Below are 54878 nucleotides of genomic sequence, written 5' to 3'. Positions count from 1 at the left end.
GGCGCTGCAGCGGAGCGACCGGGCGCGCTGGGAAGAGGTGCTGCTGCGGCCCGAGTTGGACGCCTGGGCGGCCGACTGCCTGCGTGGCGCGGCGGCGGGGGAGGACGTCCCGCTCGGCGGGCTGGGCGAGTTCCTCCGCCCGGCCCCGGGCCCGGCCCTCACGCTGGAGTGCGACGGGCTGCGCTGGGCGCCGTCGCTCGACCACGCCGGTCCGCGCCGGGTGGACTACGGGCGCCCGCCGGCCGGTCCGCTGGGCAGTGCGGAACTCGCCCTCTGGGAGCGGCGGTTGGCCGAGGCCTGGGAGATCCTGGTGCGCCGCCACCGCCCCCACGCACGGGCCGTCGCGGCCTGCGTGGCCACCGTCGTGCCGCTGCGGCCCGCCCCCGGCGGGGAGGCGGTCAGCGCCGCCGCCCGGCGGGCGTACGGCGCGGTGGCGGCCTCGCTGCCGGACGATCCGGTGCTGCTGGCGCTGGCCCTGGTGCACGAGTTCCTGCACGTCCAACTCGGTGCCCTGCTGGACCTGGTGCCGCTGCACCGCCCCAACGGCCCGGCCGCCTACCACGCCCCCTGGCGGCCCGACCCGCGCCCGGCCGGGGCGCTGCTCCAGGGGGCGTACGCGCACCTGGGGGTGGCGGACTTCTGGCGGGCGGAGGCGGCTGCGGGGGCGGGCGACCTCGCACGTGCGCGGGGGGAGTCCGTCCGCTGGCGGACACACACCCTGAGCGCCGGGGAGACGCTCCTGAGCTGCGGCGAACTGACGGCGGCGGGGCTGGAGTTCACCGGGGAGCTGGTGCGGGCCGTCCGGGCGCTCGGCGGGCCGGGGGAATGAATCCGGCTTGCCGGATGCTTGGCCCGGCGGGGCGATTGTTCCGGTGCTTCCCGGGGCACTCCCGGGGTGTGACCAGGGGCTGGTCCGTGTGGTTGTTCGGGCACGGGCCACGGCGACGCGCTTCGGCGCGCGCCACGGCGAAGTGCGCGACCGCTGAACGGGTGAATTCTGGGGGCCCAAAGCGCTGTCGTACGACGTCGGCAGCCCGGGGAGCCCAACGTGAGTCCGCAAGGTGCCGCGCGGAGTCTTCGCGGGCACTACATTGGTCGCAACCGGGTGGGCTTACCCACCCTCGGCAGGTCCTAACCGCGCCTAAGGAAACGAATATGACTCCGGTAACCAGCACCAGGCCGGCCGGCAAGCTCACTGACCCTCAGGAGACGCCGGAACGCCCCTCGCTCGCCGACCTCGCCGCACTCGGCGCGGAAGAGCTCGCCTCCCGGCTCCAGCGCGCGCTCCCCGGCGCGGACTCCGGCCTCGTGCCGGTCGCAGCCTTCAACTCCTCGATCTGACCCGGCCCGGAACTCCCGGCGGAGCCCAGGCCGAGCAGACCGAGCCGATCGAAGCGAACCGGACAGTTCCATGACGACGTCGATTCCGCTGCCGTTGACACAGTTCGTGGTCAAGATGCACAGCAGGTGCGATCTGGCCTGCGACCACTGCTACGTCTACGAACACGCGGACAGCAGCTGGCGGTCCCGGCCGAAGGTCATCGCGGACGGGATCCTGGCCAAGGCCGCCGAGCGCATCGGCGAGCACGCGGCCGCCCACCGGCTGCCCGCCGTCCGGGTCGTCCTGCACGGGGGAGAACCCCTGCTCGCCGGCCCGGACCGCTTGCGCCGCGCCGCCGAGGCGCTCCGGGCGGCACTCCCGCCCGGCTGCGCCCTCGACCTGCGCATCCACACCAACGGCGTGCTGCTGAACCGGGACTTCTGCGCGCTGTTCGCGGAGCAGGAGATCAAGGTCGGCATCTCGCTGGACGGCGACAAGGCCGCCAACGACCGCCACCGGCGGTTCGCCGACGGACGCAGCAGCCACCCGCAGGTGCTGCGGGCCGTCGCGCTGCTGAACGAACCCGGGTACCGGCACCTGTTCGCCGGGCTGCTGTGCACGATGGACGTCCGGAACGACCCGGTGGCCGTGTACCGGGCGCTGGCCGAACTCCGGCCGCCCGCCGTGGACTTCCTGCTCCCGCACGCCACCTGGGACGAGCCGCCCGGGCGCCCCGCCGAGCTGGGTGCCACCCCGTACGCCGACTGGCTGCTGACCGTCCACGGGCTGTGGGACGCGGACGGGCAGCCGTTCGCCGTACGGACCTTCGAGTCCGTGCACCGGACCCTGCGGGGGTTCTCCAGCCTCACCGAGTCGCTCGGACTGGAGCCCTCCGACCTGGCCGTCCTGGAGACGGACGGGACCTTCGAGCAGGCCGACAGCCTGAAGACCGCGTACGACGGCGCGCCCGCCACCGGGATGAACGTTTTCGCGCACAGCCTCGACGACCTCGCCCGCCACCCCGGCATCGCCGCCCGGCAGTCCGGCCTGGCCGGACTGAGCGAGGCCTGCCGCGCCTGCTCCGTGGTCCGCTCCTGCGGTGGCGGGCTGTACGCCCACCGCTATCGGAGCGACGATGGGGGAGGCAGCTTCGACCATCCCTCCGTCTACTGCGGTGATCTCATGACGTTCATCAAGGGCATTGCGGGGAGCGGGAGTTCCGGCGACGGTGTGCCCGCGCAGCCGGCCGGGGTGCCCGGGGTGCCCGGTGCGCCGTCGCCGGAGGCCGAACCGCTGCTGCCCGGCGCGCTCGCCCCGTCGCAACTCGACGAACTCGCGCGCGGATACGGGAGCGCGGAGACCGTCGCCGCGCTCGGCCGCTCCCAACTCGCCCTCACCCGGGCGATGCTGGCCGCCGCCTGGGACGCCTCCGGACAGGGGCGGGCCGAAGCGTGGACCCTGCTGGCCGAGCTCGACACGGCGGCCCCCGCCGCCGTGGACGCCGTCCTCGGCCACCCGTACGCCCGCGCCTGGGCGGCCCGCCGCCTCGCCGGGGACCTCCAGGCCGGACTCGGCCCGCTGACCGCGCTCGCCGCGGCGGCCGCCGTGCGGGCCGGCCGGGGCGACGCCGTGGCCGTGCCCGTACGCGGCGGCTGGCTGCACCTGCCGACGCTCGGCCGGATCGCCGTACCCGACGGCGAGGCCGTGGTCACCGGGCGGGCGGGCGGCCTCGCGGTCCGGGCGTCCGACGGCACGGTACGCACCGAACTGGACGAACCGCTGCGGAGGGTCCGGCTGGCCGGCGGCTGGACGGTCGCCCTGGAGGACGCCGACCCGCTGCGCGACTGCCACGACCACCCCGTCGCGGACCACCTCTCCGAGAGCGAACTGCTCGACTGGACGGGCGCGTTGCGCGAAGCCTGGGAGCTGCTCGGGCGCGACCTGCCCGGGTACGCGGAAGGCATCCGGGCCGGCCTGACGACGGTCACCCCGTTGCGGCCGGGTCCGACCGGCCGGGACGTCAGCTCGGCGGCCCGGCAGGCGTACGGCGCCGTCGGCATCGCCCGGCCCGCCACCGCGCCGACCCTCGCCCTGCTGCTCGCGCACGAGTTCCAGCACGTCAAACTCGGCGCGGTGCTGGACCTGACCGACCTGTACGACCGCGCCGACCCCACCCTGTACTTCGCCCCCTGGCGGCCCGACCCCCGGCCGCTCGAAGGGCTGCTCCAGGGCACGTACGCCCACCTGGCCGTCACCGAGTACTGGGGCACCCGCACCCTGGCGTACGACGGACTGCCGGGCACGGCCGCCGACCGGGCGCGGGAGCAGTTCGCGCTCTGGCGGCGGTACACCGCCGAGGCCGTGGAGCGGCTGGCGACCTCCGGAGCCCTGACCGGGACCGGCTTGCGCTTCGCCGACGGCATGCGTGCCACCGTGGCACCCTGGCTCGACCTGTCGCTGCCCGCCGCCGCCGAGCAGGCGGCCGACCGGGTACGGCGGGAACGGGCCGGGGTCTGACCTCCCACCCGCGCCGCCCCGGGACCTCCCCCGCCCGGGGCCCTCACCCCCCGGGAGACGCCATCCTCACCGAACCCCGCGCCGGCGGCGGCGTCGCCGTCGCCTCCCCCGTCCACCCCCTCGTCCGCGACCTCGCCGACCTCGGGGTCCGTCCCGGCACGGTGCTGCACGTCCAGGCATCGCTGCGCTCCCTCGGACCGGTGCCCGGCGGGGCGGCCGGGGTGGTCGAGGCCCTGCTCGACGCCCTGGGCCCCGACGGCACCCTCGTCGCCTACACCGCCACGCCCGAGAACTCCGCCACCTCCCGCATCCACCAGTCCGCCACCGCCGGTCTCTCCCCGGCGGAGGTGGCCGACTACCAGGCCCGGATGCCCCGCTTCGACCCGGCCACCACCCCGGCCTCGCCCTCCATGGGGGCGCTGTCGGAAGCCGTCCGCTCCTGGCCGGGCGCCCTGCGCAGCCGGCACCCGCAGACCTCCTGGGCCGCCGTGGGCCGGCTCGCCCACGAGGTCACCGCCCACCACCCGCTCACCTCCCACCTCGGCCCGGAGTCGCCGCTCGGACGGCTCTACGACCTGGACGCCCGGGTGCTGATGCTCGGCGTCCCGATGGACCGCTTCACCGCCTTCCACCTCGCCGACCTGCGCATGCCCGACGTGACCGTGCGCGAGTACCGGTGCGTCGGCGTGGACGGCTGGACCACCTTCCGGGCCCCCGACCTGGACGACCTCCACTTCGGCCGCCTCGGCGCCGAGGTCCTGCGCACCGCCCGCAGCGTCACCACGGCCCGCATCGGCGCCGCCGACTGCCGGTTGGTGCCGGTGCGGGAGGCCGTCGACCTGGCCGAGGCCGTCCTGCGGCGCGGCCGCCCCTGAAACCCGCTCCTCGTTCCCACCGCTGACAAGAGATCCCGCCGTTTCCCACCCCCCGCCCCCACACCCACCCCTCCGCCCCACCCCGCCCCCGTCGCCGCTTCGGCTCCGCCGAAGCGGCGACGGGGCTCCAACCTCATTGCGTGCGTAGGAAGTCGGCCCCGCCGACTTCCTACGCACGCTGTCCTCCCGATCGGTTTGGCGGCTCCTGGGCCCCACGGCTGCGAGCAAGGTGCCCCTATTCGTCAGTGTGACGCAACCGGGTTGGAAGCCGCTTGCCCAGCCTGCGGCGTCTGACATGCTGATGGTCCGTCGAGAGGGGTCGCAGCGATGCAGTGGAAGATCCACGGGGAACGTCCGATCTACGAGAACCCTTGGGTGAACCTGTGGTTGGCCGACGTCGAGCAGCCTGACGGGCGCCGCTGGGAGTACCACGTGGTCAAGCTGCGGCACCTGGCCGTGGCCGCCATCGTGAACAGCGAGAAGCAGGTCCTCATGATGTGGCGGCACCGCTTCATCACCGACACCTGGGCCTGGGAACTCCCGATGGGCCTGGTCGAGCCGGATGAGACCCCGGCGGAGGCTGCGGCCCGTGAAGCACTGGAGGAGACCGGCTGGAAGGTCTCGGACGTGAAGCCGCTGATCTACGCGCAGCCGGCGAACGGGATCACCGACTCGGAGCACTTCGTCTTCCGGGCCGACGCCGCGGAGTACGTGGGACCGCCGACCGAGCGCAACGAGTCCGACCGGATCGAGTGGATTCCCCTGTCCGATCTGCGCGGCATGATCAACCGTCGCGAGATCGTCAGCAGTGGCACGCTCGTGGGCGTGCTCCACCTGCTGCTGGACGAGGCTGGCCTTTGATCAGCCGGCCGCACTGGTGATCCGGTCGGCCAACGTCGCTACTGAGGCATTGGCCCGGTAGGGCCTGAGCAGGTGGCGGAACTCCTGGAGGTGGGCGACCACTCGGGGGGACTCGATCACTGCCGCGAGATCGGCGGCTTCCGTGGCGGTCGCGCACGCCAACTCGACCTGCCGCTGCTGGAGCTGGGTGCGTGCGAGCCAAAAACTGTGGAACGCGCGGCCCCGGAGGTTCGTCGTCGGTTCGGCCCGTAAGGCTTCGGCGATGAGGGGTTCGGCGGCGGTCGCGTCTCCCAGCTGGCCGAGGGCGATGCCGGTGTCCACAGTGAGCTTGGTGCGGTCGAAGTACTCGACCCATGCGGGGTCGTCGTCCCCCTCGCGGATGCGCTCGAAGTGCTGTTGCGCCTCGGTGATCGCGCGGTGGGTCGACGCCTGGTCGTGTGCGCTCGCGTGGCCGAAGGCTTCGCGCATCGACAGCATGGCCAGTAGCCTCGGCGTACCGCCGACAAGGCGCGCGCTGTCCTGCGCGGCTAGGGCGAGCGTGATCGCGTCCTGTGCCCTGTCCTGGTAGGTCGACTGGAGGCTGAGACAGGCCAACACGTTGGCGATGAAGGGGCGGTCGTCGATCTCTCGTGCGAGCCGAAGCGACTCAGTGAAGTATCCCTGCGCGGTGTTGTACTGCCGTGCGTCGAAGTACGTCCACCCTGTGAGGCGTGCGAGCTCGGCAGCGATGCCGTGCAGGCTGCGCCGGTAGTTGGGATCGGCGGTGTCGCGCATTATGCCCGTGACGTATCTGAGCTGACCGATTACCGCTGGCCGGAGCGCTTCGCCGCCGTGCTGGTCATCGCGCCGCCAGTAGTCCTCGATGGACGCTTGGAGGGACCGCAGGACGTTGGGCGTGACCCGCGTGCCCGCCGCGATGGCGAGGATGTTGTCGAGATCGCTGCCTGAACGCGAATCCACGACCGGCAACGGGGTACGGGCAGGCTCGACCACCGGTGTTGGGTCCCGGCGTGGGATCGGTGACGGTTCCCAACTGCGGTCCGCCAGGCCGAGCATCCGTCCCGGAATCCGTAGGCCGTCTGCGATGCGTTCGATGACGGTCATGTTGGTGATCTTCGGTCGGCCCTTCATCACCTCGCCCACCCTGCTGGGTGTCAGCTCGCACGCTCGGGCGACGCGTGAAGGGTGGAAACCGCATTTGCGCTTGGCGAGCTGGAAGATCAACGCGAAGTCTCTCTCCGCGCATGCCGCCACCATCTCGGGGTCCGTGAGCAGCCGACGCGGAAGCCCTGGTGACGGAGTGGACTCGCTCATGGCCAGCTGCCCCTCAGCGCAAGGAAGATCATTGCTCAGTGTCACGTGAGATAACTGACCGCGAGTTTACCCATCGTGGGTACACGCGCTGGCCTTATTTCGACACCACCTGCCACGGGATTCTGGGATCGCTTCCGGGAGGACGCCGGGAGCCCGACTGATGGAGGGGAGCGGTTCTACCGATGAGTCTGATCAAAACCGCCGACCCATCAGGTACCGAGCACATCGAGATCCCGGTAGTACGGTCTGGTGACCTCGGGTGCCTGCTCCATCTGCGCTGCCATCCCGAATCTGCGGGGACCGCACGCAAGTTGGTGACTACCGCTCTGACGGCATGGTCCCTTGAGTACCTTGCGGACGTGGCTGAGCTGCTGGTGACCGAACTGGTTGCCAACGCGGCCAAGCACACGGGGTGTTCGCGGATCTCCGTCTCGGTGGACCGACAGGAGGCGTCGGTGTGGGTGGGGGTCCGGGACTCGTCCCGCGCACTGCCGTGCCGCACGGAGCCGGAGGGTCAGGCGGAGTCCGGGTATGGCCTCGGCCTGGTGGAATCCCTCTCGTCCCGTTGGGGAGTGGACTGGGCCCCGTTCGGCAAGTGGGTCTGGTTCGCGCTGAGGACGGCGACGCCATGACCTCGGACGGAACTGGGGCTCGCGGCCAACACCATGGCGAGCGTCGTGATCCCGTTGGCGCGGTGCTGACGGGGGTCTGGGCGCTCGGTCACGTGGTCACGGTGTTCCTCCTAGGAACCGCCGCGGTGAACCAACTGGACGCCGACCACCACGGCCTGGCGCACATCTCGCTGGCGGCACCGGACCACGAGCCGCCGGCCTGAGCATTGGCTCACCTCAAGACTCCCCCCGGCCCCGACGACGACACCGGGGTCGGGGGGTCGCACCACCGTGACGGGGAGTGGACCCGCCACGCCCTACGGCAACGAAGGGAGGTGAACACCATGGAGGACTTCGCCCAGCTCGACCCCGAGCCGGAGGAGGAGGCCGTCGTCCTGGGAGACGCGGCGGTCCTGACGAAGGGCAGCAACAACCAGAGTGTTGAGGGCAAGCGCTCGCCCTACAACGCCTGACAGTACTGCGGCGGCACCTCACGACCCCCGGGGGGTGCCGCCGCACCACTCTCGCGCTCACTGCACGGAGGTGATCACATGAGCTTGTTCGGCGGGTCGATTTCCCGTTCTGCTCCGTCCCGGGTGCCGGTCGGTGCACGGGTTGTCTGGCGTGGGCCGTTGGCCTGGTCGGCAGGTGCTCCTGTGCGCTCGGCGAAGGAAACGGGTGGGCGGCGCCTGGCTGTGTTCGGCCCGTGCGGGGCGACGGACGCTGAGCTGATCCGCCTTGTCTGGTCTGCGGACCTACCTGCTCTGGACATGGCGGCTACGGCCTGGGCTGGCGCGTACACCCTGGTTTTCGATGACGGGTACGGCGTGTGCACGGTGTGGGCCGACCCGGCGGGCGCCGCCCCTGTCTACACCGCCCGGAGGGACGGGGCCCCGGTGTGGGCGTCGAGTTCGCTCGCGCTGGCCTCCCTGCTCGACGCCGAGCCCGATACTGCCTGGCTGGCCGCGTACCTGGCCAACCCGACCGGTTGGGTTCCCGGCCGGTCGGCGTGGACGGGAGTGGAGCAGGTACCGCCGGGACACCGCTGGTCGGCCACCGCCTCCGGCGTCTCCGGCTTCACCCCGTTCTGGCGGGTGCCCGAACTCGCCTGGGCCGATGCCGTGCGACGACTGCGTGCCGACCTGGCGGGCGGCGTCCGCATCCGGGTTTCCGGCCGTGCGGCCTCCTCCGATCTGTCGGGTGGCCTGGACTCCAGCACTCTGGCGGCCCTCGCCGCCCAATGCGGTCCGGTCACCGGTCTGACCTACCACCCCAAGGGCAGGGAGAGCGGTGGAGACATCGACCACGCCCGTGCCGTCGCCCGCGTGTTTCCCGTGATCCGCCACCGCTTCATGGCCCTGGGCCCGGAGCACCTGCCGTTCACCGGCCTCGGCTCCCTCCCGCTGACGGACGAACCAGCGCCGTCCGCCATGGTTCATGCCCAACTGGGCGCACAGCTCGACATGTTGGATTCGGAGGGCATTGACGTCCATCTGACGGGGGACGGTGGCGACTCATTGTTCATGCCACCGCCCGTGCACATGGCCGATCTGGCACGATCGGGCCGCTTCCTGCGCCTGGCCGGCGACGCACAGGCATGGGCGCGCCTCTACCGGTCAAGCCCCTGGACGGCGATGGCCGCCGCTTGCAATGCCCCGGGCAAGCTCGGTGGGGCATCGGCGCCAAGGCCGTGGCTCACCCGCTACTCGCTCGATCTGGCCGACGCCGTTACCGCTCCGTACTCGGAGGTGAATGGCCTCGGGTACGCGGACCGCCACCTCCTGGAGGAGGCCCGCTACGTCGGCCGCAGCGCCGCGACGGAGAACCAGCTCGCTGCCGCGCACGGCATCGAGATGCACAGCCCCTTCACAGACACCCGCATTGTGGAATCCGTCCTCGCCACACCTGCGCCCGAGCGATGGTCCGCGCACCGGTACAAGCCCCTGCTGACCGATGTTGCGGCTCGTCTCCTGCCTCCCGCTGTCCTCCAGCGGGGGGCCAAGGGGGTGTTCGCGGCCGACCACCACCACGGGTTGCGCGCGAACAAGGCTGGCGTCCTGGATCTCACGGGCGGCTACCTCGCGGACCTTGGCCTCGTCCACCCGGCGGCCCTGCGCTCGCTGCTGGGCAACGCCGTGCTCGGCGTTGACATCCCGTGGGGGCTGATCGAACCCGTCCTCGGCACGGAGCTGTGGCTCCGGTCCTCGACGGCTGCCGGACAGGCGGTTCAGTGGGAGGAGACAGCGTGACCACGCCCGTGCCGACTTCGCACACGCGCACCGCCCTGACCGGCCGGGCGGGCGTCGTCGTCAACTACCGGACCGGCGAGACGATCGTCCTCACGGGTGGGGCACTCGCTCGCTGGCTCGCTGCGCTGGAGCAGAGCTCGGCTCCGGTTCCGGTGACGGTCAGGGACTCGGAGGTGTCCTGGGGCACGAGCGAGTCCCCCGCCCGCCTGGAGGCGCTCGTCCCACCGCCGTTGGCCTGGCGCCTGGCTGCTGCTGCCGTGCTGGCGACGACCCTTGCCGTTCGCACCGCCGGCCGCCGGGGATCGAGGTTTGGCCGCCTGCGCCACCTCGCCGAACTCGGCGGGAACCTCCCGTTGCCGACAACGGCCCACGCCCGCCTGGCGATACGCTCGGTCCGCTGGGCCGCTCGTCCGTGCCCGGCCCGCGTCGCATGCCTGGAGGAGTCCACCGCGGCCTCGCTCCTGCTCGCGCTCGGCGGCCGTGGGGGTGCCTGGCGGCACGGGGTGGCCACCGACCCGATACGGCTGCACGCCTGGATCTGTGACGTTCACGGCCTGCCGGTCGAAGAACCCGAGCACACTGGCGACTACACGCCGATCAACGCACCAACCGACCTGGAACGAGGCCCCGATGCCCACTCCGAACATCCTGCTGCCCGGTAAGCGCGTCAGCCTGGCGATGACCAACCGTGACCACCTGACCGACTACCACCGCTGGGAGAATGACCCCGGCACGATCCTCGGTTTCGGCACGCAGGTCGCCCAGTCCTGGGAGGTCCGCGCCGGTGGCTGGGAGGCCCAGGGCCGCAACCGCGACTACCCCCAGTTCGAGGTGGTCACCGCCGACGGCCACACCCCGGTGGGCATCACGACCCTCCAGATCGATCCGGTCGTGCGGACCGCCGAGTACGTCATCCTCCTTGCCCCTGAGGCACGCGGGAAGGGCTTCGCCGCTGAGGCCACTGAGCTGACGCTCCGCTGGGCCTTCGAGTACACGGCCCTGCGCATGGTGTGGCTCAAGGTCCTGGAGCCGAACGCGGTGGGTGTCGCTGCCTACCAGAAGGCCGGGTTCCAGTCCGCCGGCCGACTGCGGCAGTCGGGTTACTGGCTGGGCCGTCCCTGCGACGAACTGCTGATGGACGCCGTTGCGGACGACTTCTTGTCTGATGCCAAGTCCGTCTGAGGCCGAAGGTTCGGCATCAGTCCTCCGTCGCCGCTTCGGTTCAGCCGAAGCGGCGACGCGGACCCAGCCCCATCGCGTGCGTGAGAAGTCGGCCAGGCCGACTTCCTGCGCGATGGTAGCCGCAAGGCTTGAAGGCTTATTCGAGGTCCGTTCCTCTCACTCGCTTCCGTGCCGGGCCCACCACTCGGCGAAGGGCACCGCACGGCTCAGGGCGAGGTCGCGGTACCCCAGCCACTTCTCGGTGGTCGACTCCCTGTCGGCGTCGACGAACGTGCCGCCGTCGCCGTAGCGCATGGTGATGACGGTGGATTCGTCGAACACCCAGAAGTCGGGAACACCATCGAGCGGATTCGGCTGGTCGGTGGTGTCGAGGATGAAGAACTCCTCCCCGGCGGTGGCGTTCTTGGCGTATCCCCAGCCGAGTTCGAACCGGAGGTAGGGGGTCAGCGGCCGGGAGAGGATGTGGACCCGGTACATGCGCTTCCCGCCGGCGGTGTTCGCCCGGACCTCATCCACCCACTCCTGGTTGTAGTCGGCCGGCTGCGGTTCACCATCGAGGAACGCGCGGAGGCTCGCCGCGTTCGATGACCCGCTGTAATCGTCAAGCGTTTCCAGTCGGAACGCCTCCCGCTGGAACGTCGAGAAGAGGTTCTCGAAGTCTTCGCCTGAGATGCTCACTGGGAATCCTCCGGCTGGGCTAGGGCTCAACTGCTACTGGGAGTAGATCAGTTGGCGGAGATGGAAGCGGTGGTAGACGGCCGTCGGTCGGGCTGGTCCGGGTCGAGTGTCACCCGAGCGTGTTCAGGAATTCGAGAAACGGTACGGAGTGGGCCAGGGCGAGCTCTTTCCACTCCTGGTACTGGCGCATGTCGCCGGTGACCAGTTCACGGTTGATCTGGGTGCCGTCAGGCCGGAAGTTCAGGTGGACGGCCGAGGAACCGTCGAACAGCCACCAGTCCTGGTCGGGGATCCCGAGATCCCGCTCGGTGGCGTCCAGGATCCGGATGTCCTCTCCCGCGGTGATGTTGCCGGGAATGCCCCAGGCGAACTGGTACCGCTGGTAGTCCGTGAGGGGCCGGCGCACCACGCGGACGCGGCCGATCGTCCGCCCGGAGGAGACGAAGCCGTGCACCCGCCGGTGCCACGCCGCGTTCTGCCCGGTCGGCTTCGGCTCGCCGCGCAGGAAACGCGCGAGGTTCTCGGCCTCCTTGGGCATGGTGTAGGCGGGCGGGGCCTCGAAGCGGAAGGCATCGTGCTGGTAGCCGTCGAAGTGGGTGCGCCACTGGTCACCGTCCAAGAGCACGGACAGCCTCCTCCAGGACGTGCCGGGGGATCTCAACGTCGGGCTCCCCGGCGGGCACTTTCAGGGCCGTGAAGTGGTCGAACTCGCCGGCCTTGGCGCTGCGGAGCCAGGCGGCGAGCTTGGTGGGGGTGGTGGCGACGATGGTGGTGGGGTCGTCCGACTCGCGGATGTAGACGAGGTCGCCAGCGGACGCGATTTCGACGCAGTCCGCCTTGTCGCCGCTGAAGCTCGACTTCTGCCAGTTGAGCTGTTCCTTGTCTACCTTTCCGGCGCTGTGTGACGGCTGGAGCAAGTCCGGTACAGCCTCTGCCGTGCGCGTGCTGCTGCCACGACGGCCCGTGTCCCAGGATGCCTGGTGTACGGGCCGAGAGGTTGCTCTCTGCGCGGGAAGTCGGCCCAGTCGACTTCCCACGCGAGGCTTTAGGCGGTTGTTGATCTGGGGGTGGGTGGGGAGATGGCTGGCGTCTTCGAGCGGTTCCGGGACCTGGCCGGGCGCTCGATGCGGAAGGTGTGGAGACGAGCCTTGCGCCGGGGCGGCGGGAGCGGCCGGTTGGCGGGGAGAAAACCAGGGGGGCGGGCGCCGGCACGGTGCTACGGTCGGGCGCCATGAGCTGGCTACCCGATGACTTCGTCCACCCCGTCCACGTGCCACTGCCCGGCGGGCGCCACCACCTGCGGCCGGTCCGGGAGGCGGACGCGCCGCTCGACTATCCGGCCGTGATGGGTTCGCGCGAGCGGCTGTGGACCGTCTTCGGTCCGGCCTGGGGCTGGCCCGCGGCCACCATGACCTTCGAGGCCAACCAGGCCGATCTGTTGCGGCACGAGAAGGAGATCGCCGCACACCAGTCGTTCAACTACGCGCTGCTCGACGAGGCGGAGACGGCCCTGCTCGGCTGCGTCTACATCGACCCGCCCGCGAAGACCGGCGCCGACGGCGAGATCGCCTGGTGGGTGGTGGACGACCTGGTGGGCAGCGAGGTCGAGCGGGCCCTGGACGCGCTGGTGCCGCAGTGGATCGCCGCCGACTGGCCGTTCGAGCAGCCGCGCTTCCTCGGCCGGGGGATCTCGTGGACTGACTGGCTCGCCTTGTCCGCACACCCCGACGCGTGAGCTGACCCGGAGGCCCCGTGCCCCGGTGGTCGAACTCGCCGGCCTTGGCGCTGTGGAGCCAGATGGCGAGCTTGGGGCGGGTAGTGGTGACGATGCGGGTCGGATCGTCGGACTCGCGGAGGTAGACCAGCTCACCGTCGGAGGCGATCTCAAGGCAGTTGGTGTTGGTGCCGCTGAAGCTCGACTTCTGCCAGTTGAGCTGTTCCATGTCTACCTTTCCGGCGCTGTGTGACGGCTGGAGCAAGTCCGGTACAGCCTCTGCCGTGCGTGTGCTGCTACCACGACGGCTCGTGTCCCAGGATGCCTGGCGTACGGGCCGAGAGCTTGCTCTCTGCGCGGGAAGTCGGCCCAGTCGACTTCCCGCGCGAGACTTTAGGGGGTTGTCGTTTTGGGGGTGAGTGGGGAGATGGCTGGCGTCTTCGAGGTGATGGGGCTTCTGCGGTCCACATTGGCGGTGTACCGGGAGGAGTTGGGGCTCCTGGATTGTGAGGTGCCGCAGGGCGGGGACGGCAGCTCGGTTCCGGCGGGGACGCCCGAGGGGGTCAGGGAGCTGATGGCGGCCAGTGACGGGCTCTACCTGGACCACTCGTGCCGGCTCTACCGGGCCGACGAGTTGGCCGACCGGCAGTGGGCGGAGGGGCTGGAGGGAGCGGGGCTGCCCGGTGGTGGGGTGCTGGAGGACGCGTCGCGGTTCTTCTACTTCGGGGAAGCCGCGTCGAGCCCGCTGCTGGTGGATCGCGACGGCAGCGTGTGGAGGGTGCCGGACGAGGGCTGCATCTGGTTCACCGGGTGCAGGGTCGAGCCTGTCGCGGGCAGTGTCGAGGAGTTCTTCTTCGAGTGGATCGCGGGGGAGCGCTTCCGGGACCTGGCCGGGCTCGATGCGGAGGGCGTGGAGACGAGCCACTGGTACCGCGTGCTGGGACTGGCGGGGCGAGTGGGTTGAACGGGGTCCCCGTGCCCGGCCCACCGCCGGGGCACGGGGGAGGGGAGTCAGGCTTCGGCGAGGTGGTCGAACTCGCCGGTCTTGGCGCTGTGGAGCCAGGCGGCCAGCTTGGTGGGCGTGGTGGTGACAATGTGGATGGGGTCGTCGGACTCGCGGATGTAGACGAGGTCGCCAGCGGACGCGATTTCGACGCAGTCTGCCCTGTCGCCGCTGAAGCTCGACTTCTGCCAGTTGAGCTGGCTCATGACTACCTACCTTGAATCTTGTACCGAACGTGCTGGATCAAGCCCCACGAGTCGCGATGGGAAGGCGACGAGGGCGTGGCCGTGTTCAGGGGCGGCAGGGCCAGTCCCCTGAGTCGCTCGAACCTACGTCGGAATGCGGCCACGTCCTCAGGATCTCCCAAGAAGTCTGAATCATGTGGATGTTCCAGCAGAACCGAGTCAAGGCGTACGTGAGCCCCGTGCATCAGGACGAACGGGGTCTCACTCCGGGAGTAGGTGGTGCAGTCGAACGAGAGGATCTGGACCGTGACATGGGGCAGCCTGCTGACCTCGATGAGGTGGTTCAGCTGGTCGCGCATGATGGTCGGTCCCCCGTACATCATGTGCAGAGCCGCTTCATGGATAACAGCGTGGAAGGGTGGGGCGTTTTCGACGGCGAGCAGCTCCTGTCGGCGCTGACGGAACTCGACCCTCTTCTCCGCGTAGTCGTGGATGATCTCGCTGTAGGCCTTGGTCTGGAGCAGGCCGGGAATCAGGAGCGTCTGGTAGCTGTCCAAGGCCGTCGCGCTCGCCTCTGCTTCGGCGAGATCGATCGCGGTGGGATGCACGTGAGGTTTGTAGTCGTTCCACCAGGCCGTCTTGGAACCCTTGCTCATGGCTGCAAGACCGGCTCGGTAGTCGGTGTCTGTGATCTCGCACAGATCAAGCCAGACATTCAATCGGTCAAGGTTGAGGCCCATCCGACCGGATTCGATGTGGCTGACCGCTGGCCCCTTCACGCCGATCGCCTGGCCGATCTCCAGCGCCGAGCGTCCGGCGGCATCACGTACACGGCGAAGCTCCTCGCCGAACCGGCGCTGACGTTCGCTGATCCCAGTCCTGAATGCCATCGGCGTGCCTTCCTCGCGGACCGTCACCTACGGACAGTGTAGATCCATGCGCAGAGCGTGTTGCCAACTTTGCCGAGAAGACCCTAAAGTTTCACTGCACTGCTCGCCGGATGAGGCGTCAGGTCTCTCCGTGCGTAGCTCATTTGAGCTGATGGGAGATTCCCCATGTGTGACCCCAACCTCAACTCCCCCTCCCTCACCGTGTCCCGCGAGGTGTTGCGCGACGCGATGGAGCGCGCCGGGTACCCCGACCCGGTCATCGGGGACGCCGAACTCGCGCTCATGGAGCTGGTCGTGAACGCGTGGCGGCACGGGCTGACGGCCTCGCCGGTCGTCACGGTCGTCTACTCCGGCAGCACCCTCCGCGTCACCGTCGCCGACCGCAGTTCGGAGCTGCCGAAGCATCAGAAGTTCGGTCTGCTCGCCGAGTCGGGGCGGGGGTTGCAGCTGATCGAGGGGCTCATGCACCGCTGGGGTGTCGAGCCGCAGAAGCTCGGGAAGCGGGTCTGGTTCGAGCTGGACCTGGTCGCGTGAACGCCCTCTATCCCATCCGGCCGGCCGATCCCGCGATCCGGCACCTCACCAGTCGGCAGATCGCCGGCCTGATCGTGGAACTCCGCGCCGAGGGGCGCGAGTTCGGCCTGCTCTGGCCGTCCGCCCAGCCCGGGGAGACCGTCCTGAACGGGCAGGTCCTGGTCTCGCTCGGCAATGTTCCGGCCAGCACGCTGATCAACCTGCTCGCGCTCGTCCGCGAGTTCAGGCAGTACCGGTAGCGGGCGCACGCGGGCTCCGTCCGTCGGACGGGGCCCGCGCCCGTGCGGTCAGTATCCGGCCGTGAAGCCGGTGGCGAGGATGTCGAGCCTGGCCAGCAGGGCATCGGCGAGCGGGCGGTCCGCGCCGGCGGCGAGCCAGCGGCCGAGGGTCGTGATGTAGGTGTCGAACACCAGGTCGGCGACGGATGCCGGGTCGAACTCCGGCCGGATCTCGCCCTGTTCGGCTCCCCGGGTGGTGGCGGTGACGAACGCCTGCGGCGTCGTGGTGCCGAGGGCGAAGGCGGCGTGGAGGACTCCGCTGTCGTGCAGGTCCTTGGCCAGCGCGTACTCCCGCTCGTTGAGCTCCGCGAGGGTGCGCAGGGCGTCGGCGAGCGCATCGATGACGGAGTCGCCGGTGGATGCGCTCGCCTCGTCCTGCCGGTCCAGCACCTCGTGCCGCTGCTGGACCCAGGCGGTGACGAAGTCCTCCTTGCGGCGGAAGTGGTTGAAGGCCGTCTGGCGTCCCACGTCCGCGCGTTCGGCGATGTGGTCGTAGGTGGTGGCCGCGTACCCCTGGGTGGCGAACAGCTCCAGGGCTGCCGTCAGGAGCCGTTCCCGGGTCGCGGTGCGGCGCTGGTCGTGTCGGTTGGGAGGAGAGGTCACAAGGGGAGCGTACTTGAATCCATTGATGGACTGGAGTACATGTTGGTACTCCAGTCCAATCAGTGAGGAGGCCTACCCATGGCCGTCCCGTACACCCTCGGCCTGCACGAGATCGCCCCGGACACCTACGCCTACCTGCAGCCCAACGGCTCCTGGGGCCTGAGCAACGCCGGGCTGATCGCCTCCGGCGACGAGGCCCTGCTCGTCGACACCCTGTTCACCGTCCCGCAGACCCGCGAGCTGCTCGACGCCGTCGCGCGCGCCCTGCCGCACGTCACCATCGGCACGCTGGTCAACAGCCACAGCGACGGCGACCACTGGTGGGGCAACCAGCTCCTCCCGGACGTCGTGACCATCGCCTCCGAGGCCGCCGCGGCCGAGATGCGCGCCGACCATCTGCACGCGGTGGTCGCCGCGCCGGGTGACCTCCGGCTGCCGAAGGTCGTCCAGCGGATGCGGGAGACCTTCGACTTCGGCGGCATCACCCCGACCCCGCCGAACCGGACCTTCACCGGCGAGCTGGACGTGGCCGTCGGGCGGCGCACCGTCCGGCTGATCGAGGTCGGCCCCGCCCACACCCAGGGCGACATCCTGGTCCAACTGCCCGACACCGGTGTGCTGTTCGCCGGGGACCTGCTGTTCATCGGCGGCCACCCGGTGATCCACAGCGGCCCGATCGGCAACTGGATCGCCGTCTGCGACCGCATCCTCGACCTGGACGTCGATACGATCGTGCCCGGGCACGGGCCGGTCGTCGGCAAGCCCGAGGTCCGCTCCTTCCGCGACTACCTGGAGCGGGTCCGCGACCATGCCGAGCGCACCCACCGGGCGGGCGTGCCGGTGCTGCGCGCCGCACGGGAGATGGACCTGATCGGCCTCGCCGACCTGGCCGACCCCGAGCGGCTGGTCCTCAACATCGGCGCCGTCCACCGCGAACTCAACGGCGACGGAACCCCGGGCGAGATGGAACTCCTGGGCCTCCTGGACGCGTACGAGCCCGCCCCGCTGCTGGCCCCGCGGGCCGGGGCCGAGGTCGCCGCCGAGGTCACCGCGCTGGCCGCGGGCCTGCCGGGCATCGTCCGGCAGCTGTTCCCGGCTGAGGGAGCCGGGCCGCTGGAGGGCTTCCCGGTGCCCAACGTGCTGGCCACCATCGGGCACCACCCCGACCTGCTGACCAGCCTGGCGCCGCTGCTCGCCCTGCTCAACCAGGGCACGATCCCGCCCCGCGAACGGGAGTTGGCCGTTCTGCGCACCGCACACCGCACCGGTTCGACGTACGAGTGGCAGCACCACGTCCGGCTCGGCGGCCTCGCCGGGCTGAGCGGGCCCGAGATCGCCCGCGTCCCGGAGGGGCCGGACCACCCCGACTGGGCCGAGACCGACCGCGTCCTGCTGCGGGCCGTCGACGAGCTGCACGACGGGCACGCGCTCTCCCCGGCCACCTGGGAGGCACTGGCGGACAGCCACTCCGCGCTGCGGCTGCTGGAGCTGCTGGCGCTGGTCGGGACGTACCGGATGGTGGCCGGAATCCTCAACTCCTGCCGGGTCCCCGTCGACGGCTGGCTCTCCGGGGCCGGCGCGTAGGGGCGGCAGCAGGAGCGGGCGCGTAGGGCACATGCCCGGCGCGCGCAGGGAACGCTCACCCGCCGTTGTCCGTGCCCGCTCCTACGATCGCCGCGTGCCCGACGCCTTCACCGTCCTGTGGACCCAGCCGACCTGCCGCGCCCTGCGCAAGGCCGGCCACGTGGGTGCCCGGCCCCCGGTCGCCTTCAGCGGGGTGCACACCTCGCTGCCCGCCTGGTCGGGGGCCCGGGCCGGGGACGAGGTGTACGCGCTGCACGTCAACCGGTGTGAGGTGTTCGTGGTGAGCCGGATGCGGGTGGTCGACCGGGAGCGGGGCGACTGCTGCGGCGCCGCCGCCGCGAGCTGGGACGACCCGGCGTTCCCCGGGCACGAGGCCTGGTCGATGCTCGGCGCCGGCGGCTGCGGCGCCTCGGCGGTGCACGTGGACGCGACGCCGGTGCGCTTCGACCGGCCGGTGCCGGGCGAGCTGCTGGAGCGGCTCACCTGGCGCAACCGCCGCAACCGGACGCGGAACCTGAAGCACGTGGTGGACGGCCGCCTCGAACGGGCGGTCGGCCTCCAGGGGTTCTACCGCCTGGCACCGGAGTCGGCCGACGAGCTGGCGGGGCTCGTCGGCTCCTGACGGAGCGGGTGCGGCAGGGTGCGTCCGGCGGGCTACGGCGTGACGGGTTCCAGCCGAAGTCGCCGGGAGGGCCAGGGGGCCGGCTCGGCGGGGCCGAACCAGACGCGGACGTCCTCGCCGGTGCGGACGGGCAGCCGGGGGAAGTCGTTCTCGGCGTGCTCGGTGCGGTGCAACGCGTGGGCCGGGAGCAGGTGTTCGGTGGCGAAGGCGTCGAAGGCGGCGGCGTCGGCCGGGTGGCAGACGGTGGCGAGGACCTCGCGGGCGCCCGCGGGCGGGGTGAAGCAGGGGCCGCGCAGCAGCAGGACGTCGTCGCTGTCGACCATGGTGGCGTTGGCCGCGTCGCGGTGCTCCCGCCAGACCGGGCCGCCGTAGAAGGCCTCCAGGGCGCGCCGCCGGCCGGCCATGTCGGGGAAGGCGCGCAGCCAGACGAAGCGGTCCGGGTCGTCCAGGTCGCGGAAGCGGCCGCCGACGGTGATGCCGACCGCCTGCTGGCCGGTCACGAACTCGCGCTCGAACAGCTCGATCAGGGTCTCCCGGGCGCCGGGGTGCAGGGTGTACCGGCGGAGTTCGACGACGGGGCTCATGCGGCGGCCGCCCCGGTGCGGGTGAAGTCGTTCATGGGCCGCAGCGTAGGAGCGCTCCCCTGACATCCCCTGTCAGTGGATACTGGGCGGCATGCGCGCGAGTCGGCTGGTCGCCCTGCTCCTGCTGCTCCAGAACCGGGGCCGGCTGACCGCCGAGCAGCTGGCGGCGGAGCTGGAGGTCTCCGTCCGTACGGTCTACCGGGACGTCCAGGCGCTCGCCGCCGCCGGTGTCCCGCTGTACGGCGACGCCGGGCACGCCGGCGGGTACCGGCTGGTCGACGGCTACCGGACCCGCCTCACCGGGCTGACCGCCGACGAGGCCCAGGCCGCCTTCCTCGCCGCACTCCCGGGCGCCGCAGCCCAGTTGGGCCTCGGCGAGGCGCTCGCCGCCGCCCAGCTCAAGCTGCGGGCGGCCCTGCCGGCCGAGCTGCGCGAGCACGCCGGGCGGATCCAGGAGCGCTTCCTGCTCGACGCGCCCGGCTGGTACGGCGCGGCGGACGAGACCCCGCACCTGGCCGCCGTGGCCGCCGCGGTGTGGGAGCGGCGGGCGGTGGTGCTGCGGTACCGGCGCTGGCGGGCGCCGGAGGAGATCGAGCGGCGGGTGGAGCCGTACGGGCTGGTGCTGAAGGCGGGGCGCTGGTACCTGGTCGCCGCCGGGCCGACCGGGATGCGCACGTACCGGGTCGACCAGGTCGTCGAACTGCGCGAGCTGGACGAGGAGTTCGCGGTGCCGGACGGCTTCGGCCTGGGCGCGTACTGGGCGGACTACCTCGCCGACTTCCGGGCCCGGCTGCACACCGGGGAGGCGCTGCTCCGGCTCACCCCGGAGGGCGCCCGGCGCCTCGGGGTCGCCGCCGCGGCCGACGGCTGGACGGAGGCCCGGGTGCCGATCGAGTCGCTGGACCACGCGCACGGGGAGTTCCTGCGACTGGGCGCCGACGTCGAGGTCCTGGAACCGGCCGAACTCCGCGACCGCATCGCCGCAACGGTCCGGACCCTGGCCGCCCGCTACGGGGGGTGACCCCCGGGCCCGGACAGCGGAACGCCCGACCGGCGGGGGGCCGGTCGGGCGGTTCCGGGGGGGCCGGTTCGGCCCGGGGAGGGGGTGGTTTCAGGACTCCGTGGTCGCGGTCTGCCCGGCGGCACGGGTCAGTCGGTGCAGGCCCAGGGCGATGCAGGCGGCGAGGGCCGCGCAGATCACGACGGCGAGGAAGCCGTTGCCGACGCCGGTGGTCATGGCGTCCGGGGCGGTGGCGCCGGAGGCCAGCTCGCCGTCGGTGGAGGTGGCCAGGATGGTGCCGATCACCGCGATGCCGAGGGCGGCGCCGCTCTCGTTGAAGGTGTTCAGCAGGCCGGAGCCGACGCCGGACTCCTCGGGGAGCACGTGGGAGGTGCCGACCCCGTAGAGCGGGACGAAGCAGGTGGGCAGGCCGGCCCCGATGACGGTCAGCGCGACGATGGCGACGACGGTGCTGGACGGTCCGGTGACCAGGACGGCGGCGCCGGCGATCTGGGTGAGTGCGCCGATCAGGTAGGTCAGGCCAGGGCCGACGGCGCCGATGAGGTTGGGCACGACGGAGGCGAAGACCAGCGCGGCCAGGCCCATGGGGAGCATGGAGAGGCCGGTGGCGAAGGCGCTCATGTCGTGCGCGCCCTGGAAGTAGTTGCTGGCCAGGTAGGAGCTGCCCATCATCACGATCGCGGCGAGCAGCAGCCCGAGGCTGCTGAGCCAGTAGGTGGGGATGCGCAGGAGGTGCAGCGGGAGCAGCGGGTCGGACTTGCCCAGTTCGGCCCGGGCGACGCCGGCGAGCAGGAGCACGGACAGGCCCATGCTGGCCCACGCGGTGACGGAGGTCATGCCGTCGTGCAGCCGGATCAGGCCGAAGGACAGGCAGGCCAGGCCGGCGGTGGCGAAGAAGGCGGTGGGCAGGCGCAGCGGGCGGCGGCCGTCGGCGCGCATGGCCGGCAGGCTGCGCAGGCCGATGATCCCGGAGGCGAGGCTGATCGGGATGTTGATCAGGAAGGCCCAGCGCCAGCTGACGGCCGAGACGACGAGCCCGCCGAGGACGGCGCCGAGGATGGCCCCGATCACGCCGAGGCCGCTCCAGGTGGCGAGGGCGGCCTTGCGCTGGTCCTCGTTCTGGTACACCGTCACCACGATCGACAGGGCGGCGGCGGAGAGCACCGCGGCTCCCAGGCCCTGGAGCACGCGGCCGGCGATCAGCAGTTCCTGGTTGCCGGCGAGGCCGCACAGGACGGACGCGACGGCGAAGGTGGTCAGGCCGGCCAGGAAGGACCGGCGCCGTCCGACGACGTCGGCGACGCGGCCGCCGAACAGCAGCAGGCTGCCGTACATGAGGATGTAGGCGCTGATCGTCCACTGGAGGGCGGTCTGGTCGGCGGGGAGCTCGGAGCCGATCGAGGGCAGCGCCACGTTCACGACCGTCGAGTCCAGCATGACCATCAGCTGGGCGACGCCGACGGCGGCCATCGGCATCCAGGAGGTCTTGGCGGGTTGCCGCTCCTGCCCCTGCTCGGTTCCTCGGTCGTTCTCCTGCTTGGCGTCCACGAGTGAGATTGCCTCAGTCATCGGTTCTCCTTTCCGGGGCAACAAGATACATGCGCATGAATCGACATGGAAGGGGGGTCGGATCTAGACTGCGGAGCGTGGCGAACACTCCTCTTGCCGATCGGTGGCTGTCCCTGGTGCGCGTCTGCGCGCAGATGAACCAGAGGATCGAGCACACCCTGTCCGACGAGTTCGACCTCTGCGTGACCGCGTACGAGATCATGGAGGTGCTGTGGGCGGAGGGGGACTGGGTCCGCCCGGGAGAGGTCAGTACCCGCACCTCGCGCAGCCAGCCCCAGGTCTCCCGGATGCTGACGCAGATGGTCGACGCGGAGTACGTGGACCGCAGGCCCTCCCCGGGCGACGGCCGCAGCTACCAGATCCGACTCACCGAAGCGGGGCGGGAGGTCTTCCGGCGGGCGGCCGCGACCGTCGACGGGGAACTGAAGCGGATCACCGACGAGAACGCCGACGCCCGGGTGTGGATGGCCTGAGCCCGGGGCGTCAGACGCCGGCCGTGCCCACCAGCACGCGCTCGGCGCCGGCCGCCACCGGGGTCACCGGCCGGTGGCTGCGGCCCTGACCGCCCTGGCCGAGGTGGCCGTTGAGCGGCCGCAGGTCGGTGACCACGAAGGAGCGCCGCAGCCAGCGGTCGTTCCCGTCGTAGCGCGGGGTGAAGTCGGTGCGCCCGTGCACCGCACGGCGGTTGTCCAGGATGATCAGGTCGCCCGGCCGGAGCACCAGCCCCTTGAGCGTGCGGCGCACGGCCTCCTCCAGCCGCTCCAGCGCGGTCCGCGCCCGCGGCGTGGTCGCGACGGTGGCGTGGAAGTCCACCATGAGGTCCGGGCAGTCCTCCTCGCCGGAGAGGACCGGCATGGGCGCGGTCAGCACCCCCACCGAGGCGTCCGGGACGAAGGAGGAGCTGAACCTGGTCCGGAACTCCGGCCGCCGCAGGGCCGCCACCGTCTCGGCGTCCAGCAGCGGCAGGGCGTCGCCGATCCCGCCGCTGACGGTGGCGGCGACCTGGTCGTGGTCCGCGCGCAGGCAGACCAGGCTGAGGAAGTGCGGCGGGTTGGGGTGGAAGCCGTCCTCCGTGTGGAGCTCCAGCAGGACGGAGCCGCTGTTCTCCTGGCGCTGCTCGGCGCCGCGCTTCGGGCAGACGTCCTGGACCAGCCGGCCGTCCTTCTCATCGCTGTAGGAGATGGAGCGGCCGAGCATCGACATGACCATGAGCTGGCTGATCGTCGCCACCGGGACCTCCGACCAGGTCGGCTCCGACTCCGGCCGGTCCGGGGTGGCGGGCAGCGTTCCGACCGGCAGGCCGGTGAGCAGGAGGCAGCCGCCGGCGTTGCTGCGGTCGCGGAACGCGATGAGCGCCCGCCGGACCGGGGCCGGCAGCGCGGCGGCCGCCAGCTCGACCGCGTGCAGCAGACCGGCGTCGTGCAGCGAGTGCCCGCGGAAGTCGAGGGCGACGGCCAGCGCGGCCCGGGCGATCTGCTCCGACTCCTCTGCGGTCAGCCGGATGCCGGCGCTGCGGATGTCGGTGTAGGTGAAGTCACTGGTCATGGTGCTGTCCTCTCTCTCGACGGGCCGGCCGTGCGCAGGGCCCACTGGCGGCGGGCCCGGTAGACCGGTGCGGGGGCGAAGCCGTTCCAGGCCTGCTCCGGCGGCAGCCAGGCGAGGAAACGGGCCCGCTCCAGGTGGCGGTGGAGGCGGTCGACGAGGCGCCGGCCCCTGGTCATCGCGACGTGGTGGACGTCCACCGCGACGGTGCGGGGCAGGGGCCGCCCGGAGACCAGGACGTTGACCATGTGCACCGCGAGCGCGCCGAACTGGGTCGCCGCCTCCGTGAGTTGGGGAACGCTGTAGTCCGGCCGGGCCAGGCCGCGGCGCAGCTCCCGGTACATCTCGCCGGGGATGTGCGCCCGGGGCGCGATCCGGAAGACCACCTCCCAGGTGTCCAGACGCTCCTCGTCGCCCGGGGCGATCTGGCCGTCGAAGATCTCCCGGACCACCCGGTAGTCGAAGCACTGGGCGGCGAGCATCCCCGCCATGTCCCAGGCCGTCACCAGCGGCTTGCGCTGGCGGCAGGCCTCCTGGTGCAGGCGGATCTTGGCCGCGAGGCCCGAGGGGGTGGTGACGTCGACACCGTCGACGATCACGTCCGCCTGCTCCACCAGCGCCCGGACGTTGGCCGCGGTGATGCCGTCCGGGACGACCCGGGCGTCGACGTGCGGGTTGATCCCGCGCAGCAGATCGACGCCGACGGAGGCCTTGTTCCGGCCCAGGTCGTCCACCGTGGCGTTCTGCCGGTTCAGGTTGTTGAGCTCGTACGTGCCCACGTCGGCCAGGACGAAGTGCCGGTACCCCATCCGTCCGAGCGGCTGGACGGTGGCCCCGCCGATGGAGCCGCAGCCGGCGATCAGCAGGCGCGTCCGGCCGATCCGTTCCTGGAGTTCGTCCGGGATCAGGCCCTGGTTGCGCTGGGTCAGGCACGCGTAGAACTGCGCCTCGTCCAGCTCACGGGCCTGTTCGGGGGTCTCCACGTCGATCGCGGTCATGACCGGGCCTCCAGGAAGTCGACGAGTCGGGAGCGCACCGAGCCCTCCCGGCCGGAGCCGAGCACGGTCCGCAGGTGTTCCAGCGTCGGCCGCAGCGCCCCGTCGTCCGTGAGGACGAAGGGGTACGAGCGCTCCTGCTGGTCCCACATGGGGGCGAAGAGGTCGGTGGGGTCGGGCGGGACGGGTGCGACATCCAGCGTCCGCACCGCGAAGCCCAGCAGGCGCAGCTGGTTGACGGCCCCTTCGAGCTTGCCGTCGCCCACGATCGCGGCGGCCGGGTCGCTGTCCAGCACCTCCAGGCAGCCGGCCGCCCAGGCCAGGTAGACCCACCAGGGGACGCTGACCGCGGCCTGCGAGCGGGGCATCGCGTAGTCGCGGACCAGGCGCTTGCCCTCCCGCACCAGGTGCGAGGGGGTCCGCGGGCCGAGGTGCTCGGCCAGCGGGAGGGCGTAGTCCCGCTCGACGACGAACGGCCGGTGGCCGGGGTCGCCGAGCGGGGTGTCGGCGTGGTCGCGGGCCGCGGCCAGGGTTCCGTAGCCGCGCAGGCGCCCGGTGGACCGTTCCACGACGAGGGTGTGGAAGTCCCGCAGCGCGAACTCGTCGTACGGTTCGGCGCGCAGACCGCGGGCGGCCACCGCGGCCGCGTCGACCCACCCGCGCTGGAGGTACTGCACCAGGCGGAAGCGGTAGACCTGTTCCAGCGCGGCGGCCGGCAGCCGCGCGCCGGCGACGGTCAGGACCAGCAGCCCCTCGGGGCTCACCGCGTGGAAGAGCGGGTCCCCGGTGAGCGACTCCTCCAGGCCCGGCAGGGTGATGTCGGCGCCGTCGCGCAGGAGGTCGTCGCGGTGGCGGTCGGCGAGGGCGGTGGTCATCGGATCTCCGGGACGGAGAACAGCTCACCGGTGATCACGAGCGCGAGCGCCTCGGGGGAGCCCTCGTAGATCCGCGGCCCGTAGGCGTCCCGCAGGACCCGGTCCATGCCGTCCCCGCGCTGGAAGGCCTGGGCGCCGATCAGGGCCATGGCGGCGTCGGCGTTGTCGATGGCGGCGCGGTCGGCGACCAGCTTGGCGACGGCCGGCTCGTACGCGGGGGTCGGGATGACGTTGTCGGCCTTCACCGCGGCGTCCAGGTACAGGGCCCGGGAGGCGGAGACGCGCGCGGCCATGTCGGCGAGCTTGCGCGCGGACATCTGGTGCTCGTACAGCAGCCGGCCGCCCTGCCGGCGGCTGCCGCTCCAGGCAACGGCCCGCTCCAGGGCGTGCCGGGCGATGCCGGTGGCCAGTGCCGCGCAGGTCACCCGGGTCACGTTGCCGATCGCCACGTTGAGGTCCCACCCGCCGGCCAGGCCGTTGAGGACGTTCTCCTCGGGGACCCGGGCGTCGGTGAAGACCAGCTCGCCCGCCGGCGCGGTCCGGTAGCCGACCTTGTCGTGGATCTCGCCGCGGGTGACGCCGTCCTGCTCCAGGTCCGTGACGAAGCAGGTCAGGCCGGTCGATCCGGGCTCGCCCTCCAGGTTGGCCATGACCGTCGCGTACGTCGCCACCGGGGCGTTGGTGATGTACCGCTTGGTGCCGTTCAGCAGGAACTCGCCGCCGGAACGCCTCGCGCTGGTCATCTCCTGGGCGTGCGGCGCGTTCTGCGGGAGCACCAGGTCGGTGCCGTTGCGCTCCTCGGCCACGGCGTTGCACGCCAGGACCGGGTCGGGGCCGAGGAACTTCGGCAGGTAGCGCTCCTGGAGGCGGGTGTCGCCGGAGATCAGGATCGGGGTCTGGAACAGGCCGGTCGCGCCGAAGACCACGGCCATGCCGGGGTCGGCGGCGGCCAGCTCCTCCAGGACGAGCGAGACGGCGATCTGGCTCAGCCCGAGGCCGCCCAGCTCCCGGGGGATCGCCATCCGCAGCAGGCCGACCTGGTGACCGGCGCGGACGGTGTCCCAGTCCACCTGGCCCTTCTCGACGGCGTCGCGCTCGGCGGCGCCGGGGGCCACCTGGTCCTTGGCGAACGCGACCACGGTGCGCAGGGCGTCCGCCTCGTGGGCGGCGAGCAGCGGGTGGTCGGCGGGGGAGTGGAGGGTGGACATGGGTGCTCCTTGTCTGGGGTGGTGGACGTCCGGAGGGCTCGGAGTCCGGGATTCCGGACTCCGGGTGCTCAGCGGCCGAGGCCGAAGGCCGCCAGGGCCTGGCCGAAAGCGAAGGTCTGCATCACCGGGCCGTGCGAGGACAGCCGGCGGCCGGTGACGGAGCGCATGAAGGTGCGTCGGCCGGAGGTGATGTCCAGCAGGTCGGCCCAGCTGATCCGCAGCACGTGGGTCGGAGCGTCGTCGGTGGTCCGGCCCTGCGGGTCGAGGGTCACCTCGGTGTCGGGGTCGCTGAGGACGAAGCGGACGGTGGCCCCCGCGGCGGCCCACTCGGGCGCGGCCTGGGCGGCCGCGGCGAGGGCCGTGACGGTCTTCTCGGGCGAAATGGTCATGGGGAACCCCTGGGAAGTGGTGATCGAGGAGGTCCCCAGTTATAGATCAGGACCGTGATCCACTTCACCGTGACGACCGCACCCCGGGGAGTTATGGTTACCCCGAAGTAACAGCCGGTCCACGGGGGGAGACCGAAATGAATGGTGACTGTCTTGCGCGTCTGGTAATGGACCGCATTGGCGAGCGGTGGACGATGCTCGCCTGTCAGCAGATTTCCGCCGGTGCGCGACGATTCTGCGATCTGAAATCCGGCATGGAGGGCGTTTCGGGCAAGGTGCTGTCCGAGACGCTGGTCCGCCTGGAGCGGGACGGCTTCATCGGGCGCCGGGTCGTCGGGAGCCGTCCGCCGGCCGTGATGTACGAGCTCACGCCCATGGGGGAGAGCCTGTTGCGACTGGTCGAGGGCATCGTCGCCTGGTCGGAACTGTACGGCGAGGACATCGAGCGGGCGCGCCAGGCGTACGCGGACCTCGAACTGGCCGCCGTCGGCTGACCGGGGCGCCGGGCGCGCGATCGTATGGGATCAGGGCGTCGTTCCGGTGCGGTGCAACCGGCCGAAACATTGTGGAAATGATTTCTTCGCACGCGCGGCCCGGCGAATAGCCGGTCGACCGCGGGCCCGGCCCATTCCGCACCGCGGAACCGGCCGGGTCCGCGGCGGTGCGGAAGTCCGCGGGAGAAATCGGGAAAGGCGCTGAATTGTCCGGCTTTCCCGTTCCCGCCTCAGGGGCCCGGCGGGGTCAGGCGACGAAGTGGTCGAACTCGCCGGCCTTGGCGCCGCGGACCCAGGCGTTGAACTTGATGCGGGTGGTGGTGACGACGAGGGTGGGGTCGTTGGACTGCCGGATGTAGACGTGGTCGCCCGCGGAGGCGATCTCGATCCAGTCATCCTTGTCGCTGCTGGTGCTGGACCTCTGCCAGTCGAGGTGGTCCACGGATGCCCTCCTGGTGGTGCGTGGCGGCCGGAACGAGGGTACTGCTCCCTGTGCACGGGTGGCGGCATCGTTTCGGTCATGTCAATTCGTGCGAGACGTTGTGCTATTCCATTGGGGTGTCAGTCGTTCCTACACTGAAGCCCCGCCGCACGGGGGCTGCGGGAGGCAGGTTTGCCGACGGGCCCGGGGGAGGCGCGTGTGACTGACCGGGGCTGGGACGAGGACGACGCCCGGCCGTACTTCTTCCTCTCCTACGCGCACACCCCCAAGGCCGGTGCGCGGGGCGCGAGCGACCCGAACCACTGGGTCAGGCAGTTGTACCGGGATCTCTGCGAGGCGGTGCTGCAGCTCACCACCGTCCCGGACGGGGTCGCGGTCGGCTTCATGGACGAGTCCATGCACCAGGGCGAGTTGTGGGCCGAACGGCTGTCCGACGAGTTGGCGACGTGCCGGGTCTTCGTACCCCTGTACTCCCCGAGGTACTTCAACAGCGTCCCGTGCGGCCAGGAGTGGCACGCCTTCACCCGCCGGCCGGTCTACCCGGCGAACCTCGACTCCGAGCGCACCAGCGGCATCGTGCCGGTGCTGTGGGCGCCGATGAGCCGCTACCGGCTGCCGAACGTGGCCAGTGAACTCCAGTTCAACCACACGAGCTTCGGACCCGAGTACGCCACCGAGGGGCTCTACGCGCTGATGAAGCTCAGCTACTTCCGCTCCTCCTACGAGCTGGCCGTGCACCGGCTGGCGGCCCGGATCGTCCAGGTCGCCGAGGAGACGGTGATCCCGGTCGGGCGGCGGCTGGAGTTCAACACCCTCCCGAGCGCCTTCAACGTCACCGCCCCGACCAAGCAGCTGCGGATCTCCGTACTCTCCTACCACCAGAACGAGTTGCCCGCCGACCGCAGCCCCGACTACTACGGCGAACGGCGCACCGACTGGCACCCGTACCGGCCGGTCGGCTCGCCGATCGCCCAGCACGCGGCCCGCCTTGCCCGGCAGTTGGGGTTCCAGCCGACCGTGCACGAGTTCGACGACGAGGTGGAGTCGATCATCGACGGCAACGCCGAGGCGCCCGGCCTGCTGCTGCTCGACCGCTGGGCGCTGCGCGATCCGCGCCGGCGCGAACTGGTCCGGCGCTTCGACCGCTCGGACGCCACCTGGGTGAGCATCCTGGAGCCGTTCAACGGTGACGACCCCGAGTGCGCCGAACGCTCCGACGAACTCGGCGACTTGAGCGACGATGCGCTGCGCATCACCCGGCGGGCGAGCCGGCCGAGCTTCCTCGGCGCGACCGGCCCGACCGGGCTGCACACGCTGGAGGACTTCGACGACGCGCTGCCCCGGGCGGCGATGAAGGCCAAGTACGCCTTCGAGGGCCGCACCCGGGCCGAACCGGAGGAACCGCCGCCACCGCGGCCGAGCCTGCGGGACGCGTTCCGGCGCCCAGGAGGCGGGTACGGGTCGGACGGAGCCCCGGCGGACCCCTTCGGGGACGAGCAGGGAGACGACCCCGCCGACAGCAGAAGCAACGGCAACGGCCGCACCCAGCACCGGAGTCGGAACAACGGCAACGACCCGCACCGCGAGCACGCACCGTACCGCGACGACGGCGATGAACCCGATGACGGGATGGCGCCCTTGGGAGGACGAGGACCACGATGAGCGATAACGTCACCAGGAACCTGCGCCTCGGCGGGCTCACCGCCGCCGACCTGGCCGCCCAGCGGGAGGCCGGGCGGCAGGCGGCGGAGCAGGACCGCAACGGCCGGATCATCACCTTCTACTCGTACAAGGGCGGCACCGGCCGCACCATGGCGCTCGCCAACACCGCCTGGATCCTGGCCGCCAACGGGTTCCGGGTGCTCACCGTGGACTGGGACCTGGAGGCGCCCGGCCTCGCCAAGTTCTTCCACCCGTTCCTCGACCAGGCCTCGCTGGCCGGCACCACCGGCATGATGGACCTGATCGCCGAGTACCGGGAGGAGGCGCTGCGCCCGGTCGAGCACGCCGAGGGCTGGCACCTGGACTTCGCCCGGGTGCACCCGCACGCGCTCTCGCTCATCTGGCCGCACTTCCCGGCCGGCGGCAGCCTGGACTTCCTCTCCGCGGGCCAGTTCAACCGCGACTACTCCGAGGCCGTCACCCACCTCGACTGGGACATCTTCTACGACCGCTTCGACGGCGGGCAGTTCTTCGACGCCCTCAAGGCCGACATGGCCAAGCGCTACGACTACGTGCTGATCGACTCCCGCACCGGCCTGTCCGACATCGCCGAGATCTGCACCGTCCAGATGCCCGACGACCTGGTGGTCTGCTTCACCCTCAGCGACCAGTCCATCGACGGCGCCTCCCGGATCGCCCAGCACATCCACGACCGCTACCGCGAGCGCGGCATCCGCATCCTGCCCGTCCCGATGCGCATCGACGAGGGCGAGAAGGAGAAGGCGGACGCCGGCCGCGCCCTCGCCCGGGTCCGCTTCGACGGGCTGCCGACCGGCTTCGAGGGCGAGGAACTCGCCCAGTACTGGGGCTCGGTGGAGATCCCGTACCGGCCGTTCTACGCCTACGAGGAGATCCTCGCGACCTTCGGCGACCAGACCGGCACGCCCACCTCGATGCTGGCCGCCTGCGAGCGGCTCACCTCCATGATCACCGAGGGCCGGGCGGCCGGCCTGCCGCCGATGGACGAGGAGGTGCGGCTGCGCTACGTGGACGCGTTCACCCGCCGCCGCCCGTCCGTGCCCGCCGACCTCTACCTGTCCTACGTCCCCGAGGACCGGATGTGGGCGGACTGGATCGAGTCCGTCCTGACCAGGGCCGGCTTCCGGGTGCTGCCGCGCGACCTCAGCGCCGGCACCGACCCGCGCGAGGAGACCGAGCGCGGCATCGACTCCGCGTACCGGACGGTCGCCGTGCTCTCGCCCGCCTACCAGCGCTCCCCGCAGGCGCGGGCGCTGTGGGAGTCGGTGGTCAGCTCCGACCCCTCCGGCACCCGGCGCCAGCTGCTGCCGGTCCGGGTCGGCGACGTCCGGCTCACCGCGCCGTTCAGCAACCGCAACCCGGTCGACCTGGTCGGCCGTGACGAGACCCAGTCGATCCAGAGCCTGCTGCGCGCGCTCGGCCGCGGCGACTCCCCGCTCGACGAAGCGCCCAGCGGCGGCCCGCGCTTCCCCGGCAGCAAGCCCTCGGTGTGGGACGTCCCGCCGCGCAACCCCTCCTTCACCGGCCGCGCCGCCGTCCTGGAGCAGCTGCGCAACCAGCTGCGCGGCGGCATGGCGGCCGTGCTGCCCACCCCGCAGACCCTGTACGGGCTCGGCGGCGTCGGCAAGACCCAGGTGGCCCTGGAGTACGCCCACCGCTTCATGTCCGACTACGACCTGGTCTGGTGGATCGACGCCGAGCAGATCGAGCTGGTCGCCCCGGCGCTCGCCGAACTCGCCCGCCGGCTCGGCCTGCGGGTCGGCGACTCGGTCACCGAGGCCGCCGAGGCGGCCCGGGAGGCGCTGCGGCGCGGCGTGCCCACCTCGCGCTGGCTGCTGATCTTCGACAACGCCGACGAGCCCGCCGAGATCCGCCGGTTCTTCCCCGGCGGCTCCGGCCACATCCTGGTCACCTCCCGGAACCAGGCCTGGACCGGGCACGCCGAGGCGCTGGAGGTCGACGTCTTCACCCGCGGGGAGAGCGTCGAGCACCTGTGCCGGCGCGCCCGCAGCCTCTCCCGCCCGGACGCCGACCGGGTCGCCGAGGCGGTCGGCGACCTGCCGCTGGCCGTCGAGGTGGCCGCCGCCTGGCTGGACACCACCGGCACCCCGGTGGAGACCTACGTCTCCCAGCTGCACGCCGAGGCCGCCCGCGCGCTGGCCGTCGGCCGCCCGGCCGACTACCCGACCCCGGTCGCCGCGACCTGGAACGTGTCGATCGGACGGCTGCGCCAGCAGTCCCCGGCGGCCGTCCGGCTGCTCCAGCTCTGCGCGTTCTTCGCGCCCGAGCCGATCTCGATGAACCTCTTCTACAGCGACCAGATGATCCGGGCGCTGGTGCGGTTCGACGCCGACCTCAGCGACAAGTTCATGCTGGGCAAGGTGATCCAGGCGATCGGCCGGTACGCGCTGGCCAAGGTCGACGCCGGCAGCAACAGCTTCCAGGTGCACCGGCTCGTCCAGGCGGTGATCCGGGCCGGGATGACCGCCGACGAGCAGGAGGTCGCCGTCCACGAGGTGCACCGCATCCTCACCGGCGCCCGGCCCGTCCTCGGCGACACCGACGACCCGGCCAACTGGCCCGCCTTCGACGAGATCTGGCCGCACCTGTCGCCGTCCAAGGCGCACAACTGCGACGAGGCGGACACCCGCCAGCTGCTCATCGACCGGGTCCGCTACCTGTGGAAGCGCGGCGAGCTCGACCGCGCCCGCGACCTCGGCCACGCCCTGGACGTGGAGTGGACCGGCAAGCTCGGCGAGGACGACCGGCAGACCCTGCTGCTGCGCTTCCAGCTCGCCAACGTGCTGCGCTCCCAGGGGAACTACGGCGAGGCGCTGGCCCTGGACGAGGACACCCTGGAGCGCCAGCGGGCCCTGCTCGGCGAGCACCACCCGTACACCCTGATGACGGCCGGCTCGCTCGGCGCCGACCGCAGGGCGCTCGGCCGGTTCCAGGCCGCCCTCGACCTCGACCGCGAAATCCTCGACCAGTTCCGCGAGTTGTTCGGCGACGACAACCCGCGCACGCTCTCCATGGCGAACAACCTGGCGATCGACTACCGGCTGGTCGGCGACAGCGAGGCGGCCCGCGAACTCGACCAGGAGACCCTCGACCGGCGCACCGCCGTCCTCGGCCCCAAGCACCCCTACACCCTGTCCACCAAGTCCAACCTGGCCCGCGACCTGCGCGAACTCGGCGACTACCGCGGCTCGGTGGACCTGCTCCAGGAGGTCACCTCCGACCTCGGCGACGTGCTCGACCCGGACCTGCCGGAGAACCTGCGCAACGCCAAGTCGCTGGCCGTCTCGCTGCGCCGGATCGGCCAGCTCGCCGAGGCCCGCCGGATCACCAAGGAGACCTACGAGCGCTACCTGGAGCGCTACGGCGCCGACGCCCCCGACGCGCTCGCCTGCGCGCTCAACCTGGCCGCCGACCACAGCGCCTCCGGCGACAAGGAGGCCGCCCGCGACCTCTGCTCCACCGTCTTCGAGGGCCACCGGCGGCTGTTCGGCGACGAGCACCCGTTCACCCTGGCCTGCGCCAACAACCTCGGCATCTACCTGCGGGGCAGCGGCGACGTCCCGGGCGCCATCGAGCGCGGCCGGATCACCTTCGAGGGGCTGACCCGCTCGGTCGGGCCCGAGCACCCGTACACCCTCAACGCGATGATCAACCTGGCCAACGCCTACGGCGACGACGGGCAGCTGGACCGCGCCGAGCGGCTCGGCCGGGCCGCGTACCAGGGGCTCTGCGACCGCTACAGCGCCCAGCACCCGGACGCGGTGGCCTGCGAGGCCAACCTGGCGATCACCCTGCGGTCGGGCGGGCGGCACACCCAGGCGGCCGAACTGCGGGCCCGGGCGATCTCCGAGCTGATCCGGCAGTTCGGCGAGGAGCACCCCAACACGGTCGCCGCGCGCGGCTGGAAGCGGATCAACCGGGACCTGGAGCCGCAGCCGGTCTGACCGGGCAGGGGGCGGGGTACGCTGCCGGACCATGAGCACCCCGCCCCCGGTCCTGGTCACCCGGCGCCTCGCCCCCGGCGTCATCGAACGGCTCACCGCGCACCACGCCGTCACCTGCCACGACTCCGACCTGGCGATGGACCGGGCCGCCCTGCTGGACGCCGTCCGCGGCCGGCGGGCCGTGATCACCACCCTGGACGACCGGGTGGACGCCGAGTTCCTCGACGCGGCCGGCCCGGGGCTGGCGGTCGTCGCCAACCACGCCGTCGGCTACCACAACGTGGACGTGGCCGCCTGCGCCGAACGCGGGGTGCTGGTCACCAACACCCCCGGCGTGCTCACCACCGCCACCGCCGACATGGCCTGGGCGCTGCTGCTGGCCGCCACCCGCCGGCTCGGCGAGGGCGAGCGGCTGCTGCGCTCCGGCGCGCCCTGGACCTGGGCGCCGAACTTCCTGCTCGGCATGGAGCTGGCCGGCACCCCGCTGGGCGTGCTCGGCATGGGCCGGATCGGGCAGGCGGTGGCCCGCCGGGCCCGCGCCTTCGACATGCCGGTCGGCTACCACAACCGCCGCGAACTGCCGCCCGAGCAGGCCGGGGGCGCCGACTGGAAGCCGCTGGAGGAACTGCTCGCCACCTCCACCGTGCTGGTCGTCACCTGCCCGTTCACCGCCGACACCCGGCACCTGCTGGACGCCCGCCGGCTCGCCCTGCTGCCGCGCGGCGCGGTGGTGGTCAGCATGACCGCGGGCGTGGTGGACGAGGAGGCGCTGGCCGCCGCGCTGGAGTCCGGCGCGCTGTTCGCCGCCGCCGTGGACAACTTCGAGCGCGAGCCGGCCGTCCCGGCCGCGCTGCTCGCCCAGGAGCGCGCCGTGCTCGCCCCGCACCTGGGCAGCGCCACCGTCCGCACCCGGCAGGCGATGGGCGGCCTGGCGGTGGACAACGTGCTGGCGGTGCTCGGCGGTTCGGCGCCGCTGACGCCGGTGGTCCAGCTCATCTGACGGCGGCTCAGCGCCCCGGACGCCGGTGGAGGTCCGAACCCCCCGGGGCACCCCAGCCGGCCGCCCAGGCCAGCGCGGTGGTCATCACCCGGAACGCCCCGAAGTGCGCGGCGCCGGGCTCCAGGAACAGCTCGGCGTCCGGGATGTGGTCGGCGAGCCAGCGGGAGTGGTCGACCGGCGAGAACTGGTCGTCCGCGCCGTGCCAGAGCCAGGTCGGCACCCGGACCGACCCGACCTCGAACCCCCAGTCGGCGGTGAAGGCCAGCACGTCGTCGATCCAGCCGTCCGCGCCGTGCCGGAACGCCTCCCGGTAGTTGCTCTGGAGCATCCGCCGCAGCCCGCTGTCGGCCACCACCTCCCGGTCGGCGGCGGAGAGTTCGGTGCGCAGCCCGTTCAGCAGCCGGACCGGGTCGTCCTTGATCTGCCGGGAGCGGAACTCCATCGCGTCGGCGATCCGGCCGTGCCCGCGCTCGGCCTCCTTGTAGGCGCGGACGTTGGACGGGGTCATCCCCGCGTACCAGTCCAGACCGGTCGCGTTGCGCGGGGCCAGGCCGACCAGCACCGCCGCCCGGCTGACCCGCTCCGGCAGCAGCGCCGCGCAGGCCAGCGCGTGCGGGCCGCCGCCGGAGCGGCCGAGCACCGCGAAGTTCTCCAGCCCGAACTCGTCCGCGATGGTCCGCACGTCCGCGGCCGCCGCGCTCACCCGGCGGCCGAACAGCCGGGTCGAGTCGCCGTAGCCGGGCCGGTCGTACGAGATGAGCCGTACGCCCAGCCGGTACAGCACGGTGCTGCGCGGGTGCGGGCCGACCCGGCTGCCGGGCATGCCGTGCAGCAGGAAGACCGGACGGCCGCGCGGGTCGCCGAGGGACTCCACGGCGAGGGCGCGGTCGTCCGCCGTCTTGACCGTCCGTAACGACACCTGCGGCCTCCTCAGTGCTCCGGGTCGGTTGCGTGCTCCCGGTCGGTGGTGGTGCGCACCTCCCGGCGCGCCTGCCAGGTGGTGTGCTCGCGGGAGATCGCGTCCTCGGCGTCCCGGGCCAGGCGGGCCCAGACCTCCTCGGCCTCCATCGACTCCAGGTCCAGCTGGGCGAGTTGGCGCTGGACCTGCGCCAGCTCCTCGGCGGCCAGGGCGTACGCGGCGGCCAGCGGCCGGTACTGGCGCAGCTGCGCCCAGGCGGCGACCGAGGCGGCCACCGCCGACACCGTGCCCAGCGCGTCGTAGCCGAACGCGCCGAGCGCCCGCAGGACGGCGAGCACCAGGCCCAGCGCGGGCAGCAGCACGCCCAGCACCCCGGCCCAGTGCCCGGCGCGGGCGCAGTAGCGGGCCTTGGCGCGGTACCAGTCGTGCTGCAGCCGGATCCGCTCGGCCAGGTACACCTCGCGGCGCACCGCCAGCGGCTGCCCGCGCAGGTCGCGCATCGCCGGGGTGATCTCCACCCCGGCGTCCGGGACGCCCACCGGGGTCTCCCGGAACGCGCCGAGCACCCGGGCGAGCTGGAAGCGGTACAGCCCCTCGGCATCCGGCAGGGGACGCGGCGGGGGCTGGTAGGCGTCGGCCCGGACGGCGTACTTCCAGGCCAGCGTCTTCACCGACTCGGCGGCCGCCCGGCCCTCGTACCAGAGGCCCTGCGGGTTCTGCCGGCTGATCACCACGGCCAGCGCGATCGCGCCGAGGTAGGCCGCCGCCGCCGGCCAGGCCCAGGGCTCGCCGTCGGCGGAGCCGGTCGCCGCGGCGACCACCAGCAGGACCAGCTCCCAGGCGGAGAGCAGCACCGAGCGCCGCTGCCCGCGCAGTGAGGCCGCGTCGGCGGCCCAGAAGAACTCGGGCAGCAGGTCCCGCTCACGCACCCACCCGGTCCGTCCCGCAACAGACGCCATGTTCGGCCCCCACCAGTCGCTCCGGTCGCACCGCTCTCCTGCCCCGGGCGGCTCGCCGGTACGCCTGGTGACGGCCGGGGCGGCCGGATGTGGCCGGGAAGACCCGGTGGTTGTCCGGTACTCCCCGTGTTCGGTCCGGCACCCAGCGTGCGGGAGGCGGTGGGGGCGTGCGGCGGCCGACGGGTGTGCGCGGGCGACCTGCCGGTGCGGACCGGCGGGTTCACCCGGGCGGGAGTGCGGCTCAGTAGGTGTAGAAGACCCGCTCGGCGTTCTCGGCCATCTGCTTCGCGTTCCACTCGGTGCCGCCCGGGACGTTGCCGGAGCGGAACAGCGGCGGCGCGGGGCACTCCCCGGCGGCCGCCCGGTCGGCCAGCCGGCCGACCGCCGAGGCGACCACGGCCTGCATCAGCGCGCTGGTCACGATGGTGGAGACCGGGCCGAAGGTGGTCTCGGCGCCGGGGTGGGTCAGCTCGCCGTCGCCGACCGCGATCTTGCTGTCCAGCACCACGTCGCAGTGGTCCTTCAGGTAGGTGCCGGTCGGGTGCGCCGAGGGCACCTCCCGCGGGTACGCGAGCGAGGTCACACCGACGACCTTGAGGCCGCGGTCCCGGGCGTACCGGGCCAGCTCGACCGGCATCACCTGGCGGCCGGAGAGCGAGATCACGAACAGCAGGTCCCCGGCGGTCGCCGGGGTCAGGTCCAGGGTGGCGGTGGCCAGCCCGGAGACCCGCTCCAGCGCGCTGGACAGCGGCGCGGGCATCACCGTCACCCCGGCCATCCCGGGCACGTTCAGCAGGTTCACCGGGACCAGCCCGCCGGCCCGGTAGACCACGTCCTGGGCCGGCAGCGCGGAGTGCCCGGCACCGAAGGTGAACACCCGGCGACCTTCGGTCATCGCCTCCGCCAGCAGCGCGGCGGCAGCCTCGATGGTGTCGGCCTCCTCCTCGCGGACCCGCTGGAGGTGGGAGATCGCCGCGTCGAAGTACCGGCCGACCAGGTCGTTCATCTGCTGCCTTCGCTCTCTGCCGGTGGGGGATCCGGCCGGGTGGGGTGGTCCGGGTGGTCCAGACCGCCGGTGGAGAAAGCTTCGGCGAGCACGGTCGCGCCCCGGCGGCATCGTTGTCAACAGGAACAAAACGGGTCCCCGGAGCCCCGGGGCGGACCCGGTTGTCGGTCCGGTACGTCAGAATTGGCGGTGAGGACACCGAAGAACGGAGCCAGCGGCGATGTCTGGGCTGATCGACACCACTGAGATGTACCTTCGCACCATCCTGGAGCTGGAGGAGGAGGGCATCGTCCCGATGCGCGCCCGCATCGCCGAGCGCCTGGAACAGAGCGGTCCCACGGTCAGCCAGACGGTCGGCCGGATGGAGCGCGACGGGCTGCTCCAGGTCGCCGGGGACCGCCACCTGGAGCTGACCGAGGAGGGCCGCCGGCTGGCGGTGCGCGTCATGCGCAAGCACCGCATCGCCGAGTGCCTGCTCGTCGACGTGATCGGCCTGGAGTGGGAGCAGGTGCACGAGGAGGCCTGCCGCTGGGAGCACGTGATGAGCGAGACGGTCGAGCGCAAGGTGCTCGCCATGCTCGGCCACCCCACCCAGTCCCCGTACGGCAACCCGATCCCGGGCCTGGACGAGCTGGGCGACACCAAGGCCGAGGGCGAGGGCTTCGACGCCGGGCTCGTCCCGCTGGACACCGTCAAGCCGGGCGAGGCCGGGGCCGACGTCGTGGTCCGCCGGATCGGCGAGCCGATCCAGACGGACAGCGCGCTGATGAGCACCCTGCGCCGGGCCGGCGTCCGGCCGGGCTCCACGGTCAAGGTGAGCGCCGGCGTCGGCGGCGTGCTGGTCGGCACCGGGGACAACGCGGCGGAGCTGGGCAAGGACATCGCCCAGCACGTCTTCGTCGCCCAGGCCTGAGCCCGTACCGCGCCTGAGCCCGTACCGCGCCTGAGCCCGTACCGCGCCTGAGTACTCCGGTACGCCGGGTACTCCGGTACGGCGAAGGGGCCCGCTGCTCCCCGTGCAGCGGGCCCCTTCGTCCTCCCCATCCCCTCCGTCCCCTCCTGTTCCCTCCCGCTTCCCCTCCGTCGCCGCCGCCCGGCTTCCCCGTCCGAGCGCCCCTGCCGGCGTCCCCACACATCGCAATTCCTCCCCTCGGCCGATCATGGCAATCCTTGAGTGCTGTCACTCGTACGAGGGGCTTTGCCGGTTGACCAGCGGGTACACGGAGGCCTTATCCGGACATGCGTATGACGGGCCCCGTCCCCGGTGGGGGACAAGGCCCGTCACTCGCGCGCGTGGTGTCGCGCGGAGCACGCCCTCACCCGATCGGCAGAGGGCGGCTGGTCTCGGGGGCGTCCGACACGCCCGGGGCCGAACGGAGCAGGCCGGGTGGCGCGGGTCGGACGGAGCGGGTCGGGGGAGCGGCCCGGGCTCAGCCCACCGGCGCGGGCTGGGCGGCCCCGGCGGTGCGGACCGAGGGCGCCTCGCGGCCGCAGGCGTACGCGAGCGGGCTGATCAGTTCCGCGGCGTCCGGCAGCCAGCGGTTGAGCGCGGTGGGGGAGCGGGCCCACTGGGCGTACCCGAGGGAGCCGATCCGGGACGGCGGGGCGACCGTCCAGTCCCCCTCGCCGCGGGCGACCAGGTCCAGCCGGCCGGGCGGCCAGCCGAGCCGGCGGAGCATCTCCGGGAGCCTGGCCGCGACCCCGGGCAGCACCAGGAAGTGCAGCCGCCGCCCGATCCGCCCGGGCGCGGCGGGCTGGACCGCCACCGGGCCGAGCTGGAGGTCCATCCGCTCCATCCGGGCGAGCGCCAGGCAGCCGGCCGTCTCCGGGACGTCCAGGACGTCGAACGAGCGCCCGGTGGGCAGCAGGATCGACGCCTGCGACCGCTCGGTCCACCAGCTCCGCACCGCGCCGGGGCCGGCGCTCGCCTGCCGCGCCCAGTCCGGGTCCAGCGGGTGGGCGCCCGGCAGCGTGCAGCGCCGGTCGCCGCAGGAGCAGCGGACGCCGCCGTCGCCGTCGTCGACCAGCCAGGCGCCCGGGGCGACCTCCCAGTGGCGGGTCTCGGCGTAGCCGACGGCTTCGATGAGTAAGGGGGGCGGAGCGGCCTTCTCGTTCCGGTCCGCGTCGGGGATGTCTTCCACGGGGTGCTCAACTACCGTGCGTGAGGCTGGTTACGGCCCGGAGCCGCCCGGTTGGGTGCATCGCGGCAATGTCACCCGTTCCGGTTAGTCGACCGAGTTGAAGGGCCCGAGGGCAGGCGCAGCGGGGGCGCACAGGAGCATTTACCAGGGCGCAAGGGGGGTGCGGTTCGTCACCGTGGGTATCCCGCTGGCGTTGCTGATCGCTAACCTGGTGTCAGATTCCTTGGACGGTCGGACAGTCGGCAACAGATCAGCAGAATCGTCGCCCGCCGGCCGGGACCGGAGGGTGTGGGGAGGCGAAGCCCAATGGCCGCGAGACCACTCGTCGCACGACAGCCCAACGAGCGTCTGCAGCAACTGATCCAGGAGGCCAGCTGTTCCAATGCCGGCCTGGCCCGCAGGGTCAACCTCTGCGGCGCCGAGCACGGGCTGGACCTTCGGTACGACAAGACCTCCGTCGCCCGCTGGCTGCGCGGGCAGCAGCCGCGCGGGCAGGCGCCGGCCGTGATCGCCGAGGCCCTCGGTCGCAAGCTCGGCCGCAGCGTGTCGGTCGAGGAGATCGGCATGGCGGACGGCAAGAACCTGAGCTCCGGCATCGGGCTCCAGTTCGCGCCGACCATCGGCGCCGCCCTGGAGCAGGTGTGCGAGCTGTGGCGCAGTGACGTCGGCCGGCGGGACTTCCTGACCGGCGCGACGGTCGCCGCGTCCGCGCTGGTGGAGCCCAGCCGGGACTGGCTGATCACCCCGCCGGACCCGGTGGTGGCGCGGGCCGGCGGCCCCCGGGTCGGTCCGACCGACGTGGCCGCGATCAAGGCGACCACCGCGATGCTGGTCGACCTGGACCACCGCTTCGGCAGCGGCCACGTGCGCCCGGTGGTGGTGCACTACCTCAACTCGGTGGTCTCCGGCCTGCTCGGCGGCGCCTACCGGGAGGAGACCGGGCGCCAACTCTTCGCCGCCGTGGCCAGGTTGACCGAACTGGCCGGCTACATGGCGGTGGACACCGGACAGCCCGGGCTCGCCCAGCGCTACTACATCCAGGCGCTGCGGCTGGCCCAGGCCGCCGACGACCGCGGCTACGGCGGCTACGTGCTGGCCGCCTCGATGAGCCACCTGGCCGCCACCCTCGGCAACCCGCGCGAGATCGCCCAACTCGCCCGCGCCGCCCAGGAAGGCGCCCGCTCGGTGGCCACCCCGACGGCGATGGCGATGTTCTACGCCGCCGAGGCCCGCGGCCACGCCCTGCTCGGCGACGCCCGCTCCTGCGAGACGGTGTCGGCCAGGGCGCTGGAGGCGATGGAGAAGCGCCGCCCGGAGGACGACCCGGACTGGATCGCCCACTTCGACGACGCCTACCTCGCGGACGAGCTCGCCCACTGCCACCGGGACCTGGAGCAGGCCGGCCCGGCCGAGCACTACGCCCGGCGGGCGCTCGACCTGCACCCGCCGACCCGGGTCCGGCGCCGCGCGGTGGACCTCGTCCTGCTGGCCACCGCCCAGCTCCAGCAGCGGGACCTGGAACGCGCCTGCGAGACGGGCACCCAGGCGGTCCGGCTGCTGAGCGGGCTGCGCTCCAACCGGGGCGTGGAGTACCTGGACGAGTTCCGGCGCCGCCTGGAGCCCTACCGGGAGCAGCGGGTGGTCCGGGAGTTCCACGCCCGGGCCGACGCCGAGGCGGCTTAGCGGCGGCCCAGGGCCTGTCTCCTGGATCCTGGCGGACCCGGCGAGGATCCAGAAGACAGGCCCTGAGCCCGGGGCCGCCGCGGATCGTCTGTGCAGGGAGCGTGACGGATGTCCCGCCCACGTGGTCACCCGGTGAGGCGAACCGGTAGCGTGGGCGCGACGTCCAATGGAACTGTGATGCTCCCAAGAACCGACGAGATGTGGTCCGCCGTCAGTGCGCGGTCCTGCACAGGTGAGGAATCGCGTTGAGTCAGCGCCGCTCGTACCCGAACTCCGGTGACTTCAACCTGGACGACCTGTTCCGCCCCGAGCCCGGTCAGCCCCAGGGCCAGCCGGGCCAGCCGGGCCCGCCGCAGGCCCACTCGGCGGTGCCGCCGGTGGGACAGCCCTCCGGGCAGCCGGAGTACCTCGGCGAGGGCGCGCACGCGCTGCCGACCCAGGCCATGCCCGCGCAGCCGATGCCCGGCCAGTCGATGGCGGGCCAGCCGATGCCCGCGCCGAACGCCCCGTGGGGCGCGCCGCAGCCCGGCTACGGCGCCGCGCAGCCCGGGTACGGTGCGCCGCAGCCCGATCCGGCCCCGGAGACCCAGTACCTGCCGCCCTACCCCGGCGGCGACCCGCAGACGGCCGGCTACCCGGCGGCGCAGGCCCAGCCCGGCTACCTGCAGCCGCAGCCCGCGCCGGGCTACCAGGCCTACCCGCCGGCCGCGCAGCCGCAGCCTGCCTACCCGGCGCAGGACTACCACCAGGGCTACGCCTCGGAGCAGGGGCAGGACTACGGCCAGGGCTTCGACGCGACCCAGGCGGGTGGCTCGGGGCGGGGCGGGCGTCCGTCCAACAAGCTGATCATCGGCGGTGTGGTGGCGGGCTGCGCGGCGGCCGGCATCCTGGTCGCCGTCCTGATGAACGGCGGCAGCGAGCCCACGGACGACACCAAGAAGACCGGCCCGGTGGCCGCCACCGCCGGCGCCACCGGCACCGGCGCCCCCGGTACGGCGAGCGCGAGCGGCTCCGGTGCGGCCGTCGACCCGGACGTCAAGGCCCAGGCGCAGCCGCTGTCGGACCTGCTGGGCACCGCGAGCGACAGCCGCAGCTCGGTGGTCTCCGCGGTCGCCTCGGTGCAGAAGTGCGACAAGCTGCCCGAGTCCCAGCAGGCGCTGACCGCCGCGGCCGGCAAGCGGCGCGAGCTCCAGAGCAAGCTCGGCCAGCTGAAGACCGACAAGCTGCCCGGCGGCCAGCAGCTGGTCGACCAGCTCAACGCGGCCTGGACGGCCTCGGCCCAGGCCGACGACGAGTACGCGGCCTGGGCGCAGGACGCCCAGGGCGGCTGCGACGCGAAGAAGCAGGACAACCCGCACTACAAGAACGCCGTCCAGGCCAGCGGCACCGCGACCACCGCGAAGAAGCAGGCCGCCACGCTCTGGAACACGATCGCCGCCCAGAGCGGACTGCCGAACCGGAACGACGGCGACCTCTGAGCGACGGCGACCGCTGAGCGGCGGCGCCCGCTGAGCGACGGCGGCCCCTGAACGACCGGAGGGGACGGGCCCGAGGGCCCGTCCCCGCTCCGCTCCGGGCGGCGCGCGTCAGGCCGGCGGACGGCCTCCGGTGAGCGTCCAGCGGATGTCCACGAAGCCCGGCTGCTGCAGGGTCATCCGGCCGTTCCTGACTACCTGGTAGGTGACCCAGGTGTTCACCAGCCGCGGCGACCCGCTGCTGGGCAGCATGTTGGTGGTGCCCCAGTTCAGCGGCGGGGTGATCCCGACGTCGATGACCTCGCCGCCGTCCAGCAGCGAGGAGACGGCCTTCGAGGAGACCGGCTTGCCGGCCTCCGCCAGCTTCTGCACCGCCGTCCGGAACACCTCGTACGCGACCCAGGTGGTCTGCACGCCCGGGTCGGAGACGTCGATCGGGTGCCCGTTGGTGGTGTCGGTGCGCACCACGGCGCGCAGCCCGTCCCAGATCTTCGCCGACTCCGGCGGGTACCAGCTGGTGACGTAGGCGCCGCCGAGCGGGCCGGAGTCGCCGCCGGTGGAGTCCACCACCGACTGCTGGACGCTGCCGATGATCGAGGCGATCCGGGTGTTCTTCGGGTTCAGCCGCCGGTAGGAGTCCAGCAGGTTGCCGGTCGGCTCGGCGGCCAGGGCGCTGGTGACGCAGGTGCCCGGCTCGTCCTTGCCGATCGCCTTGCGGACCACCGGGGTGTAGTCGGAGGACTGCTCGGGCGCCTTGACGTCCGTCAGCCGGATCCCGGCCGGCCGTAGCGCGGTGCCCAGGTAGCCGAGCAGGTTGTCGCCGGCCGGGGTGTCCGGGCGGACCAGGGCGACGGACTTGCAGCCGGCGTCCACCAGCTGGCGGCCGTTGCCCGCGATCAGCGCCGGCATGCCACCGTCCACCGGGTAGGACAGCGGGCTGGCGAACTCCGGCTGGGAGAGCCCGTAGCCGCCGATCAGCGGGATGCCGGCGCGCTCCAGCACCGGCATGAACGCCTCGCCCCACTGGCTGTACGAGCCGATCACGGCGACCGCCTTGGCGTCCACCGCCTGCTGGGCGCAGGCGCGGGCGCCGTCCACGGTGTTGTGCTCGTTGCAGGTGATCACGCGCAGCCGGTGGCCGTTCAGTCCGCCCTTGGTGTTGACGTCCTGGCCGATGGCGGAGGCGAGCGCCGTCATGCCCGGGCGGTCGGCGGAGCCGGTGCCCGCCGGGGCCCAGGTCATCACGGTCAGGTCGCTGCCACTGGTGGAAGCATCGGCCGATCCGCCGCACGCGGAGGCCGAGAAGAGGGTGGGGAGCAGGACCGCGGCGGTGGCGGCGGCTGCGATCGGGCGTCGGCGGCGGCGTCGCACGATCGGGGGACGGGCCTGGAAGGAGTCCCTTCGGCTGGTCATCGGTTTTCCCTCTCTGGGGCGCCCTCCGGCGCACCGGAGCAAGCCAAGCCCCGGCGCCGCAAGCCGAGAGGGCCGAAGTGCGAACGGACGGCAAACGGACGCCGAAATCCGGGGCGGTACGCGTGTAGATCGCGAGTGGAGCACGAACAGACGGGGAACGTACGATCGTTCACCATGTCCGCCAGCACAGATTCTTCGTATCGGTCCACCCGAAACCCTTCTCGTCCGGGCCACCGCTCCAGCACGATGGGCGGCATGCCGCTCAACGACCTGCCCTGGTGGCGCTGGCGAGCCCGAATGCGCTCGGCGCTGCACATGCTGTCCGACCCCGGTTTCCAGCACGAGGCCTGGCTGACCGGCCGGGAGGGGTACGGCGACGTGACCGACGCCGTCTACCGGCTGGTCGAGGACACCTGGCTGGACCACTGGTCGGCCGAGAAGTACGTCGGGACGATCTTCCGCGACGCCGCCGAGGCCGCGCTGGTGGACGTCGCGGTGCTGCGGGCCGTGCAGATGCTGCACGAGGTCGGTGCGGACGCGCCGGCCTCGGCCTACCTCGGCCACCCGGGCTGGCCGGAGACCGTCCGGGCCGCCCGCGAGGCGCACGTCGCGATGGCCGTGGGGGACGGGGACGACCCGGACGCGCCGCCGAAGTCGCTGGACGTGCTGCGCATCCTCACCCGGGTCTGACCGCCGGGCGCCGCCGTGCCGCGGTAGCCGCCGTCCCGCAGTAGCAGCCGTCCCGCAGTACGGGCAGCGGGACGGCGCATGTCCGGGATGTGACACGCTGGACCGTCCACGCACGTCACGACCTAGAACGGGATACCCCCAGTGCAGCAGCCGGCCGGCGCCCAGTACGTCCTCACGCTGTCCTGCCCCGACAAGCAGGGCATCGTCCACGCTGTCTCCAGCTACCTCTTCATGACCGGCTGCAACATCATCGACAGCCAGCAGTTCGGGGACAGCGACAGCGGGCTCTTCTTCATGCGGGTGCACTTCTCCGCCCCCGAGCCGGTCACCGCCGACAAGCTGCGGGCCAGCTTCGCCGCGATCGGCGCCTCCTTCGGCATGGACTGGCAGATCCACCCGACCGAGCAGCGGATGCGGATCGTGCTCATGGTCAGCAAGTTCGGGCACTGCCTGAACGACCTGCTCTACCGCACCCGGATCGGCGCCCTGCCGGTGGAGATCGCCGCGGTGGTCTCCAACCACACCGACCTGAAGGACCTGACCGAGAGCTACGGGGTCCCGTTCCACCACATCCCGGTCACCAAGGACACCAAGGCCGAGGCCGAGCAGCGGCTGCTCGACCTGGTCGCCGAGGAGAACGTCGAACTGGTCGTGCTGGCCCGCTACATGCAGGTGCTCTCCGACCAGCTGTGCACCGCGCTGTCCGGCCGCGTGATCAACATCCACCACTCCTTCCTGCCGAGCTTCAAGGGCGCCAAGCCGTACCACCAGGCGCACGCGCGCGGCGTGAAGCTGATCGGCGCCACCGCCCACTACGTCACCGCCGACCTGGACGAGGGCCCGATCATCGAGCAGGAAGTCGCCCGGGTCACCCACGACGTCAGCCCCGACCAGCTGGTCGCGCTCGGCCGGGACGTCGAGTGCCAGGCGCTGGCCCGCGCGGTCAAGTGGCACAGCGAGCACCGGGTGCTGCTGGACGGGACCCGGACGGTCGTCTTCGCCTGAGGCGCGGGGCCGGGGCCGGGGCCCTGGGGCCCGCTGCGGCCCGCTACGGCCTGGAGAGCAGCGGGAGCGCGTGCAGCACCTCGCGGACGGCGGCCCGGTCGCCGTGGGTGCCGACCGGCAGCCGGTCCGGGTCGCGGTGCGCCGCGGCCAGCTGGCACAGCTCCAGGCCGTCCAGCACCATCGAGGCCACCGGCTCGGTGCCGTCTCTGCCGGCTCTGCCGTCGGTGCTGTCGGAGCCGTCGGTGCGGAGGCCGTCGCCGTCGAGGGGGACCAGCCACTCGCCGCCCGCCGGGCCGTCGACCATCAGCCGCACCCGCCGGGCCGCCTTGACCCCGCCCACCGGCGCGGCCGGCACCCCGGCGAACTCGGGGCGGGCCGCGCGCAGCCCGGCCAGCGCCCGGGGGAGCAGCCGGACCACCAGCTCCACCATCTGCCGCAGGTGCTGCGGCGCCGGCGGGTCGTACGGGTAGGCGACCGCCCGGGCCACGTCCTCGCCGTGCACGAAGCACTCGAAGGCGCGGTCCACGAAGGCGTCGCGCAGCGGCAGCACCGCGAAGCCGTAGTCGACCGGGGTGTTGCCCTGCGGCCGGAGCGCGGCCCCGCGCACCAGGTCGTGGGCCTGCCGCCGCCAGCGGGAGCGCACCGACTGCGGTGCCAGACCGCGCTGGTCGGCGACCAGCCGGGCGGTGCGCGCGGTGATCGCGGCGTACGGACCGCCCTGCGCCGGGACGCGAGGCACCGCCGGACCGGCGGCCGGCTCCTGCGGCGGCACCCGCCGCCCGATCCGCGCGGCGGGCAGGCCCGGGGCGGCCGGCACCGGGTCGGGCAGACCGAGCGCCAGCGCCAGGAAGCCGTCCACCGCGGTCAGGTGGCCGAGCACCTCGGCCGGGCGCAGCCACTCGGTGCCGCCGTGCCAGGGCAGTTCGGCCACCTCCTGCCACTCCTCCGGGCCGAGGTCGCGCAGCAGCGCGTCGAGCTTGGCGGTCTCCGCCGTGTACGGCATCCCCCAGGCGGGGACGGGCAGTTCGGCCGGGCGACGGGCCAGGCACCAGTCGAGCACCTGCTGGCGCAGCGAGCCGGGCTGGTCCAGCGGCTCGTCCAGGGAGAGCCAGCCGGCCGCCTCGCGCAGCCGGGCCGCCTCCTCGGCGCACTCCCGGCAGTCGCGCAGGTGCTGCTCCAACTCGGCCGCCTCGCGGGCCGGGCAGGCGCCGAGGGCCCACGCGCCGAGCAGCGAGCGCAGGGCGTCGTGCTGCTCCTCAGTGCTGCTCACGTCTCCCCGTCCCCGTGCCCGATTCCGTCCCCGGCTCCGTCCTGGCGGGCGCGCTCCTCGGCCAGTTCGGTGGCCAGCAGCTCCAGACCGAGCCGCATCCGCTGCTTGGCGACCTGTTCGCTGATGCCGAGCAGCCGGGCCGTCTCGTGGTAGGTGCGACCGTCGTAGTAGGTCACCGCGATGGTCTCACGCAGGGGTTGGGGCAGGGAGTCGACCACGTACTGCATCCGCGCGGCGGTGGCCACGGCGCGGATCTCGGCCTCCGCGCCCGGTCCGCGGTCGGCGGCCCGCCGCGCCCGCAGCCGTTCGACCGCGCGGTGGTGGGTCAGCGCGCCGAGCCAGGAGCGCAGCGAGCCCCGGGCGGGGTCGAAGTCCTCGGGGTGCTCCCAGACGTGGGCGAAGACCTCCCGGGTGAGCTGGGTGGCGGCGGCCTGGTCGGCCAGTATCCGCCCGGCCAGGCCGTGCACCATCGGCGCGAGCTGGTCGTAGAGTTCGCCGAGCGCCGTCTCCTCGCCGCGGGCGAGGCGGCGCTGCAACTGCTCGTCCCAGCGCGGGGTCCGCTCCGGGGTGGCCATCGGGAACCACCCTCCTGACGGGTTCGCTGGCGTACCCAACGGTATCCCGCGGCCGGGCGGCGCCGGGGGCGATTCCGGCAAGAACGGAACCGTTCCCCACGGATCGCCGTCCTCCTGGACGTGCTCCCCGGTCCGGACCGCCGACCCCGGGGCCGGACCGTCGTCCTCCGGGACCGGGCCGTCGTCCTCCGGGACCGGACCGTCGGATGGTGCGACGGTCGGTCGATGTGACGGCAGGGGCGGCGGGGGCGTCCGTCGGCGCCGCCGTACGAGCACCGTCGGACACGCGCCGCACGGGTGGTTCGCGAGTGGCGGGCGGGGCGCCCGGGGCGCGTGGCGGTAGGTTCCCGACCGCGGGACCGGCAGGTCGGCCCGGGTCGGACGATCACCGGTACGAGGCTCGCGAGCGTGAGCGGGACAGTATGCACCGCGCTGTCGCCCGATCGCCGGAATATGCCCGAAGCGCTTGCTGCGTTCCGTCCCCCCGCCCATCCTGAGGCGTATTCGTGTCGCGGCCGGTGCCCGACCGACGAGACGGCGCGGACGAACGGGCGCGGGCGAACGGATCGCGCGGGCGCCCGGGCACGGCTCGGGCGGCACCGGGCGACGGGCTCGGGCCCGCCGGCCGGTCCGGCCCGACCGGGACTCAGCCGAACTGCGAGTGCGGGTGGTGGAGCGGTGCAGGTTCTTCAGGTACAGCTGGCGGTGCAGGCTGACCCCGCCGAGGTCGGTCGGGCCCGCCGGTGGGTGCGCTCGCGGCTGCTGAACCACGGGGTGGACCCGGACGCGCCGATGGCCGAGACGGTGGTGCTGGTGGTCTCGGAGCTGGTGACCAACGCCGTGGTGCACACCGGCTGTCCGGCCGTGCTGCGGCTCTGTCTGCCGGTGGCCGACGGCCCGCAGGAGGGCGGCCCGGCCGCCCCGCTGCGGGTGGAGGTCGCCGACGCGAGCCAGGCCCCCCCGGCCCCGCGGCACGCGGGCGCGGACGAGGACGCGACCAACGGGCGCGGCCTGGAGCTGGTCGAGCTGCTCTGCGAGCGCTGGGGCTGGTACCCGGACGGCTCGGGCAAACGGGTCTGGTGCGAGATCGGCAGCGACGCCCGGCCGACCGAGCCGCTGGCCGACGTGGACTGGGCGGCTTTGGCGCAATAGCGGCTTTCGCGACGGCCGTCCGCGGGTGCCGATCACCGGTGCTGATCACCGGCCGAAAGGTGACGCAACCATTCCGAATTTCGGACTACCCATTGACGTGACGTATCCGACTGATCACTCTTGGGTGCGGCGCTCCGTTGCGAGGGGACGCCGAGGGGACGTTCGTCCACCGTCGCGGTGCTGCTGTCCAGGGGATTCGTGCCAGCAGGGGGGATCGCGGACGGTCGGCCACGGGCCGCTCCTCGGCGAGTGCGGAGGGTGTGGCGCGGACTCAGGGCTCGCGCGCCGCGGTTGGATGGCGGCCTGCCGTGTCGCGCTCGCAGTGCGCTCGGCCTGCCGCCATCCAATGCGTCGCCCCCGTGCGACGGGATCCGGCCACCGGGCGGTCCGTTCCCAGACTTCGCTCAGGAAGCCCGCCGGGTAGGACCTTCGGCGACGGTGGGGCTCCCGTGGCCGGTGCCGCTCTCGTGGCCGGTGCCGTTCTCGGGAAGGGCGCTGCTTTCGGGAAGGGCACGGAAGGTGCGCCGGTAGGCGCTCGGCGCGACGTCGAGCCGGCCGCGCAGCTGGAGCCGCAGCGAGGCGGCGGTGCCGAAGCCGGACTCCCGGGCGACCTGGTCGATCGTCAGGTCGGTCCGCTCCAGCAACTGGCGGGCCCGCTCGGTGCGCTGGGTGGTGATCCACTGGCCGGGGCTGGCCCCGGTCTCCTCCCGGAAGCGCCGGGTGAAGGTCCGTACGCTCATCCCCGCCCGGTCGGCGAGCTGCCGCAGCACCAGCGGCCGGTCCAGGTGCTCCAGCGCCCAGGCGCGCACCGCGGCGGTGCCGCTGTCGCCGGGGTCCACCGGGCTCGGGGCCTCCACGTACTGCTTCTGGCCGCCCTCGCGCCACGGCGGCACCAGGCAGTTGCGGGCCACCGCGTTGGCCACCGCGCTGCCGTGGTCGCGGCGCACCACGTGCAGGCAGAGGTCCACCCCGGCGGCCACCCCGCCGGAGGTGAGGACGTCGCCGTCGTCGGTGTAGAGCACGTCGGGGTCCAGCCGCACCCGGGGGAACAGCTGGGCGAAGCGCTCGGTGTAGCGCCAGTGGGTGGTGGCCGGGCGGCCGTCCAGCAGGCCGGCGGCGGCGAGGACGAAGGAGCCGGTGCAGATCGACATCAGCCGGGTGCCGGGCCGGATCCGGGCCAGCGCGGCGGCCAGTACCGGGGTGAAGCAGGTGTCGGCGACGGTCGGGCTGGAGTCGGCGGAGGCCGGGATCACCACGGTGTCGGCCCGCTCGAGCAGTTCGGGCCCGTGGTCGACGACGATCCGGAAGTCGGCGCTGGTGGCGACCGGCCGCCCGTCCAGGGTGCAGGTGGCCACCTCGTACAGCGGCCGCCCGGCCGGGTCCTTGGCGCCGCCGAAGATGCGGGCGGGGATGCCGAGTTCGAAGGCGATCACGCCCTCCAGGGCGAGTACCGCGACCAGGTGTGCCATGCCGTCCCCTCGGATGTCGGTGGGTCCGGGCCAGCCTACGTCGGGCCTTGGCCCGATTCTTGCGAAAGCTGTCATTCAGGCCACTCGTCCGGCGCCGGGCGGCCCGGAACACTCGTTCGCGTGACCGAACGCCGTGTCCTCGCCCCCGCCTCCCGCTCCGGACCGCCCGCCCCGGCCAAGCGCCCCCGGGTGCACTACGCCTGGGTGGTGGCCGCCGTCTCCCTGCTCGTCCTGCTCGGCTCGGCCGGCTTCCGCTCCACGCCGAGCCTGATGATGGACGCCCTGCACAACGAGTTCGGCTGGTCGCTCGGGACGATCTCCAGCGCCACCTCCGTCAACCTGACGCTCTACGGCCTCACCGCCCCGTTCGCCGCCGCCCTGATGGACCGTTTCGGGGTGCGCCTGGTGGTGGTCTGCGCGCTGCTGACCATCTCGGTCGGCGCCGGGCTGACCATGCTGATGCGCGAGCCCTGGCAACTGGTGCTCTGCTGGGGCGTGCTGGTCGGCCTCGGCAGCGGCTCGATGGCCGGCGCCTTCGCCACCACCATCACCGGCCGCTGGTTCCAGGCCAGGCAGGGCCTGGTCACCGGGGTGCTGACCGCCGCCGGGGCCGCCGGGAACCTGGTCTTCCTGCCGGTCGGCGCCTGGCTGGTCGAGCAGCACGGCTGGCGCTCGGCCGTGGTCGTGGTCTCGCTCGCCGCCAGCGCCGTCGCCGTCCCGGTCCTGCTGCTGATGCGCGAGCGGCCCGCCGACGTCGGCCAGCTCCCGTACGGCGCGACCGAGGCCCCGCCCGCGCCGGTGACCGAGGGCCGCGCCCTGACCCGCTCGCTGAAGGTGCTCCGGGACGCCGCCCGCACCCGGGCGTTCTGGCTGCTGGCCGGCTCCTTCGCGATCTGCGGCGCCACCACCGCCGGCCTGGTCGGCACCCACTTCATCCCGGCCGCGCACGACCACGGCATGCCGGTCACCACCGCCGCGAGCCTGCTCGCCCTGATCGGCGTCTTCGACGTGGTCGGCACCGTGGCCAGCGGCTGGTTCACCGACCGGGTCGACTCCCGGCTGCTGCTCACCGTCTACTACGGGCTGCGCGGCCTGTCCCTGCTCCTGCTGCCGCAGCTGATGGCCGGCACGCTCCAGCCGCCGATCCTCGCCTTCGTGATCTTCTACGGGCTGGACTGGGTGGCCACCGTGCCGCCGACCGTCGCGCTGTGCCGCCGGCACTTCGGCGGGGACGCCCCGATCGTCTTCGGCTGGGTGCTCGCCGCCCACCAGATCGGCGCGGCCGTCGTCGCCGGACTGGCCGGCCTGGCCCGCGACGCGCTCGGCAACTACGACCTCACCTGGTACGGGGCCGGCGGGCTGTGCGCGGTCGCGGTCGGGCTCTGCCTGGCGCTGCGCACCGGGCGGACCGACCGGGCGGTGCCGGCGCTGCCGTGACGGCCGGTGCCCCGGTGGGCTCCGGTGACGGCCGGTGCCCCCGGCGGGGCTGTCGTACCGGAGGTCTAGGCTCCGGTCCATGGCCGCCCTGACCTTCACCCTGGACCCGAAGCCCGACCCGGACCTGCGGACGGACATCGTCCGGCTGTGGGTCGACGTCACCAACGCCGGCGGGGCGGTCGGCTTCGTGGCGCCGGTCACCGAGGAGGAGGTCTGGGACACCGCCGACCACCAGTTCGCCGGGATCGCGCCGGACGGTCCGGACCGGCTGCTGGTCGCCCACGAGAGCGGGACGGGCCGGCTGGTCGGCGCGCTGTTCTTCGAGTCGATGCGCTTCGACCTCATGGAGCACTGGCGGATGCTCAAGCGGGTCATGGTGCACCCCGACTTCCAGGGCCTCGGCCACGGCGCCCGGCTGCTCGCCGAGGCCGAGCGGGTGGCCCGGGAGTGGGGCCTGGAGTCGCTGCGGCTCACCGCGCGCGGCGGCCAGGGGCTGGAGCGGTTCTACGCCCGCAGCGGCTACCGGGAGGTCGGCCGGGTGCCGGCCGCGATCCGGATCGCCCCCGGGGACGACCGGGACGACATCACCATGTGGCTCGACCTGCGCTGACGCCGGCCCCGGTCGGGCCGTCCGGGCCGGACCGGGTGCCCCGTGCCCCGTTCCGGCTGTCAGGCATGCTTGACTGGAGGACCGGCCCCAGCGCAACGAAGAAGGATGTGTCGAGTGACCAGCAACGGCCCGGAGAAGTCGCACGCCACGCTCCGCTACACCTCCATGCGGGTCAGCATCTTCCTCGGCTGCCTGCTGGTGGCCCTGCTGCTCGGGCACTTCCAGGTCATCCCGGTCAGCGGCGAGGCCGGCATGATCTTCCTCTTCCTGCTGGCCGCGGTCGCCTCCGCGCCGCTCAGCTACGCGCTGCTGGGCAGGCAGCGCGACGCGATGTCCGAGCAGATCAGCGGCAAGGTCTCCGGGATGCGCAGCCGTACCGCCGAGCGGATCGCCGCGCAGAACGCCGAGGAGGACGCCGCCGACGACGCCGCCCGCGCGGCCACCGCCGGCCAGAGCTGACCCCGGCCCCGCCCGCGAGCGCAGCCGCCGTGCCCGCCACCCGAGACTCCGTGCCGTCCGAGCCGTCTTCCGCCGAGCCGCCTTCCGCTGAGCCGCCTTCCGCCGAGCCGTCCGAGCCGTCTTCCGCCGAGCCGTCCGAGCCGTCTTCCGCTGAGCGGCCGTCCGCCGGGCAGCCGTCCGTCGAGGCGGCGCTCGGCACCTGGCCGGCCCCCGTCCGCCGGCCCACCGGCCGGGACGTGGCCCGGCTCGCCGGGGTCTCCCAGGCCACCGTCTCCCTGGTCTTCTCCGGCGCCGAGGCCGGCCGACGGGTCTCCGAGGCGACCCGGGAGCGGGTCCGGGAGGCCGCCCGCAGCCTCGGGTACCGCCCGCAGGCGGCCGGCCGGCAGCTGCGGCTCGGCCGCAGCGGGATGATCCTGCTGGCCGTGCCGAACCTCCAGGGCCCGTTCTTCGGCCGGGTGCTGGAGGGCGTCCACGAGGAGGCCGGCCGCAACGGCCTGGCCGTCGTGGTCAGCTCCGGCTGGGGCAGCGCCACCCTCGCCGAGGCCGCCACCGCGGGCCGCTTCGACGGCCTGCTGATCTGCTCCCCGGACGACAGCCAGCTCGGCGAGCTGCCCGCCGACACCCCCGCCGTCTTCCTGGACGCCGACCCCGGCACCGACCGGGCGCGTCCGACCGTCGAACTCGACGTGGCCGGCGGGATGCGCGCCGCGGTCGAGCACCTGGCCGCGCTCGGCCACCGCAGGATCGGCCGGCTGCGCTCCAGCCACTCCGCGTACACCTTCCGGGTCCGGCAGGCCGCCTTCGAGCAGGCCGTCCGTGAACTCGGCCTGGACGTGGTGGAGTTGGGCGTGAGTCTGAACGACGGACATCGGGCCGCGCGGGCCGTCGCGGGCCGGCTGCTGGAGCGGGCGGACCGGCCGCGCGCGGTGCTCTGCGACGACGACGTGGTCGCCTCCGGGGTCTACCAGGCCGCCGCGGAGCTTGGGTTGCGGGTGCCGGAGGACCTGTCGGTGGTCGGCATGGACAACGTCGCGGTGGCCGCGCTGCTCGCCCCGCCGCTGACCACCGTCGACCTGCCGGGCGAGGAGCTGGGCCGGGCGGGCGCGGCCGCGCTGGCGGCCCTGCTGCGCGGGGAGCGGGTGGCGCCGGTCGCGCCGCTGGCGACCTCGCTGGTGCTGCGCTCCTCCACGGCGCCGGCCGATTCGGCTTCGACGGGCTGATCACGGTCCGTCACCACTGGGTGGTGCCGCTCCGTCCGGATTGCCCCCGTATGGCCCTCAGGTGGCTCACAGGTGCCCCTCGGATGCGTTCAGAATTGCTCCAATCGGGTGAATAATCCTCATTTACTCTCGCGCCGTACCTCCATTCGGATTAACAGAGGGTGAGATTCCAGGATGCGGACGCTCCGATCAATACCCTCACCCTCGTCCAAGGCGGGCCGGATGGCCACCGCCCTGGGCCTCTTCGCGGGCACGCTGCTCACCGGCACCCTCACCGTCCCGACCGCCCAGGCGGCCGTCGGCTTCACCAAGACGGTGGACAAGCCGACGGCGGCGCCCGGCGAGAACGTCACCTACACCCTGCGCTACACCTGTTCCGTCACCGACTGCGCCAACGGCCGGATCACCGACACCCTCCCGGCCGGGATGGAGTTCGTCGGCTGGACCCCGGACGCGAGCACCGTCGACGTCGCGGGCTCGACCGTCCCGGCGGCCGGCACCGTCGGCGGCACCCTCGACATCAGGCTCCTCACCCTCACCCCGGGGACCACCGCGACCGTCAAGGTCGTCCTCAGGTTCCCCAACTTCA

General features: G+C 72.8%; 57 protein-coding genes and 1 pseudogene (2 of these 58 only partly in view). 34 read left to right on the top strand and 24 right to left on the bottom strand.

The window, feature by feature from the left end; genetic code table 11:
- The 5 genes from ACLWS4_RS21210 to ACLWS4_RS21190 form a co-directional block, all read left to right on the top strand.
- Nucleotides 1–829: the 3' portion of an aKG-HExxH-type peptide beta-hydroxylase gene (locus tag ACLWS4_RS21210; protein WP_416874910.1), read on the top strand. 239 nt of this gene lie to the left of the window's left edge; the window shows 829 of its 1068 coding nt (coding positions 240–1068); the start codon falls outside the window, past its left edge; its stop codon occupies nucleotides 827–829.
- A 326-nt stretch (nucleotides 830–1155) separates the two neighbouring features.
- Nucleotides 1156–1341: a hypothetical protein gene (locus tag ACLWS4_RS21205; protein ID WP_049660424.1), complete on the top strand. Its 186-nt coding sequence runs from the start codon at nucleotides 1156–1158 to the stop codon at nucleotides 1339–1341.
- Nucleotides 1342–1411: 70 nt separating this feature from the next.
- Nucleotides 1412–3838 carry an FxsB family cyclophane-forming radical SAM/SPASM peptide maturase gene (locus ACLWS4_RS21200; protein WP_416874909.1) on the top strand — a complete coding sequence of 809 codons (2427 nt, stop codon included), beginning with the start codon at nucleotides 1412–1414 and terminating at the stop codon, nucleotides 3836–3838.
- A 161-nt stretch (nucleotides 3839–3999) separates the two neighbouring features.
- Nucleotides 4000–4713: an aminoglycoside N(3)-acetyltransferase gene (locus tag ACLWS4_RS21195; RefSeq protein ID WP_416874908.1), complete on the top strand. Its 714-nt coding sequence runs from the start codon at nucleotides 4000–4002 to the stop codon at nucleotides 4711–4713.
- 327 nt (nucleotides 4714–5040) lie between these two features.
- Nucleotides 5041–5574: an NUDIX domain-containing protein gene (locus ACLWS4_RS21190; protein ID WP_074005475.1), complete on the top strand. Its 534-nt coding sequence runs from the start codon at nucleotides 5041–5043 to the stop codon at nucleotides 5572–5574.
- Here ACLWS4_RS21190 and ACLWS4_RS21185 read toward each other — a convergent pair whose 3' ends face one another.
- Nucleotides 5575–6888 carry a hypothetical protein gene (locus tag ACLWS4_RS21185; protein WP_416874907.1) on the bottom strand — a complete coding sequence of 438 codons (1314 nt, stop codon included), beginning with the start codon at nucleotides 6886–6888 and terminating at the stop codon, nucleotides 5575–5577.
- Nucleotides 6889–7070: 182 nt separating this feature from the next.
- Here ACLWS4_RS21185 and ACLWS4_RS21180 point away from each other — a divergent pair, with 182 nt between their 5' ends.
- The 6 genes from ACLWS4_RS21180 (at nucleotide 7071) to ACLWS4_RS21155 (ending at nucleotide 10930) form a co-directional block, all read left to right on the top strand.
- Nucleotides 7071–7520: an ATP-binding protein gene (locus ACLWS4_RS21180; protein ID WP_380781932.1), complete on the top strand. Its 450-nt coding sequence runs from the start codon at nucleotides 7071–7073 to the stop codon at nucleotides 7518–7520.
- A 62-nt stretch (nucleotides 7521–7582) separates the two neighbouring features.
- A complete protein-coding gene (locus ACLWS4_RS21175) occupies nucleotides 7583–7723 on the top strand; it encodes a hypothetical protein (RefSeq protein ID WP_158077778.1) in 141 nt (46 codons plus the stop codon).
- A 120-nt stretch (nucleotides 7724–7843) separates the two neighbouring features.
- A complete protein-coding gene (locus ACLWS4_RS21170; RefSeq protein ID WP_380781940.1) occupies nucleotides 7844–7972 on the top strand; it encodes an albusnodin family lasso peptide in 129 nt (42 codons plus the stop codon).
- Between the two features lie 78 nt (nucleotides 7973–8050).
- Entirely contained in the window at nucleotides 8051–9748 is a 1698-nt protein-coding gene (locus ACLWS4_RS21165; RefSeq protein ID WP_416874906.1) for an albusnodin/ikarugamycin family macrolactam cyclase, read from the top strand.
- A complete protein-coding gene (locus tag ACLWS4_RS21160; RefSeq protein WP_416874905.1) occupies nucleotides 9745–10410 on the top strand; it encodes a lasso peptide biosynthesis B2 protein in 666 nt (221 codons plus the stop codon). The genes ACLWS4_RS21165 and ACLWS4_RS21160 overlap by 4 nt, the downstream gene beginning before the upstream one ends.
- Nucleotides 10379–10930, top strand: a complete 552-nt coding sequence (locus ACLWS4_RS21155; protein WP_416874904.1) for a GNAT family N-acetyltransferase — start codon at nucleotides 10379–10381, stop codon at nucleotides 10928–10930. Before ACLWS4_RS21160 ends, ACLWS4_RS21155 begins: the two co-directional genes overlap by 32 nt.
- 156 nt (nucleotides 10931–11086) lie before the next feature.
- Here ACLWS4_RS21155 and ACLWS4_RS21150 read toward each other — a convergent pair whose 3' ends face one another.
- The 3 genes from ACLWS4_RS21150 to ACLWS4_RS21140 form a co-directional block, all read right to left on the bottom strand.
- Complete coding sequence (locus ACLWS4_RS21150; protein ID WP_388049173.1) at nucleotides 11087–11608, bottom strand: DUF6879 family protein; 522 nt, start codon at nucleotides 11606–11608, stop codon at nucleotides 11087–11089.
- Nucleotides 11609–11717: 109 nt separating this feature from the next.
- Nucleotides 11718–12233: a DUF6879 family protein gene (locus tag ACLWS4_RS21145; protein WP_416874903.1), complete on the bottom strand. Its 516-nt coding sequence runs from the start codon at nucleotides 12231–12233 to the stop codon at nucleotides 11718–11720.
- Complete coding sequence (locus ACLWS4_RS21140) at nucleotides 12217–12525, bottom strand: DUF397 domain-containing protein (protein ID WP_416874902.1); 309 nt, start codon at nucleotides 12523–12525, stop codon at nucleotides 12217–12219. The genes ACLWS4_RS21145 and ACLWS4_RS21140 overlap by 17 nt, the downstream gene beginning before the upstream one ends.
- Before the next feature lie 314 nt (nucleotides 12526–12839).
- Here ACLWS4_RS21140 and ACLWS4_RS21135 point away from each other — a divergent pair, with 314 nt between their 5' ends.
- On the top strand, nucleotides 12840–13343 hold the full coding sequence (locus ACLWS4_RS21135) for a GNAT family N-acetyltransferase (protein WP_074005482.1): 504 nt from the start codon (nucleotides 12840–12842) through the stop codon (nucleotides 13341–13343).
- 79 nt (nucleotides 13344–13422) lie between these two features.
- On the opposite strand, the pseudogene ACLWS4_RS21130 reads toward ACLWS4_RS21135, so the two are convergent.
- A pseudogene (locus tag ACLWS4_RS21130) lies at nucleotides 13423–13551 on the bottom strand (DUF397 domain-containing protein); the annotation flags it as partial.
- Between the two features lie 198 nt (nucleotides 13552–13749).
- Here ACLWS4_RS21130 and ACLWS4_RS21125 point away from each other — a divergent pair.
- Nucleotides 13750–14286, top strand: a complete 537-nt coding sequence (locus ACLWS4_RS21125) for a hypothetical protein (RefSeq protein WP_380781860.1) — start codon at nucleotides 13750–13752, stop codon at nucleotides 14284–14286.
- Between the two features lie 47 nt (nucleotides 14287–14333).
- Here ACLWS4_RS21125 and ACLWS4_RS21120 read toward each other — a convergent pair whose 3' ends face one another.
- Together ACLWS4_RS21120 and ACLWS4_RS21115 are read right to left on the bottom strand one after the other, a co-directional pair.
- Nucleotides 14334–14531 carry a DUF397 domain-containing protein gene (locus ACLWS4_RS21120; protein WP_416874901.1) on the bottom strand — a complete coding sequence of 66 codons (198 nt, stop codon included), beginning with the start codon at nucleotides 14529–14531 and terminating at the stop codon, nucleotides 14334–14336.
- Nucleotides 14532–14533: 2 nt separating this feature from the next.
- Nucleotides 14534–15427, bottom strand: coding sequence for a helix-turn-helix domain-containing protein (locus ACLWS4_RS21115; protein WP_143204701.1), 894 nt, complete (start codon nucleotides 15425–15427; stop codon nucleotides 14534–14536).
- 138 nt (nucleotides 15428–15565) lie between these two features.
- On the opposite strand from ACLWS4_RS21115, the gene ACLWS4_RS21110 reads away from it, so the two are divergent.
- Both ACLWS4_RS21110 and ACLWS4_RS21105 read left to right on the top strand, forming a co-directional pair.
- Nucleotides 15566–15934, top strand: coding sequence for an ATP-binding protein (locus ACLWS4_RS21110; protein WP_074005487.1), 369 nt, complete (start codon nucleotides 15566–15568; stop codon nucleotides 15932–15934).
- Nucleotides 15931–16173 carry a hypothetical protein gene (locus ACLWS4_RS21105; protein WP_375876465.1) on the top strand — a complete coding sequence of 81 codons (243 nt, stop codon included), beginning with the start codon at nucleotides 15931–15933 and terminating at the stop codon, nucleotides 16171–16173. Before ACLWS4_RS21110 ends, ACLWS4_RS21105 begins: the two co-directional genes overlap by 4 nt.
- Before the next feature lie 48 nt (nucleotides 16174–16221).
- Here the strand turns inward: ACLWS4_RS21105 and ACLWS4_RS21100 are convergent, their stop codons facing one another.
- A complete protein-coding gene (locus tag ACLWS4_RS21100) occupies nucleotides 16222–16815 on the bottom strand; it encodes a TetR/AcrR family transcriptional regulator (RefSeq protein WP_375876466.1) in 594 nt (197 codons plus the stop codon).
- 78 nt (nucleotides 16816–16893) lie between these two features.
- Here ACLWS4_RS21100 and ACLWS4_RS21095 point away from each other — a divergent pair, with 78 nt between their 5' ends.
- Complete coding sequence (locus ACLWS4_RS21095) at nucleotides 16894–18399, top strand: MBL fold metallo-hydrolase (RefSeq protein ID WP_416874900.1); 1506 nt, start codon at nucleotides 16894–16896, stop codon at nucleotides 18397–18399.
- A gap of 94 nt (nucleotides 18400–18493) precedes the next feature.
- Nucleotides 18494–19021, top strand: a complete 528-nt coding sequence (locus tag ACLWS4_RS21090; RefSeq protein ID WP_117489136.1) for a hypothetical protein — start codon at nucleotides 18494–18496, stop codon at nucleotides 19019–19021.
- Nucleotides 19022–19053: 32 nt separating this feature from the next.
- Here ACLWS4_RS21090 and ACLWS4_RS21085 read toward each other — a convergent pair whose 3' ends face one another.
- Nucleotides 19054–19605: an NIPSNAP family protein gene (locus ACLWS4_RS21085; RefSeq protein ID WP_387830427.1), complete on the bottom strand. Its 552-nt coding sequence runs from the start codon at nucleotides 19603–19605 to the stop codon at nucleotides 19054–19056.
- 91 nt (nucleotides 19606–19696) lie between these two features.
- Here ACLWS4_RS21085 and ACLWS4_RS21080 point away from each other — a divergent pair, with 91 nt between their 5' ends.
- Nucleotides 19697–20626: a helix-turn-helix transcriptional regulator gene (locus ACLWS4_RS21080; protein WP_416874899.1), complete on the top strand. Its 930-nt coding sequence runs from the start codon at nucleotides 19697–19699 to the stop codon at nucleotides 20624–20626.
- 90 nt (nucleotides 20627–20716) lie between these two features.
- Here the strand turns inward: ACLWS4_RS21080 and ACLWS4_RS21075 are convergent, their stop codons facing one another.
- Nucleotides 20717–22195 (bottom strand): MFS transporter, encoded by a 1479-nt coding sequence (locus tag ACLWS4_RS21075; protein WP_074005493.1) that lies wholly within the window; start codon nucleotides 22193–22195, stop codon nucleotides 20717–20719.
- 77 nt (nucleotides 22196–22272) lie between these two features.
- Between ACLWS4_RS21075 and ACLWS4_RS21070 the strand changes: the two genes are divergently transcribed.
- Nucleotides 22273–22668, top strand: a complete 396-nt coding sequence (locus tag ACLWS4_RS21070; RefSeq protein WP_416874898.1) for a MarR family winged helix-turn-helix transcriptional regulator — start codon at nucleotides 22273–22275, stop codon at nucleotides 22666–22668.
- Nucleotides 22669–22678: 10 nt separating this feature from the next.
- Here the strand turns inward: ACLWS4_RS21070 and ACLWS4_RS21065 are convergent, their stop codons facing one another.
- The 5 genes from ACLWS4_RS21065 to ACLWS4_RS21045 all read right to left on the bottom strand — a co-directional run bounded on the left by ACLWS4_RS21065 (nucleotide 22679) and on the right by ACLWS4_RS21045 (nucleotide 27204).
- Complete coding sequence (locus ACLWS4_RS21065; RefSeq protein ID WP_049649958.1) at nucleotides 22679–23740, bottom strand: TauD/TfdA family dioxygenase; 1062 nt, start codon at nucleotides 23738–23740, stop codon at nucleotides 22679–22681.
- Nucleotides 23737–24735: a ThiF family adenylyltransferase gene (locus ACLWS4_RS21060; protein ID WP_416874897.1), complete on the bottom strand. Its 999-nt coding sequence runs from the start codon at nucleotides 24733–24735 to the stop codon at nucleotides 23737–23739. Before ACLWS4_RS21060 ends, ACLWS4_RS21065 begins: the two co-directional genes overlap by 4 nt.
- Nucleotides 24732–25607, bottom strand: a complete 876-nt coding sequence (locus ACLWS4_RS21055; RefSeq protein WP_049649959.1) for a hypothetical protein — start codon at nucleotides 25605–25607, stop codon at nucleotides 24732–24734. The genes ACLWS4_RS21060 and ACLWS4_RS21055 overlap by 4 nt, the downstream gene beginning before the upstream one ends.
- Nucleotides 25604–26815 (bottom strand): acyl-CoA dehydrogenase family protein, encoded by a 1212-nt coding sequence (locus ACLWS4_RS21050; RefSeq protein WP_074005496.1) that lies wholly within the window; start codon nucleotides 26813–26815, stop codon nucleotides 25604–25606. The genes ACLWS4_RS21055 and ACLWS4_RS21050 overlap by 4 nt, the downstream gene beginning before the upstream one ends.
- A gap of 68 nt (nucleotides 26816–26883) precedes the next feature.
- Nucleotides 26884–27204: a hypothetical protein gene (locus tag ACLWS4_RS21045; RefSeq protein WP_074005497.1), complete on the bottom strand. Its 321-nt coding sequence runs from the start codon at nucleotides 27202–27204 to the stop codon at nucleotides 26884–26886.
- A 137-nt stretch (nucleotides 27205–27341) separates the two neighbouring features.
- Between ACLWS4_RS21045 and ACLWS4_RS21040 the strand changes: the two genes are divergently transcribed.
- Nucleotides 27342–27698 (top strand): winged helix-turn-helix transcriptional regulator, encoded by a 357-nt coding sequence (locus tag ACLWS4_RS21040; protein ID WP_063780062.1) that lies wholly within the window; start codon nucleotides 27342–27344, stop codon nucleotides 27696–27698.
- A gap of 247 nt (nucleotides 27699–27945) precedes the next feature.
- Here ACLWS4_RS21040 and ACLWS4_RS21035 read toward each other — a convergent pair whose 3' ends face one another.
- The gene (locus ACLWS4_RS21035) at nucleotides 27946–28140 is read right to left on the bottom strand and encodes a DUF397 domain-containing protein (protein ID WP_074005498.1); all 195 of its coding nucleotides are present in this window, start codon (nucleotides 28138–28140) and stop codon (nucleotides 27946–27948) included.
- Nucleotides 28141–28338: 198 nt separating this feature from the next.
- Between ACLWS4_RS21035 and ACLWS4_RS21030 the strand changes: the two genes are divergently transcribed.
- Genes ACLWS4_RS21030 through ACLWS4_RS21020 form a run of 3 tightly spaced genes read left to right on the top strand, consistent with a single transcriptional unit; the run spans nucleotide 28339 to nucleotide 34806 of the window.
- The gene (locus tag ACLWS4_RS21030; protein WP_380777598.1) at nucleotides 28339–29802 is read left to right on the top strand and encodes a TIR-like protein FxsC; all 1464 of its coding nucleotides are present in this window, start codon (nucleotides 28339–28341) and stop codon (nucleotides 29800–29802) included.
- On the top strand, nucleotides 29799–33806 hold the full coding sequence (gene fxsT / locus ACLWS4_RS21025) for an FxSxx-COOH system tetratricopeptide repeat protein (protein WP_079272748.1): 4008 nt from the start codon (nucleotides 29799–29801) through the stop codon (nucleotides 33804–33806). Before ACLWS4_RS21030 ends, fxsT begins: the two co-directional genes overlap by 4 nt.
- Before the next feature lie 31 nt (nucleotides 33807–33837).
- Entirely contained in the window at nucleotides 33838–34806 is a 969-nt protein-coding gene (locus ACLWS4_RS21020) for a 2-hydroxyacid dehydrogenase (protein WP_380740008.1), read from the top strand.
- Between the two features lie 7 nt (nucleotides 34807–34813).
- On the opposite strand, the gene ACLWS4_RS21015 is transcribed toward ACLWS4_RS21020, so the two are convergent.
- The 3 genes from ACLWS4_RS21015 to ACLWS4_RS21005 form a co-directional block, all read right to left on the bottom strand.
- Nucleotides 34814–35725: an alpha/beta fold hydrolase gene (locus ACLWS4_RS21015; RefSeq protein WP_049649964.1), complete on the bottom strand. Its 912-nt coding sequence runs from the start codon at nucleotides 35723–35725 to the stop codon at nucleotides 34814–34816.
- 11 nt (nucleotides 35726–35736) lie between these two features.
- Entirely contained in the window at nucleotides 35737–36654 is a 918-nt protein-coding gene (locus ACLWS4_RS21010) for a DUF4231 domain-containing protein (protein WP_049649965.1), read from the bottom strand.
- Nucleotides 36655–36925: 271 nt separating this feature from the next.
- Nucleotides 36926–37690 carry a sugar isomerase domain-containing protein gene (locus tag ACLWS4_RS21005; protein ID WP_049649966.1) on the bottom strand — a complete coding sequence of 255 codons (765 nt, stop codon included), beginning with the start codon at nucleotides 37688–37690 and terminating at the stop codon, nucleotides 36926–36928.
- Nucleotides 37691–37910: 220 nt separating this feature from the next.
- On the opposite strand from ACLWS4_RS21005, the gene ACLWS4_RS21000 reads away from it, so the two are divergent.
- Entirely contained in the window at nucleotides 37911–38603 is a 693-nt protein-coding gene (locus tag ACLWS4_RS21000) for a metal-dependent transcriptional regulator (RefSeq protein ID WP_049649967.1), read from the top strand.
- Between the two features lie 517 nt (nucleotides 38604–39120).
- Here ACLWS4_RS21000 and ACLWS4_RS20995 read toward each other — a convergent pair.
- Nucleotides 39121–39831, bottom strand: a complete 711-nt coding sequence (locus ACLWS4_RS20995; protein ID WP_053111970.1) for a bifunctional DNA primase/polymerase — start codon at nucleotides 39829–39831, stop codon at nucleotides 39121–39123.
- A 306-nt stretch (nucleotides 39832–40137) separates the two neighbouring features.
- Here ACLWS4_RS20995 and ACLWS4_RS20990 point away from each other — a divergent pair, with 306 nt between their 5' ends.
- On the top strand, nucleotides 40138–41514 hold the full coding sequence (locus tag ACLWS4_RS20990) for a hypothetical protein (protein ID WP_049649968.1): 1377 nt from the start codon (nucleotides 40138–40140) through the stop codon (nucleotides 41512–41514).
- Between the two features lie 245 nt (nucleotides 41515–41759).
- A complete protein-coding gene (locus ACLWS4_RS20985) occupies nucleotides 41760–42992 on the top strand; it encodes a hypothetical protein (RefSeq protein WP_416874896.1) in 1233 nt (410 codons plus the stop codon).
- Nucleotides 42993–43100: 108 nt separating this feature from the next.
- On the opposite strand, the gene ACLWS4_RS20980 is transcribed toward ACLWS4_RS20985, so the two are convergent.
- Nucleotides 43101–44402: an ABC transporter substrate-binding protein gene (locus ACLWS4_RS20980; protein WP_049649970.1), complete on the bottom strand. Its 1302-nt coding sequence runs from the start codon at nucleotides 44400–44402 to the stop codon at nucleotides 43101–43103.
- Between the two features lie 255 nt (nucleotides 44403–44657).
- Here ACLWS4_RS20980 and ACLWS4_RS20975 point away from each other — a divergent pair, with 255 nt between their 5' ends.
- Both ACLWS4_RS20975 and purU read left to right on the top strand, forming a co-directional pair.
- Complete coding sequence (locus ACLWS4_RS20975) at nucleotides 44658–45092, top strand: SCO4402 family protein (protein ID WP_234348233.1); 435 nt, start codon at nucleotides 44658–44660, stop codon at nucleotides 45090–45092.
- Between the two features lie 141 nt (nucleotides 45093–45233).
- Complete coding sequence (gene purU / locus ACLWS4_RS20970; protein ID WP_416874895.1) at nucleotides 45234–46097, top strand: formyltetrahydrofolate deformylase; 864 nt, start codon at nucleotides 45234–45236, stop codon at nucleotides 46095–46097.
- 43 nt (nucleotides 46098–46140) lie between these two features.
- Here purU and ACLWS4_RS20965 read toward each other — a convergent pair whose 3' ends face one another.
- On the bottom strand, nucleotides 46141–47367 hold the full coding sequence (locus ACLWS4_RS20965) for a zf-HC2 domain-containing protein (protein ID WP_416874894.1): 1227 nt from the start codon (nucleotides 47365–47367) through the stop codon (nucleotides 46141–46143).
- Nucleotides 47364–47942 carry an RNA polymerase sigma factor gene (locus ACLWS4_RS20960; protein ID WP_074005505.1) on the bottom strand — a complete coding sequence of 193 codons (579 nt, stop codon included), beginning with the start codon at nucleotides 47940–47942 and terminating at the stop codon, nucleotides 47364–47366. The genes ACLWS4_RS20965 and ACLWS4_RS20960 overlap by 4 nt, the downstream gene beginning before the upstream one ends.
- A 678-nt stretch (nucleotides 47943–48620) precedes the next feature.
- Here ACLWS4_RS20960 and ACLWS4_RS20955 point away from each other — a divergent pair.
- Complete coding sequence (locus ACLWS4_RS20955) at nucleotides 48621–49094, top strand: ATP-binding protein (protein ID WP_049658191.1); 474 nt, start codon at nucleotides 48621–48623, stop codon at nucleotides 49092–49094.
- A 404-nt stretch (nucleotides 49095–49498) separates the two neighbouring features.
- Here the strand turns inward: ACLWS4_RS20955 and ACLWS4_RS20950 are convergent, their stop codons facing one another.
- Nucleotides 49499–50563, bottom strand: a complete 1065-nt coding sequence (locus ACLWS4_RS20950) for a GlxA family transcriptional regulator (RefSeq protein ID WP_416874893.1) — start codon at nucleotides 50561–50563, stop codon at nucleotides 49499–49501.
- A gap of 120 nt (nucleotides 50564–50683) precedes the next feature.
- Between ACLWS4_RS20950 and ACLWS4_RS20945 the strand changes: the two genes are divergently transcribed.
- The 5 genes from ACLWS4_RS20945 to ACLWS4_RS20925 all read left to right on the top strand — a co-directional run.
- Nucleotides 50684–52000 carry an MFS transporter gene (locus ACLWS4_RS20945; protein WP_416874892.1) on the top strand — a complete coding sequence of 439 codons (1317 nt, stop codon included), beginning with the start codon at nucleotides 50684–50686 and terminating at the stop codon, nucleotides 51998–52000.
- A gap of 79 nt (nucleotides 52001–52079) precedes the next feature.
- The gene (locus ACLWS4_RS20940; protein WP_416874891.1) at nucleotides 52080–52610 is read left to right on the top strand and encodes a GNAT family N-acetyltransferase; all 531 of its coding nucleotides are present in this window, start codon (nucleotides 52080–52082) and stop codon (nucleotides 52608–52610) included.
- Between the two features lie 114 nt (nucleotides 52611–52724).
- Complete coding sequence (locus ACLWS4_RS20935) at nucleotides 52725–53069, top strand: DUF4229 domain-containing protein (protein ID WP_369808350.1); 345 nt, start codon at nucleotides 52725–52727, stop codon at nucleotides 53067–53069.
- Between the two features lie 29 nt (nucleotides 53070–53098).
- Complete coding sequence (locus ACLWS4_RS20930) at nucleotides 53099–54289, top strand: LacI family DNA-binding transcriptional regulator (protein ID WP_416874890.1); 1191 nt, start codon at nucleotides 53099–53101, stop codon at nucleotides 54287–54289.
- Between the two features lie 222 nt (nucleotides 54290–54511).
- Nucleotides 54512–54878 carry the beginning of an SdrD B-like domain-containing protein gene (locus ACLWS4_RS20925; RefSeq protein WP_416874889.1) on the top strand. The gene runs 2990 nt beyond the window's last position, so the window shows 367 of its 3357 coding nt (coding positions 1–367); it begins with the start codon at nucleotides 54512–54514; its stop codon lies off the right edge, out of view.

It is taken from the genome of Kitasatospora sp. SC0581, from assembly GCF_048159585.1.
Taxonomy (GTDB): domain Bacteria; phylum Actinomycetota; class Actinomycetes; order Streptomycetales; family Streptomycetaceae; genus Kitasatospora.
The sequence above is the reverse complement of the archived record's forward strand: the minus strand, read 5'-3'. Positions and strand labels throughout refer to the sequence as shown.

Bases quoted from the DNA above. Each gene is read 5' to 3' on its own strand.
- ACLWS4_RS21190 (WP_074005475.1), top strand. From the start codon at position 5,041: ATGCAGTGGAAGATCCACGGGGAACGTCCGATCTACGAGAACCCTTGG.
- ACLWS4_RS21155 (WP_416874904.1), top strand. From the start codon at position 10,379: ATGCCCACTCCGAACATCCTGCTGCCCGGTAAGCGCGTCAGCCTGGCG.
- ACLWS4_RS20980 (WP_049649970.1), bottom strand. From the start codon at position 44,402: ATGACCAGCCGAAGGGACTCCTTCCAGGCCCGTCCCCCGATCGTGCGA.
- ACLWS4_RS21055 (WP_049649959.1), bottom strand. From the start codon at position 25,607: ATGACCACCGCCCTCGCCGACCGCCACCGCGACGACCTCCTGCGCGAC.
- ACLWS4_RS21165 (WP_416874906.1), top strand. From the start codon at position 8,051: ATGAGCTTGTTCGGCGGGTCGATTTCCCGTTCTGCTCCGTCCCGGGTG.
- ACLWS4_RS21185 (WP_416874907.1), bottom strand. From the start codon at position 6,888: ATGAGCGAGTCCACTCCGTCACCAGGGCTTCCGCGTCGGCTGCTCACG.
- ACLWS4_RS21125 (WP_380781860.1), top strand. From the start codon at position 13,750: ATGGCTGGCGTCTTCGAGGTGATGGGGCTTCTGCGGTCCACATTGGCG.
- ACLWS4_RS20940 (WP_416874891.1), top strand. From the start codon at position 52,080: ATGGCCGCCCTGACCTTCACCCTGGACCCGAAGCCCGACCCGGACCTG.
- ACLWS4_RS21200 (WP_416874909.1), top strand. From the start codon at position 1,412: ATGACGACGTCGATTCCGCTGCCGTTGACACAGTTCGTGGTCAAGATG.
- ACLWS4_RS20960 (WP_074005505.1), bottom strand. From the start codon at position 47,942: ATGGCCACCCCGGAGCGGACCCCGCGCTGGGACGAGCAGTTGCAGCGC.
- ACLWS4_RS21005 (WP_049649966.1), bottom strand. From the start codon at position 37,690: ATGAACGACCTGGTCGGCCGGTACTTCGACGCGGCGATCTCCCACCTC.
- ACLWS4_RS21075 (WP_074005493.1), bottom strand. From the start codon at position 22,195: ATGACTGAGGCAATCTCACTCGTGGACGCCAAGCAGGAGAACGACCGA.
- ACLWS4_RS21060 (WP_416874897.1), bottom strand. From the start codon at position 24,735: ATGACCGCGATCGACGTGGAGACCCCCGAACAGGCCCGTGAGCTGGAC.
- ACLWS4_RS21045 (WP_074005497.1), bottom strand. From the start codon at position 27,204: ATGACCATTTCGCCCGAGAAGACCGTCACGGCCCTCGCCGCGGCCGCC.
- ACLWS4_RS21120 (WP_416874901.1), bottom strand. From the start codon at position 14,531: ATGAGCCAGCTCAACTGGCAGAAGTCGAGCTTCAGCGGCGACAGGGCA.
- ACLWS4_RS21085 (WP_387830427.1), bottom strand. From the start codon at position 19,605: ATGAGCCCCGTCGTCGAACTCCGCCGGTACACCCTGCACCCCGGCGCC.
- ACLWS4_RS21065 (WP_049649958.1), bottom strand. From the start codon at position 23,740: ATGACCAGTGACTTCACCTACACCGACATCCGCAGCGCCGGCATCCGG.
- ACLWS4_RS21180 (WP_380781932.1), top strand. From the start codon at position 7,071: ATGAGTCTGATCAAAACCGCCGACCCATCAGGTACCGAGCACATCGAG.
- ACLWS4_RS20975 (WP_234348233.1), top strand. From the start codon at position 44,658: ATGCCGCTCAACGACCTGCCCTGGTGGCGCTGGCGAGCCCGAATGCGC.
- ACLWS4_RS21020 (WP_380740008.1), top strand. From the start codon at position 33,838: ATGAGCACCCCGCCCCCGGTCCTGGTCACCCGGCGCCTCGCCCCCGGC.
- ACLWS4_RS21110 (WP_074005487.1), top strand. From the start codon at position 15,566: ATGTGTGACCCCAACCTCAACTCCCCCTCCCTCACCGTGTCCCGCGAG.
- ACLWS4_RS21205 (WP_049660424.1), top strand. From the start codon at position 1,156: ATGACTCCGGTAACCAGCACCAGGCCGGCCGGCAAGCTCACTGACCCT.
- ACLWS4_RS21170 (WP_380781940.1), top strand. From the start codon at position 7,844: ATGGAGGACTTCGCCCAGCTCGACCCCGAGCCGGAGGAGGAGGCCGTC.
- ACLWS4_RS21000 (WP_049649967.1), top strand. From the start codon at position 37,911: ATGTCTGGGCTGATCGACACCACTGAGATGTACCTTCGCACCATCCTG.
- ACLWS4_RS21040 (WP_063780062.1), top strand. From the start codon at position 27,342: ATGAATGGTGACTGTCTTGCGCGTCTGGTAATGGACCGCATTGGCGAG.
- ACLWS4_RS21135 (WP_074005482.1), top strand. From the start codon at position 12,840: ATGAGCTGGCTACCCGATGACTTCGTCCACCCCGTCCACGTGCCACTG.
- ACLWS4_RS20990 (WP_049649968.1), top strand. From the start codon at position 40,138: ATGGCCGCGAGACCACTCGTCGCACGACAGCCCAACGAGCGTCTGCAG.
- fxsT (WP_079272748.1), top strand. From the start codon at position 29,799: ATGAGCGATAACGTCACCAGGAACCTGCGCCTCGGCGGGCTCACCGCC.
- ACLWS4_RS21080 (WP_416874899.1), top strand. From the start codon at position 19,697: ATGCGCGCGAGTCGGCTGGTCGCCCTGCTCCTGCTGCTCCAGAACCGG.
- ACLWS4_RS20950 (WP_416874893.1), bottom strand. From the start codon at position 50,563: ATGGCACACCTGGTCGCGGTACTCGCCCTGGAGGGCGTGATCGCCTTC.
- ACLWS4_RS21095 (WP_416874900.1), top strand. From the start codon at position 16,894: ATGGCCGTCCCGTACACCCTCGGCCTGCACGAGATCGCCCCGGACACC.
- ACLWS4_RS21050 (WP_074005496.1), bottom strand. From the start codon at position 26,815: ATGTCCACCCTCCACTCCCCCGCCGACCACCCGCTGCTCGCCGCCCAC.